The sequence below is a fragment of the Mycobacterium sp. UM_Kg27 genome (genome assembly GCF_000972905.1).
GTDB lineage: Bacteria > Actinomycetota > Actinomycetes > Mycobacteriales > Mycobacteriaceae > Mycobacterium.
The window spans coordinates 1-46444 of the sequence record NZ_JRMM01000016.1 but is presented as its reverse complement, the minus strand read 5'-3'; the positions used below and the strand labels follow the sequence as shown (position 1 = coordinate 46444).

Below are 46444 nucleotides of genomic sequence, written 5' to 3'. Positions count from 1 at the left end.
ATGTGTATAAGAGACAGGGTCTTCGTTGCGGCGCATCGAGCGTCCGCATCGACGCCGTGGACCGGTGGTCTAAGCGGGTGCGGTGCCGCCAGAAGAAAACTGTTGCGCCAGTGCTTTTCGGTCCAGCTTGCCGATTCCGCGGCGGGGGAGCGCAGTAACGACATGCAGTTCGCGCGGCGCCGCCGTGATGTCCAGTGTCTCCGCGACGTGGGCGCGTAACGCCTCCAGTGTCGGTGGCGTCGCGCCCGCCACCACGATCGCGGCGGCGACGCGCTGCCCCAGCCGGTCGTCGTCGATCCCGAAAACGGCGCACTCGGCCACTGCGGGATGCGTCGACAACACCGCCTCCACCGGACCGGGCAGAACGGTCAATCCACCGGTGCTGATCGCGTCGTCGGCCCGGCTGAGCACGGTCAGGCGGCCTGCTGAATCAAGTGCACCAAGGTCATTGGTGGTGAACCAGCCCGGCTCGGCGAATGGGTCCGGTTCGACGGGGTCGCGATAACCCTGCGCCAGAATCGGGCCGGCGATCGCGATCCGTCCATCGTTTCCGATGCGTAACCGGACGCCCGACAACGGCAACCCGTCATAGACACAACCGCCGGCGGTCTCACTCATGCCGTAGGTGCGCACCACCGTCACGCCGGCGGCCGTCGCCGCGTCCAGGATCGGTTGCGGCGCAGGACCTCCGCCCAACAACACCGCATCCAGTTCGGCCAGTGCGGCCGTGGCCGCGGGGACCGCCAGCGCCTTGGCCAACTGGGTGGCGACCAGCGAGGTATAGCACCGCCCGGAGCCGAGCGCCGCCACCGCTGCGGGAAGCTGCGCGACATCGAATCCCTCGGTGACGTCGAGCTGCACGGGTGTCGTGCCGGCCACCAAACTTCGTACCAGCACTTGGATTCCAGCGATGTGGTGTGCGGGCAACGCCAGTAACCAGCTACCCGGTCCGCCCAACCGGTCTTGCGTGGCCGTGGCGCTGGCCGCCAGCGCCGCACCGGTCAACAGAGCGCCTTTGGGCAACCCGGTGGTTCCCGACGTCGCCACCACCAGTGCGATATCACCGTTGATGGAATCGCCCACCCGCAGCGCGGTCAGGGCCGACGGATCGGTGTCGGGGCCTACCGGTGTGAACGCGGCGTGGCGACCTTCCAGAACACCCTGCAAGGCGGGCAGCAGCGTCGCGACGGCATCACCGCGTGGGATGGCCAGCGCACGCAGGCGTGCTATGGGTTCCCTCCGTCGGTGGGAGCGTCGTCGAGCAGCCAGCCCTTTGCCGCCAACCGTTCTCGCACTCTTTCGACATCCTCCGGAGCGGGCAGTTCGTTGGTCAAGCGGGCGATCAGCACTCCGATGTCGACGCGGTCGAACTCGCCGCGGCCGATCAATTCCCGGGCAACGTCTTTGACCTCGTCGTTGGTCAGCCGCCGCGACAGCAGTGCCAACAGCGGAACGTAGTCGTTTTGCGGCACGCCATCGGGGTACCCGGCGCGCAGCCAGGCGACGATCGAGGTAAGAAATTTGTTCATACTGCGTCAACTTCCCCGCGCCGACACCGGAAGGAACATGTCAGCTGCAATATTACGTCTAATCAACGCCTAACACCTCGTCCCAGTTGCCCCAGTCGTCGCACTGCCAGCCGATGCGGTGCTCGATGAAATCGCGGGCGATGAACAGCACGCCGGTGCCGACCAGCAGGCCGAAGACCAGGATCTTGCCGGTGGCCACGTAGTCGAACCAGGTGCTCACGGCGTTCACGCACGGTCCCCCTCCGCGCGGATCTCGCGAGACGGGCCAGAGGTAGTGGGTTGCGGTGCAATCACTTCGAGGCCATCGGTCATATGTGCACCCCACTCGGCGGTGACATTGGTGTGGTCGACCGGGACTTTGCGGGACTGCAGCCAGATGAGTGCGGAGACGCCCACCAGCAGCGTCACTCCGGTGATCGTGCCGGGGTAGCCGCCGATGCGATGGATCAGGTGGTAGGTGCCCGCGCCGATGGCCCCGGCCAGTGGCAGGGTGATCACCCACGCGGTCGCCATCCGGCGCGCAACTCCCCAGCGCACGGTGGCGCCGGGCTTCCCCAGGCCCGAACCCAGCACGGATCCCGTCACCACCTGGGTGGTCGACAGCGAGTAGCCGAAGTGGCTGGACAGCAAAATGATGGCCGCCGAGGATGATTCGGCGGCCATGCCCTGGGGGGATTCGATTTCGACGAGCCCCTTGCCCAGGGTGCGGATGACTCGCCATCCGCCGAAATAGGTGCCGGCGGCCATTGCCACCGCACACGACACGATCACCCAGAGCGGCGGCGTGACGTCGGTCTTGTAGGCCGCGCCGTAGGAGATCAGCGCGAGGAAGATCACGCCCATGGTCTTCTGGGCATCGTTGGTGCCGTGCGCCAGTGACATCAGGGCAGCAGAGAACACTTGACCCCGCCGGAAGTCGCGCAGGGCGCGCCCACGGGAGACTCCCCGCGTCAGCCGGTAGACCAGCCAGGTTCCGACGGTGGCGACCAGGGTGGCGGCGAGCACGGCGATCACCGTCGGCACCAGCACCTTCGATACCACGCCGGGCCACCGCACCCCGGCGGTGCCGGCCGCGGCCAGCATGGCCCCCACCACGCCGCCGATCAGGGCGTGCGAGGAACTCGACGGGATACCGAACAACCAGGTCGCCAGGTTCCAGATGATGCCGCCGACCAAACCGGCGAACATGACCTCCAGCGTCACCAGGTTGGTGACCACCAGGTCCTTGGCCACCGTGGCCGCCACCTGGGTCGACATGAACGCCCCGACAAGGTTGAGCGTGGCGCAGAGCGTTACCGCGGTCTTCGGCTTGAGCGCACCGCTGGCGATCCCGGTGGCGACAGCGTTGCCGGTGTCATGGAAGCCGTTGGTGAAGTCGAAAGCCAGGGCGGTGATCACGACCGTGATCAACAGGAACAGCTCCAAGGTCACCGTGCGGATTTTTGCAGTCGCACGCCTGGCTTGTCGAACCGGGTCAGGGGCGCTTGGCCCCGAGCAAGTACCAGCCCAGGTGGTGACCGAGGAAGTCGCGGGCGATGAAGAGCACGCCGAGGACCGCCACGGCCAGCACCAGCAGGAAGATCGCCCAGCTCACGGCGAGCAGCAGTGGCCGGCGTTCGCTCGCGGCACCGCCCGGGACCGCGGAGACACCGCTGCTACCGGCCACGTTGACTCGGACCCCGACCGCGAACAGTGCCGGCAACAACCCACCCACCAGCAGCCCGAAAACCAGGATCTTGCACGTTGCTGCGAGGTTGAACCACTGGCTCATGATCGGATGACCTCACGCGAGTTGGGGCCGTCAGTGTCGACGAGGGTCAACTTGGCGCCGTCCTGGCCGGTCCCGAAGGCCGATCGGAGGGCGTTCTCGACTTCGCGGCCCGCTTCGTCGGGCTGCACGCCGGGGGCGTCGAGACCGCCGGTGAGGGTGCCGTCCCAGTCGGCGTTGACGTTGTTGTGGTCGATGCGGGCCCGGCGTGACCGCAGCCAGATCGCCAGGACCGTGGTGATCAGCAGCACCACACCGATGGTGATGCCGGGGTAGCCGCCGATCCCGTGGACCAGGCCGTATGCGCCCGAACCGACCCCACCGGCCATCGGCAGCGTCACCAGCCAAGCGGCCACCATCCGTCCGGCGACACTCCAGCGCACCTGCGCGCCCGGCTTGCCGACGCCGCTGCCCAGCACCGACCCGGTGGCGACCTGGGTGGTCGACAGTGAGTAACCGAAGTGGCTGGAGAGGAGGATGACCGCGGCTGCGGAGGACTCGGCGGCCATGCCCTGCGGCGACTTGATTTCGACGAGGCCCTTGCCCAGGGTGCGGATGATCCGCCAGCCGCCGGTGTAGGTGCCGGCCGCCATGGCCAGCGCGCAGCTGACGATCACCCACAGGGGCGGCAGTGTGGCCGAGGTGCTCACCGCGCCGTAGGACATCAGCGCGAGGAAGATCACCCCCATGGTCTTCTGAGCGTCGTTGGTGCCGTGGGCCAGTGACACCAGCGCGGCCGAGCCGATCTGGCCGTGCCGGAACACCTTCTCCGACCGCTTCTCGTCGACGCCCCGGGTGATGCGGTAGACCAGCCAGGTGCCGACCGAGGCGATGACGGTGGCGATCACGGTGGCCAGGATCGCGGGGACCAGCACCTTGGAGACCACCCCGTGCCAGATCACCCCGTGTCCGCCGACCGCGGCGATCATCGCTCCGACAATGCCCCCGATCAGGGCGTGTGAGGAGCTCGACGGGATTCCGAGCAGCCAGGTCAGCAGGTTCCACACGATGCCGCCGACCAGGCCGGCGAAGACGATCTCGAGGGTGACCAGGTGGGCATCGACCAGGCCTTTGGCGATCGTTGCGGCCACGGCGGTCGACAGGAAGGCGCCGATCAGGTTCAGGCACGCCGACAGCGTGACCGCTGCTTTGGGCTTGAGCGCTCCGCTGGCGATCGAGGTGGCCATCGCGTTGCCGGTGTCATGGAATCCGTTGGTGAAGTCGAAGGCCAAAGCCGTGATCACCACGATGATCAAAAGGAACAGATCAAGGCTCACGAGAGCATCACGGCACTGATTCTGCGGCCTCGATGGGGCCGTTGTCTAACCATGGCCCCCGCGAAACGCCGGTGTATGTCGAGACGTATCGCATTGTTTCCCCGTCGTTAACCTCAAGGCTTGCGGGGGCTGTCCTGGCGGGTATCGCGGCGCAGCGGATGGTCTTCGGGAATCTCCACGAAGATCAACGTCAGGCCGTCGGGATCGGTGACGTGCATCTCACGCAGCCCCCACGGTTCCCGCAGCGCTTCCCGGGTGATGGGGACCCCGCGGCTCTGCAGTTCGGCTTGGGTCGCGGCGACGTCGCGGACCTGCAGCCACAGCGCCCCGGGGAAGTGCGCGCCGGACTGGTCGGGGTTACCGTGCCCGGCGAGTTCGATCAGCGACTGGCCGGCGTAAAAGACCATTCCGGCGCCGTAGTCGCGGGCGATCGCCAATCCGATCTCGTCGCGGTAGAACCGCAGTGAGCGTTGATAGTCGGTGGGCCGGAGCAACACCCGGCTGGCCAGAATCTCCATCAGTCTTCGACCGGCTCGATCCGGTTCCGCTTGACCAGGGCGGTGGCCCAGCCCGCGTTGAGGTTGTCCAGAGCGCGGAACGCCAGCGCCAGCCGCGGCGCGATACGGATCGGGCGATATCTGGCCGCGTCGATCATCCACGCGCCGGCCTCCTGCGCGGTGAGCCCCGGCTTGCCCTGGAACGCCGCGGTGGGCGCGATCATCGGGGTCTTCACCAGCGGGTAGTACAGCGTGGTGGACTGCACGCCGTCGCGGGCCCACTCGCTGTCGATGACCCGGCTCACGGCACTCAGCGCGGACTTGGAGCCGTTGTAGACGCCGAACAGCGGCGAGGAGTCGGTGAACACGCCCCAGGTGGCGACGTTGATGATGTGGCCGTCGCCGCGCTCGCGCATGGCGGGGGCGAACCCGCGAATCAGCCGCAGGGGCGAGTAGTAGTTGAGCTGCATGGTCCGCTCGACGTCGTGCCAGCGGTCGAGCGATTCGGCCAGCGGTCGGCGGATCGACCGGCCGGCGTTGTTGACCAGGATGTCCACTCCGCCGAACTGTTCGTCGACGTCCTTGACCAGGGCGTCTATCGCGGTCAGGTCCGACAGATCGCACGCGATCGCGTGCGCGGTGCCACCGGCGGCGGTGATCCGCTGAACCAGTGCGTCGAGGTTTTCCTGGCGGCGGGCCACCGCGATCACGGTGGCGCCCGCTGCTCCGAACTGTTCGGCACCGGCCTCGCCGATACCCGACGATGCGCCGGTCACCAGCACCCGCTTGCCGGCGAGGTCGACGGGCTTGGCGCCGGGCCGGTGCATCAGCTGCGCGGCGACCGGGGGACGCATGGTCGCGAGCGTGATCTGGTCGGACAGTCGGCGCAGCGGGCTTCGGCTCATGGTTAGCCAGTCTATGCGGGGGTTCTTTGCGTGCCGAGGCTGTAGTTACCGTCGGCGCCACTCGCACTTCTTCGCGCCAACCGCAGGCTCGAGGCGGTGGCGTCTAGAAGTAGCGGGGGAACCTGCTCCAGTCCGGATCGCGCTTCTCCAGGAAGGAATCCCGGCCCTCGACGGCCTCATCGGTCATGTAGGCCAGCCGGGTGGCTTCGCCGGCGAACAACTGCTGGCCCACCAGCCCATCGTCGAGCAGATTGAAGGCGAACTTCAACATGCGTTGGGCCTGAGGCGATTTGCCGTTGATCTCCTTGGCCCACCGCACGCCGGTGGCTTCCAGCTCGGCATGGTCGACGACCTCGTTGACCGCGCCCATCTGGTGCATCTGCTCGGCGGTGTAGGTGCGACCCAGGAAGAAGATCTCGCGGGCGAACTTCTGGCCCACCTGCCGGGCCAGATAGGCGCTGCCGTAGCCGCCGTCGAAGCTGCCCACGTCGGCGTCGGTCTGCTTGAACCTGGCGTGCTCGCGGCTGGCCAGGGTCAGGTCGCACACCACGTGCAGGCTGTGGCCGCCGCCGGCCGCCCAGCCGTTGACCAGGCAGATCACCGGTTTGGGCATGAACCGGATCAGCCGCTGCACCTCCAGGATGTGCAGCCGTCCGGCGCGGGCGACATCGACCGTGTCGGCGGTTTCCCCGGAGGCGTACTGGTAGCCGCTGCGGCCGCGGATGCGCTGATCCCCGCCGGAGCAGAACGCCCAGCCGCCGTCCTTGGGCGCCGGCCCGTTACCGGTCAGCAGCACCACCCCGACGTCGGGAGACATCCGGGCATGGTCCAGCGCCTGGTACAGCTCGTCGACGGTGTGCGGCCGAAACGCGTTGCGCACCTCGGGACGGTTGAACGCCACCCGCACCGTCGCGTCGGTGACGTGGCGGTGATAGGTGATGTCGGTCAGGTCGGCGAAGCCGTCGACGGTGCGCCAGATGCTCTCGTCAAAAGGGTTGCTGCTCACGTTTGCGACGGTACCGGGGCGGCGGCCTCAGGTTGCCCGTGACGCCGGTGTCGGCATCGGAGAGGCGAAGCTGGGACCACCGCTTGACCGAGCTGTCTACGGTGGAGGCGATGACCATCGACGTGTGGATGCAGCACCCGACCCGGCGGTTCCTCGACCACGACATGCTGGCGTCGCTGCGACGCTGGACCGGCGGGGCTATGCCCGACGAAGATATCCCCATCGAGGCCACCGTGTCGGCGATGGACGCCGCGGGTGTGGATTTCGGGCTGCTCAGTGCCTGGCGCGGACCCAACGGCATGGACCTGGTCTCCAATGACGAAGTCGCGGGATGGGTCGTAGCGCACCCGAATCGGTTCGCTGGATTGGCCACGGTCGACCTGGACCGCCCGATGGAGGCCGTCCGCGAACTGCGGCGCCGGGTTCGCGACGACGGATTCGTCGGCCTGCGTGTGGTGCCGTGGCTGTGGAACGCGCCTCCCACCGATCGGCGCTACTACCCGCTGTACGTCGAGTGCGTGGAACTCGGCGTGCCGTTCTGCACCCAGGTTGGGCATACCGGCCCGCTGCGACCGTCGGAAACCGGGCGCCCGATTCCCTACATCGACCAAGTGGCACTGGACTTTCCTGAGCTGGCAATCGTGTGCGGACACGTCGGCTATCCGTGGACCGAGGAGATGGTCGCGGTGGCCCGCAAGCACGAGAACGTCTACATCGACACCTCCGCCTACACCACCAAGCGGCTCCCGGACGAGTTGATCCGTTTCATGCGAACCCGCACCGGGCAGCGAAAGGTGTTGTTCGGCACCAACTATCCGATGATCACGCACGGCCATGCACTCGACGGGCTCGACGATCTCGGGCTCGATGATCAGGCGCGCGCGGATTACCTGCACGAGAATGCCGAGCGGGTGTTCAAGTTGGGGGGCGAGAGCGCATGACGCCGCCCCTCGACGACATCCTTGACCGCCTACACGTGGTGGCGCTGCCGATGCGCGTCAAGTTCCGCGGCATCACGGTGCGCGAAGTGGCCCTGATCGACGGCCCGGAAGGCTGGGGCGAGTTCGGCGCCTTCGTGGAGTACGAACCGCCCGAGGCGGCGCACTGGCTGGCTGCCGCACTCGAGAGCGCCTATCGCCAACTCCCACAACCGCTCCGCGACCGCATTCCGATCAACGCAACCGTGCCCGCCGTCGACGCCGATCGGGTCCCCGAGGTGCTGGCGCGGTTCCCCGGCGCCCGCACCGCCAAAGTCAAAGTCGCCGAACCCGGCCAGACCCTGGCCGACGATGTCGCCCGCGTCGAAGCCGTCCGCGCGCTCATCCCCACCGTGCGCGTCGATGCCAACGGCGGTTGGACGCTCGATCAGGCGGTCCAGGCGGCAACGGCATTGGGCGCACTGGAATATCTCGAACAACCCTGCGCCACCGTCGCCGAACTCGCGGAGCTGCGCCGTCGCATCGACACCCCGGTGGCCGCCGACGAGAGCATCCGCAAAGCCTCCGACCCCCTGGCCGTCACGAAAGCCGGCGCCGCCGATATCGCGGTGCTGAAAGTCGCTCCGCTGGGCGGCATTTCAGCACTGTTGACGATCGCTGAGCAGATCGGCATCCCGGTGGTGATCTCCAGCGCGATCGACTCGGCGGTCGGTATCGCGACCGGCCTGCGGGCAGCGGCCGCGCTGCCGGAGCTGCAGCACGCCTGCGGGCTGGGCACAGGATCACTGTTCGTCGACGATATCGCCGAGACCACGGCACAAGAAGACGGCTACCTCCCGGTGCGGCCTGTGGTCCCGGACCCCGCCCGTTTGCACGCCCTGGCTGCTTCGCCGCAGCGGCGCCAGTGGTGGCTCGATCGAATCAAGGTCTGCCATCGACTGTTGCCGCGGTGAGCACTCACACGCTGGGCAGCCGCGCGTCGATCCCGTTGGCGATCGTGACGGCTTCGTCGCTGACATAGAGCTTGCACGCCAGCACGTCGATCGCAACGTTGTTGGTCACCCGCAGGGCCCGTTGACAGGACCAACCCGCGCTGTCGTCCTGATGCTGGGTCATCCACACCGTTGAGTCGACGTCGGCGACGGTGTCGAACGTCCAAAACGTGTCTGGGTAGCCGTCCTTGGCGGTCGCGAATGTCCGCTCGCCGCAGGAGCTCCAAGCGCGGGCGGTGGCATCGAAGAAACTGCGTGCCGCATCCCGGGTGGCGAACACCGTGGCGGCCTGAATCACGAAGTGGTCTTGTGCGTTCTCGGTAAGGGTTTGGGTGAGGGTCGCGGTCCAGTCCGCATCGGTATACACCGACTTCTCGACGGGCATCCACGCCGCCAGGCAGCCATGGTCAGGGAACTGGCGACCCGAATCGAACATCCGCGTGCGGGAGTCTTTGACCCGCATCCCGCGTGCGCCCATGATGTCGCTGACGGTGGTCGCCTTCAGCAGCAGTTCCGGCAGCATCGCAGCCGTCACCGGGCGGGGTCCGTCCTGGTCGGCCGGCACCGCCACGCCGCCGGTCACCCGGGTGCAGTCGGCCATGAGCGCAGCGGCCAGCACCAGCGTGCATGCCAACCCGACGCTCCGTATCCGTATCACCGTTCCCCAGCTGCGCAGTTGCGATCCTGACACCATAAAGCGTGGACGGGTCGCGTACCTTCACTCTGGTGACCAACCTCGCCTACGACGACCGTAATCAGGATGGGGAGCCGGTTCTGTTCATCGCCGGGCGTGGCGGCGCCGGTCGCGGCTGGCACCTGCACCAGGTGCGCGAATTCCAGCTCGCCAGGTACCGTCCGATCACCTTCGACAACCGCGGCATCGGTGCCACCGAGAACGCCTCGGGGTTCACCACAGAAACCATGGTGGCCGACACGGCCCAGCTCATCGAATCGCTGAACATCGGCCCGGTCCGCATCGTCGCGGTGTCGATGGGCTCGTTCATCGCTCAGGAATTGATGCTGGCCCGGCCCGAATTGGTGAAATCCGCTGTCCTGATGGCCACCCGTGGCCGCCACGACCGCGCCCGGGAGTTCTTTTATCAGGCCGAGGCGAAGCTCGCCGAAGCCGGTGTCGAACTTCCCGCCGAATATGAAGCCAAAGTGCGTCTGCTGGAGAGCTTTTCGCCGAAAACGCTCAGCGATGACGCCGCGATCAAGGACTGGATCGCGATGTTCACCATGTGGCCGGTCAAAAGCACCCCGGGGTTGCGCTGCCAGCTCGACGTGGCGCCATTGACCAACCGGCTGCCCGCTTACGCCAACATCACTCAGCCGGTGCTGGTGATCGGTTTCGGCGACGACGTCGTGACCCCGGCACACCTGAGCCGCGAGGTCGCCGACGCGATCCCGGGCGCGCGCTACCTGGAGATTCCCGACGCCGGGCACCTCGGATTCATCGAGAAACCGGACCAGGTCAACAAGGCAGCCTTGGAGTTCCTCGCCGAGGTCGACGGCAAGCCCTTCCGGTGGGCGCCGATGCCTCCGGCGCACGACTAACCTGGTACCAATGACCAACCCCTCGACGGCACAGGCCCGCATCGTCGTCGACGAGCTGATCCGCGGCGGTGTCCGCGACGTGGTGCTGTGCCCGGGATCGCGCAATGCGCCGCTGGCCTTCGCGCTGCACGACGCCGACCGGGCCGGCCGGCTGCGCCTGCATGTCCGTATCGACGAACGCACCGCCGGATACCTGGCGATCGGGCTGGCGGTGAGCGCCGGAGCCCCCGTCTGTGTGGCGATGACCTCGGGCACCGCGGTAGCCAATCTGGGTCCGGCGGTGGTCGAGGCCAACTACGCGCGGGTGCCGCTGATCGTGCTGAGCGCCAACCGTCCCTACGAGCTGCTGGGTACCGGCGCCAACCAGACCATGGAGCAGCTCGGCTACTTCGGCACCCAGGTGCGCGCCGCCATCAGCCTGGGGCTGGCCGAGGACGCCCCCGAGCGGATGGATGCTCTCAACGCCACCTGGCGGTCGGCGGTCTGCCGAGTATTGGTCGCTGCCACCGGATCTCGCACCGCGAACGCTGGGCCGGTGCAGTTCGACATTCCGCTGCGCGAACCGCTGGTGCCCGATCCCGATTCAGGGACGGGCACGGGCACGGGCACGGGTCCGCCGGGCCGGCCGCACGGGCGTCCCTGGACTCTGACCCCGCCGGTCAGTTTCGACCAGCCGCTGGACATCGACCTGTCTGCAGACACCGTGGTGATCGCCGGGCACGGTGCCGGGCCGCACCCGAATCTCGCGGCACTGCCCACCGTCGCCGAGCCGACGGCCCCGATGCCGGAGAATCCACTGCACCCGCTGGCCCTGCCGCTGTTGCGTCCGCAGCAGGTGATCATGGCCGGCCGGCCCACCCTGCATCGTCCGGTGTCGGCCCTGCTGGCCGACCCGAGCGTGCCGGTCTATGCGCTGACCACCGGGCCACGCTGGCCGGACGTTTCGGGTAACTCGCAGGCCACCGGCACCCGAGCCGTCACCTCCGGCGAACCGGACCCGGCCTGGCTGCGCCGCTGCGCGGAGCTGAACTCCCAGGCAAACGCCGCGGTGCGCGACCAGCTGGCGGCGCATCCGCTCACCACCGGCCTGCACGTGGCCGCCGCCGTGGCCGACGCGCTGCGTCCCGGCGATCAGTTGGTGTTGGGCGCCTCGAACCCGGTACGCGACGCCGCCTTGGTTGGGCTGGGTAACGCCACGAGCGCCCGAGGCGTCACCGTGCGATCCAATCGCGGGGTCGCCGGTATCGACGGCACGGTGTCCACCGCTGTCGGTGCGGCCCTGGCGCACGAGCAGCAGAACCCCGACGGCCGCACCATCGCGCTAATCGGGGACCTGACGTTCGTCCACGACAGCTCCGGGCTGCTGATCGGGCCCACCGAGCCGCGGCCACAGGAGCTGACGATCGTGGTCTCCAACGACAACGGCGGCGGCATCTTCGAGCTGCTCGAGCAAGGAGATCCACGGTTCGCCGACGTCTCGTCGCGAATCTTCGGCACCCCGCACGACGTCGACATCGCCGCGTTGTGCCACGCCTATCACGTCGAATTTCAGCAGATCGAGGCCGATGCCCTGGCCGGCGCGCTCGCCGAGCCCGCCGGTGGGGTGCGGGTGCTCGAGGTCAAAGCCGACCGCTCATCGTTGCGGGCACTGCACGCCGCGATCAAGGCCGCATTGTGAGACTGCCCGATGGCCGGTCCGGCAGGGCCTATCAGAAGTCGAAACAGTTGCTGCGCAGGCTGTTTCGGGGTAACGGCGCGCTTCCGCGCAACACCTGGGCCGCACGTGTGCTGCGGTGGGCGCGCACCGCGGTGGTGATCCTGGTGGCGTTGGTGACATTGCAGTCGGTGCTGTTGGTGGCGGGGGCGTGGCGCAACGACATCACCATCGAACGTGACATGGGGGTGGCCGAGGCCGAGGTGCTCAACGCAGGCTTTAGGCGCTCCACCATCGAGTTCGTCACACCGGAGCGGATCACCTATCGCCCAGAGCTCGGCGTGCTCTACCCATCCGAATTGGCAACCGGGATGAGGATTTACGTCGAATACGACAAGTCCGATCCGGATCTGGTGCGGGTCCAGCACCGTACCGCGGTGCTCGCGGTCATCCCGGCCGGATCCGTGGCGGTGATCGCCTGGTTGATCGGGATAGCGGCACTGGCGGGATGCAATGTCGCCGAACGACGCTGGGCCAACCGCTAGCGCTCGTGCACCAGCCGGTCGAGCCAGCCGGCGTCGTCGGTGTCCACCACGGTCTTGGTGGTCAGGTGGTACACCGTCGGGGTGCCGGGGCTCTCCGGGTTCGCCGACAGCAGCTGCACGCGGTTGAAGGCGTTCATCGATGTGGCGTCCACCACCTGCTGCCCGGCGGCGATTCGATCCACCACGTGGCCGGGCAGGCCGCTTTCGCGAGCCGTCGTCGCGATCTCCTCCACGGTGGGCGTGCCGCCCTTGCGGTATAGGTCGGCCACGAACGTTTGGTAGGCACCGGCGGTGGTCGCCGGATCTGCCGCTGCCATCAGCGCGTTGCCGACGCGCGCGGAGGTGTCGTTCTTGCGCCGGGCATCCAGAAACGTCATCCACCGGTAGGTCACCGCGACGTCGCCGGCGACCAGGTGCCGGCCCAGGGCGTCACTGGAGGCCGCCTCGAACTTCGCGCACTCGGAGCACTGCGGGTCACAGAAGATCTCCAACTGCACCGGGGCAGAGGCCGTTCCGACCAGCACACCGAAGTGGTCTGCGCTCCACACCGTCCCGGCTTCATGCGCCGGTCCCAGCTTCGTCTCTCCTCCGTCGAGGCTCGCTGAACCGCCGGGCTCATGCGCCGGTCCCAGCTTCGCCTCTCCTCCGTCGAGGCTCGCTGAACCGCCGGCTTCATGCGCCGGTCCCAGCTTCGCCTCTCCTCCGTCGAGGCTCGCTGAACCGCCGGGCTCATGCGCTTCCGGGTCGGCTGCTGCCGGCCCCGCCAAGGCCCCGCCGAATACCACCAGTGCTGCAAATGTGCCCAGCCAAGACCGCATTCCAGTAACCCTATCGGAGGCGGGTACCGTCGACCGGGTGAGCCGCGCCAGCCTGGACAAAGACCCGCACGCGGTGGCGTCGATGTTCGACGGCGTCGCACGACGCTACGACCTGACCAACACGGTGCTGTCGCTGGGAAGAGACCGCTCCTGGCGTAAGGCCACCCGGAAAGCACTGGAGTTGCAGCCGGGGGAGAAGGTGCTCGACCTGGCCGCCGGTACCGCGGTGTCGACGGTGGAGTTGGCCCGCTCGGGTGCCTGGTGTGTGGCCGCGGACTTCTCGGTGGGGATGCTGGCGGCCGGTGCCGGCCGGCCGGTGCCCAAGGTCGCCGGGGACGCCACCAAGCTGCCCTTCGGTGACGAGGCGTTCGACGCCGTGACGATCAGCTTCGGGTTGCGCAATGTCGTCGACCACACGGCGGGCCTGCGGGAGATGGCCCGGGTGACGCGGCCCGGGGGCCGGCTGGTGGTGTGCGAGTTCTCCACCCCGACGGTGCCGGTGTTCGCCACCGCCTACAAGGAGTACCTGATGCGGGCGCTGCCGGCGGTGGCGCGCGCGGTGTCATCGAACCCGGAGGCCTACGTCTACCTCGCAGAGTCGATCCGCGCCTGGCCGGATCAGGCCGCGCTGGCCGAGCAGATCGGCGCGTCGGGCTGGTCGGATGTGAGCTGGCGCAACCTCACCGGGGGCATCGTCGCGCTGCACTCGGCGAAAAAACCCGGTTAGTCGCGCCCTCAAGAAGCCGGGTCGAACCGGAACACCGGGATCCGCCCGGCGAGCGCCTCGACCCCGTCGGGGGTGCCCTTGTCCACCAGGCCCGCCTGCTTGAGGAAGCGGGCGCCTACCGGCACCTGCACCGGGAATGCTCGCAGCACCGGGCGGGCCGCCTCCGCCGACAGTTCGACGATGCGGACCGGCCGTTCGCTGCGGCCGTGGCGCAGCAGGCCCGCGCCGGCTGCCCGGGCATTGAGCGCCCAATCGGACTTGGGGAACCCCGCCACCGTGTAGAGCTGCCCGTCGACGGTGAACGGTGTCATCGGGGTGCTGCGCGGCTGACCGGACTTGCGGCCCGGCACCGTCAGCACCATCGGTGGGCCCGTCGGGATACCCAGCTTCTGCAGGCCGATCATCAATTTGTTGACCGGTTTGAGCCAGTGCGGCGGCTTCGGGTCACTCATGGCGTGGCTCCCTTTCAGCCCAGGTGCGCTGAGAGCAGCCAGCCCGCGGCCGACTTGCGCCCGCCCGGTTCGTCGCGCAGTGGAACGCCGCCGAATCCGGGGAAGTCGTCGGGGAACACCGCGTGCAGCCGGGCCGGCTTGATCTCATCGATCACCCAGTACTTCGACACCACCTCACGCAGCTCGTCGGCGGTCACCGCGAACGGCGGGCCCTCGGGGATGGCGGCCTTGTCGAAGACCAGCACGAAGTACGACGCCCCGGGCGCGGCCGCACGCACGATGGAGCGTTGGTAGCCCTCGCGGGCCTCCACCGGGATCGAGTGGAACAGCGTGCTGTCGACGATGGTGCCGAAGCGGCCGTCATAGCCGGTGAAGTCGCTGATATCGGCGACGTCGAAGGAGGCGCTGGTCAAACCGCGCTTGGCCGCCTCGCGGCGGGCCAGATCGATGGCGGTGGGCGAACTGTCGAGGCCCACGGTGGTGTGACCCTGCTCGGCCAGATACAGCGAGATGGCGGCCTCGCCGCAGCCGACATCAAGGACATCGCCGTGGAACTTGCCCTGCTGGATCAGTGTGGCCAGTTCGGGTTGGGGTTCCCCGATGCTCCACGGTGGTTTGGCGCCCAAGCCCATCTGCTCGGATTCGCCCCGGTATGCGGCGTCGAACTGAAGTTCCATTGAATCGCTCATCACTCCGGTATAGCAACGCCCCTGATATATGTCAACGAAGTTGATATGTTCCGAACGGGCCGACGTCAGGCGAACGGGCGGCGGCGGTCGATCAACCGGGACATCCGCCCCCCGCCACGCCAGGCCCGCGCCACCAGATCCGCGTCGTCGTCGGTGACCAGGTTGGCCATCACCCGCACCGCCACCCGCATCAACAGCGTCGAACGCATCGCCAGCGGGCCGGTGGCCGGCAGGAACCGGGGGAACGTCAGCAGCAGCGCCAGTCGCCGTGCCACCGAGAATCCGCGCGCGTACTGGGCCGCCAGCAGCTCCGGCCAGGCCTGCGTAAGGTCGGCGCCGCCCGCATTCTCCAGTAGCTCGACGGCCAGGCGCCCGGTCTCCAGGCCGTAGTCGATGCCTTCGCCGTTGAGCGGGTTGACGCAGGCCGCGGCGTCACCGATCAGCATCCAGTTGGGTCCGGCGACGCCCGAGACCGCGCCGCCCATCGGCAGCAGCGCACTGGCCGGGGCACGCACCGGGCCCTCGAAACCCCATTCCTCGCGGCGTAGGTCGGCGTAGTAGGACATCAGCGGCCGCAGCGCGACGTCGGCGGGCCGTTTGACGGTGGCCAGCGCGCCGACGCCGATGTTCACCTCGCCGTTGCCCAGCGGGAAGATCCAGCCGTAGCCCGGCAGCACCTCCCCCTCCGGGGACCGCAGCTCCAGATGCGACGTCAGCCACGGTTCGTCGCTGCGCGGCGAGGCCAGATAGCCGCGGGCGGCTACCCCGTAAACCGTCTCTTTGTGCCACTGGCGGCCCAGCTCGCGACCCAGCGTGGAGCGGGCCCCGTCGGCGACGATCAGTGTCTTACAACTGACCTCCGTGCCGTCGGCCAACACCAGTGCACGCACGCGCCCGGACGCGTCGTGTTGAACCCCGACTGCCTTGACGCCCAACAACATCCGGGCGCCGGACTCCTCGGCGACCTTGCGGATGCGTTCGTCGAGTTCGGTGCGCGGCGCCGCGCTGCCAGTCGACGGGAACGACGGGCCGGGCCAGTCCACTTCGATCTCGCCGCCGAAGCCGGCCATCCGCAGACCCCGGTGCCGGATATGGCTGTCGAGCCACTCACCGAGCCCCAGCAACTCCAGCTGTTCGACGGCTCGCGGGGTCAAGCCGTCACCGCACGGCTTGTCCCGCGGGAAGGCGGCCGAATCGACCACCAGCACGTCACGGCCCGCCCGCGCGGCCCAGGCGGCCGCCGCCGACCCCGCCGGCCCCGCACCCACCACCACCACATCAGCCTGCGAACTCACAGTGACCAGTATGTTGGAGCCGTGAGGACACCGGCGAACGTGGTGGCGGGGTTGGATTTCGGCGGGTTGGGAGACCCGGGTTTCGCGGACCGGGTTCGCGACGGGGTTTCGCGTATCGAAGAGCTGATGGACACCGAGTTGCGCGGTGGAGACGGCCTGATGACCGAGGCCGTGACGCACTTGTTCGACGCCGGCGGAAAGCGGTTCCGTCCGCTGTTCACAGTGCTGTCGGCGCAGCTGGGGCCTGAGCCGGACGCCTGGCAGGTGACGGTGGCCGGTGCGGTGATCGAGCTGGTGCACCTGGCCACGCTGTACCACGACGACGTGATGGATGAGGCGCAGATCCGCCGCGGGGCGCCCAGCGCCAACGCCCGGTGGGGCAACAACATTGCGATCCTGGCCGGTGACTACCTGTTCGCCACCGCCTCACGCCTGGTGTCGCGGCTGGGGCCGGATGCGGTGCGGATCATCGCCGAGACCTTTGCCCAGCTGGTGACCGGACAGATGCGCGAGACCCGCGGGGCGGCCGACGGTGTGGACGCGATAGAGCACTACCTCAAGGTCGTCTATGAGAAGACGGCCTGTTTGATCTCGGCGTCGGGCCGCTTCGGTGCGACGTTCTCCGGTGCCGACGATGACCAGATCGAGCGGCTGGCCCGCCTCGGCGGGATCGTGGGCACTGCCTTCCAGATCTCCGACGACATCATCGACATCGATTCCGACCCCGACGAGTCCGGCAAGCTGCCCGGCACGGATCTACGCGAGGGTGTGCACACGCTGCCGGTGCTCTACGCACTGCAGGAGACCGGCGCCGACGCCGAGCGGCTGCGAGTGCTGCTGGCCGGACCGCTCACCGAGGACGCGGCGGTCGAGGAGGCGCTCGGGCTGTTGCGCGCCTCGGCCGGCATGGTCAGGGCCAAGCAGACGGTGGCCGACTATGCCGCGCAGGCCCGCGCGGAGCTGGCCGCGCTGCCCGACTGTGTCGGACGGGCGGCATTGGCCAGCCTGGTCGACTACACCGTGACCCGGCACGGCTGACCACGATTGCGGAACTCGTGCGAGCTCGTCGGCGTTTAATGAGCACGATGGTCGTTCTCCAAGGAGGAAGTCGATGACCTGGCACCCGCACCACAACACGGCGAAGACGTTCTTTCTGCTGTTCCTGATGTCGGCGTTGATCGTGTTGGTGGGCCGGGCGTTTGGACCGCAGATGATGTGGGTGGCGGTGCTGTTCGCGGTGGGGATGAACGCCTACACCTACTTCAACAGCGACAAGCTGGCGCTGCGGGCGATGCGGGCCCAGCCGGTGACCGAGGTTCAGGCGCCGGAGATCTACCGGATTGTGCGCGAGCTGGCCACCACCGCCCATCAGCCGATGCCCCGGTTGTACGTCAGCGACACCAACGCGCCCAACGCGTTCGCCACCGGCCGCGACCCGCGGCACGCCGCGGTGTGCTGCACCAGTGGAATCCTGCGGCTGCTCAACGAGCGTGAGTTGCGCGCGGTGCTGGCCCACGAGCTGTCGCACGTCTACAACCGCGACATTCTGATCTCGTGTGTGGCCGGCGCGCTGGCCTCAGTGATCACCGGTCTGGCCAATATGGCGATGTTCATGGGCAACCGCCGCGACGGCAACCCGCTGGCGATGCTGCTGGTCGCCTTGGTCGGGCCGCTGGCGGCCTCGGTGGTCCGGATGGCCGTGTCGCGGTCGCGCGAGTACCAGGCCGACGAATCCGGCGCGGTGCTCTCGGGGGACCCGTTGGCGCTGGCGTCGGCGCTGCGCAAGATCTCCGACGGTGTCCAGGCCGCCCCGCTGCCGCCCGAGCCGGAACTGGCCAGCCAGTCGCACCTGATGATCGCCAACCCGTTCCGCGCGGGGGAGAAGGTGGGTCAACTGTTCGCCACCCACCCCCCGATGGCCGACCGGATTCGGCGCCTGGAGGACATGGCCCGCGGCTAACGCGGTCCGCCTGCTGGCCCCCCACACCCCGGCGCCCCATCTGCCACTTTCGCACCCGCGCTTGGGGATAGGTGTCTTGTCGAATCGGATAGCGCATGCGCTACTACCGGGCATGAACCACTACACCTACCGCGCTGAGTGGTCGCGCGAGCACGACGAATACATCGGCCGCTGCCTGGAATTGCCCTTCCTGAAGCATTGGGCACCGACGCTGCGAGAGGCTATCGCCGGTGTTGAGCAAGCCGTTGATGAGCACCTGGCCGAGTGTGAAGGCGAAGACGTACCGCCTCCCATCACCGACCGGAACTTCAGTGGCAACTTCGTGGTCCGGACCTCACCGTCGCTGCATGCCCGGCTCGCCGTCGAGGCCGCTGATCAGCGTGTGTCGATGAACCACTGGATCGTGCAGAAGTTGGCTGACCGGCCGCCGAGTGGTCTGCTCGACTGGTGATACCGGATGCGCTATCCGATTCGAACTCCTCTCACCCCCGCCTCGACGGTGCGCACGTGACGCATGCGTCGGCTGTGCCCGCTGTGGAGCTGGATTCACTGGGCACCAGCACCGTGCCGCCGGTAGCGCAATGCTGCCGCAGCCAATCTTCAATGGCCTGCTCGGCGGCGTGATCGAGATAGGTGGTGTTGATGGCGAGCGTGACGTGCGTGCCGGCGGGAATCTGTGCCAGTACGTTGGTCAGCCGGGGCAGCGCCAGGAAGGTGCACGTGCCCGACACGGTCACCAGCCACTCGTCGTCGCTCTGTGTGGCGGTGACCTTCACCCGGATCACCCGCCACCCGGTCAACACCATCGCCAGCGCCAGCCCGATCAGCACCCCGTGCAGCAGGTTGAGGAACACCACGCCGGCCGCCGTCACCACGTAGACGATGAGATCGCCGCTGCGCCAAGCCGTCTCGATGTGAATCATCTTGATCAGTTGGACTCCGATGGTGATGAGCAGACCCGCCAGCGCGGCAGTCGGAATCTGCTGCACCAAGCCGGCGAACGGCAGGGCGAACAGCAGGATCCACACGCCGTGCAGGAACGCCGACGCCCGCGACTTCGCGCCGGCGTTGACGTTGGTGGCGCTGCGGACGATCACCCCGGTGATCGGCAGTCCACCGAGCAAGCCCGAGGCGACGTTGGCGGTGCCTTGCCCGATCAGTTCGCGGTTGAAATCGGTACGCCGCCCGGTGTGCATCCGGTCCACCGACACCGCCGAGAGCAGGCTTTCCACGCTGGCGATCAACGCCACGGTGAGCACCCCGATGAAGGCGGCGGCCCAGTTGCCCTCCGGCAGCGCCGGCAGTTGCACGGCATCCAGCAGTGATCCGTCCAGGGTGATGCGATGCACGTCCAGCGAGAAGACCAAGGACAGCACCGTTGCTCCGGCAATGGCGACCAGCGGCCCGGGAATCCGGCCCAGCGGTCCCGTCACCGATCGCCAGGCGAGCATGATGATGATCACCAGGATGCCCAGGACCGGCTCGGCTCCATGGGACTCGATCAGCCCTTCGGGCAGGCTGGCGAGGTTTTCCCAGGCCGAACTCGCCGACCGGCCGCCGAGGAGGACGAGCAGCTGCTGCAGCGTGATCGTGATGCCGATTCCGGCCAGCATCGCGTGCACCACGACCGGCGAGATCGCCAGCGCGGCCCGCGCCACCCGGCTCAACCCGAATAGGACCTGCAGCACCCCGGCGCCGACGGTGATAGCGCACGTCACCTTCCAGCCGAAGCGCCCGACCAGATCCGCGACGACGACCGTCAGCCCGGCCGCCGGCCCGCTGACCTGCAGCGGAGACCCGCCCATGGCGCCGACGACGAGACCGCCGACGATTGCGGCGATCAGACCGGCCAGCACCGGTGCGCCAGACGCCACGGCGATACCCAATGACAGCGGCAGAGCGACCAGGAACACCACCAGGGAGGCGGGCAGGTCATACCGCAGTACCGAACGGGACCAGCCCATTCGTGGTTTGACGCGTGATTTGCCGTCGGCTTGCGCGGTCAGCATCCGGTAGTTCCCCTGCCCTCATAAGATATTGCTGAGATACAGGGAAGTTATTCGTGTCTTATTGCCAAATGCAGAATGCGACATGTCCGGGAAGTAAACACAAGTTACACATTCGGAGTGAACACACAGGAACTAGGCAGTTAAAAGCCAGAGCCGGTCACCTCATGTCCGGGCGTCTCGGCGATCAGGCCACGGTAGGCCTGCTCCACCGTCGAACCGTGGTTGATCACGCCGTCGACCTCGCGCGCGATCGGCATACTCAGCCCGTACTGCGCGGCGAACTTCATGATCACGCTCGCGGCCCGCACACCCTCGGCCACCTGATTCATCGACGCGATGATCTCGTCGATGGGCTTGCCGGAGCCCAGCTGCTCGCCGACATAGCGGTTGCGGCTGCGCTGGCTGGTGCAGGTGACGATCAGGTCGCCCATCCCCGCCAGGCCCGCGAAGGTGTCGCGGGCTCCGCCCATCGCCTCGCCGAGCTTGGACATCTCGCGCACCGAACGTGACATCACCATAGCCCGGGTGTTCTCCCCGATGCCCAGCGAGTAGCCCATGCCGACCGCGATCGCATACACGTTCTTCAGCGCGCCGGCCATCTCGACCCCGACCACGTCGTCGGTGGTGTACACCCGGAATCGCTTGGTGCGGAACAGCGACGCCAGCTCACACGCCAGGCCCGGGTCGGGCATGGCCAGCACCGCCGCCGCGGCATAACCTTCGGCGACCTCGCGGGCGATGTTCGGCCCGGCCAGGATGCCGGCCGGATGCCCGGGCAACACCTCGTCGACGATCTGCGACATCCGCATGTTGGTGCCCTGCTCCAGGCCCTTGACCAGCGACACCACCGGCACCCAGGGGCGCAGCTCGGTGGCCAACTCCTCGAGCACTCCCCGGAAGCCGTGTGACGGTACGGCCATCACGACGACGTCGGCGCAGTGCGCGGCTTCGGCGAAATCGGTGGTGGCACGCAGCGTGCTGCTGAGTTCGACATCGTTGCCCAGGTAGCGACTGTTGCGGTGGTTGTCGTTGATGTCGGCGGCGGTCGCCTCCGACCGCACCCACTGCAGCGTCGGCGCGCGGCGCGAGCAGATGGACGCCACCGTGGTACCGAACGATCCGCCTCCGAGCACGACAACATTGGGTGTACGAGTAGCAGCTGGCATGTGCGACAGCGTATTGCCGTCGCCGCCGCCGCACCGGCAGTTGGCGAACTCGGTGCTATCCAGCCAGCGGTACGGGCTCCCCGGCCCGTCCGAACACCATCGATTCGGTGATCTGGTCGAACCGGAAGTCCAAGGCGTCGGCGAAGTAGTTCTGGCGCACATTCCACGGTCGTTTGGTGCCCGACCGCGGGAGCGCATGCGGCGCGCGGAGCACATAACCGGCCTGGATGTCCCAGGCCGACTTCTCGGCCATCGGCTCGTCGCCGAGGTGCGGATAGGCGTGGGTGTAACCGCGAGAAGCCATGTATGCCAGTAGTTTGGCGGTGGCCCGGGCGGTGATGTCGGCGCGCAGCGTCCAAGACGCATTGGTGTAGCCGACGCACCAGAACAGGTTCGGCACGTCTTCGAGCATGTGCGCCTTGTAGACGAATCGATCGGTGGACTTGATCTCGGTTCCATCCAAGCTGATCCGCACCCCGCCGAGCGCCTGCAGTTGCAAGCCGGTGGCGGTGACGATGATGTCGGCGTCCAGATGCGCCTCGGACCGCAACACGATCCCGGTGGCGTCGAAGCGATCGATCCGGTCGGTGACCATCTCGACCCGGCCGGCGCTGATCTCGGCGTAGAGGTCGGCGTCGGGAATCAGGCACAGGCGCTGATCCCACGGTTCATACGGCGGCTTGAAGTGGGTGTCCACGGGGTAACCCGGCGGCAGATTCTGTACGGCCGTGCGACGCAGGATCCGCTTGAACAGCGGGGGAGTCTTGCGGGCCAGGAACCAGACGTAGCCCTCGAACAGGGCCATCACAAACCGGATGATCGGGTGAGCCCACTTGCGGGGCAACAGGCTTGTCACCACATTGACGAAACGGCTGTACATGGTCGCCGAGATCAGATAGGTGGGGGTGCGCTGCAGCAGGGTCACGTGGGCGGAGCGCTGCGCCAATGCCGGGACCAGTGACATCGCGGTGGCGCCGCTGCCGATCACCACCACCTTCTTATCGGTGTAGTCCAGATCTTCGGGCCAGTGCTGGGGGTGCACCAGCGTTCCCGCGAACGTCTCGAATCCCGGGAAGTCCGGGGTGTAGCCCTCGTCGTAGTTGTAGTAGCCGGAGCCGAAGAACACGAACCGGCCGCGATAGGTCCGCTGGCTGCCGTTCTCGTCCGCCGTCACGGTCCAGGTGTCGGTAGACGAATCCCAGTCCGCCGCGGTGACGTGGTGGTTGAACCGGATGTGGTCGTCGATGCCGTACTTGCGCGCGGCGTCGGTCAGGTAGTCGCGGATCTCGTCGCCGTTGGCGACCCGTTCGCGCCGGGTCCACGGTTCATACGGCAGGCACAGCGTGAAGATGCTGCTGTCCGAGCGCACCCCGGGATAGCGGAACAGGTCCCAGGTCCCGCCGATGCGCTCACGCCGTTCCAGGATGACGTAGTTGGTGCCGGGGTTGCGTTCGGCGATGCGGTAAGCCGCGCCGATACCGGAGATGCCGGCTCCGATGATGACGACGTCCACGACCTCTTCGGTAGTCACAAGCCCCAGCCTAGGCAGGCAAGGCGGTCGGAGCAGCGGTATCGGTTACCGGTAATTCACGAATTGCAAAGCCACGTCCAGGTCGGCGCCCTTGAGCAGTGCGATCACGGCCTGCAGGTCGTCGCGCTTCTTCGATGACACCCGGATCTCGTCGCCCTGGACCTGGGACTTGACGCCTTTGGGGCCCTCGTCGCGGATCAGCTTGTTGATCTTCTTGGCGTGCTCTGCGTCGATGCCCTGCTTGAGGCTGCCGCTGACCTTGTAGGTCTTGCCCGACGGTTGCGGGTCCCCGGCGTCGAACGCCTTCATGGAGATGTCGCGGCGGATCAGTTTCTCCTTGAACACGTCGACGGCGGCCTTGACCCGCTCCTCGGTGGAGCTGACCAGCTCGATATTTTCCTCGCCCTTCCAGGCGATGGTGGTGTCGGTGCCGCGGAAGTCGAACCGGGTGGCCAGTTCCTTGGCGGCCTGGTTGAGCGCGTTGTCGACCTCTTGCCGGTCGACCTTGCTGACGATGTCGAATGATGAGTCCGCCACGAGACCCGTCCTCTCTTCGAGTTGTGCTGGCCGTTTGTGTCTGAGGTACATCCTCGTTGTAGTCTGCTAGGCGCACTACGGCAGGTTGCCCGAGCGGCCAATGGGAGCGGACTGTAAATCCGTCGGCGGAAGCCTACACAGGTTCGAATCCTGTACCTGCCACACCTGATCAGGCCTCCTTTCGAGGGGGCCTGATTACTTTTTCGACGTCCGTAGCCCGCCATGAGTCCGCAGCAGAAAGCAGTCGCGACGCAGCTGGATCTGGCCGGGGACAGTGATCGAGATCCCGGGCCGGGGAAGTTGGTGCTACCAGCTTCCTGGCGTTCCGGGCGCAACCGCTACGCCCCGCCAGTTGCACGGCTGAAAGGTCTGCCACGCCACGAGAGCACATTGGGCTTCGGCAGGGATGCCGGGCAAGCAGCCAGGCTGACCCGGGCCGCCGCAATTCGTCGGTCCCGGAACGAATGGATCGGCACCTGAAACACCGGCACCCGCCGCGACAGCAATGACCGACCACATCGCTGTGACCGCAGACAACAGCAGCAGCTTCATCACACCACCTCCGACTCCAAAGATCGGGGCAAGAATATGGTGCGATGTGAAAATTCGTTGGGAATTGTGGAAATCGGTCCGTTATCTTTCGCGCCGTGGCGTCGGCGTGATCCCGTGGTGCAGTTCCGCCACATCGGGATGCGCACCCTGCGCGTCGGGTAGCGCAGGGCGTTGCGGCCCGATGTCGATCTGCTCTCGCCAGTCGACGCGCCCGTTCGTCAGCTCGCCGCCCAGACGTGAATAGCCCCGGAAATGCGGGCTTTTCAAACTGGCTGATCTGGTTCTTCTCCGCCTCCGGTAGCGCGAAGAACTGCCGGGCCAGCTCGAGGATCTCGGTGATCTGCGCATCGGGTATGCGGTGGCCGGTGAGGTAGAAGAAGCCGTGGGTGTGCGTGGCCTCCCGCAAGGCCAGGCGAAACGCCGCTGTGTCGGTATCGGCGGCAGACAGGTCAAGTACCGGCAGCATCACAGGGAGCCTTCGGTTCAGGCGCCCAAAGCCAAGCGCTACAGGTCGCCGGAGTAATCGGCGGTCAGCCAGCGGTCGGGCCGGATGGTGAACAGCACGCTGGAGTCGCCGTCCATGTTGGCGGCGAATGCCCGGCCGTCTTCTTGGCCCAGGTAGCGGATCGCAATGGCCTCGCGCTGCGGCAGCGGGGCCGGCGTGACCGCATTGACCACGGTGCCTTCGACGATCACATATTGGTAGGGCAGTTCTTCGCGCTGCACCACCAGCGTCACGGCACCGGCCTGTTCGATGAGCCTGGCCTTCCGCCGGCCCGCACCGGTGTTGACCAGAATGTCGCCGCCGGGGGTGTAGTCATACCAAATCGGGACGCTGGCCGGGGGCCGGCCGTCGGTGGCGGCGACGGACAACACCGCGATGTGCTTGTCGGCGAGAAACTGTTGACGCTCGGTCTCGGTGAAGGGTTTGGGCATATCGGCTCGAACAGCGGTCGTCCCCGGGCTATTCCACCGGGTCGCGGAGCGGCTCTCCGGCAGGGGCGCCTCCCTCGGCTTACACTCCGGCGATGCCTGCCCAAGAGGAGCCCGGAATGCCTGTAGCGGATCTCGTTGTCATCGGCACGGTGCTCACGGTCAACGACGCGCAACCGACTGCCCAGGCGCTGGCGGTCACCGACGGGCGCATCGTGGCGGTCGGCGACCGCACGGACGTGGACGCGTTCATCGGCCCGGACACCCGGGTGCTCGACATCGGCGACGGCTGCGTAATGCCCGGCTTCGTCGAGGCGCACGGGCATCCGCTGATGGAGTCGGTTGTGCTGTCCGGCCGGATGGTCGATATTCGGCCGGTCACCCTGGCCGACGCCGACACCGTCGTGGACCTGATCCGCCAAGAGGTGGCCGCGCGCGGCGTCGACGGGGCGTACGCGATCGGCTGGGACCAGCTGCTGCAGCCGGGTCTGCCCGAACCGACGTTGGCCTGGCTGGACAGCGTCTCTCCGGAGCACCCGCTGGTGATCGTGCACAACTCTGGGCACAAGGCCTACTTCAACTCTGCGGCCGGCCGGCAGGCCGGGTTGAGCCGTGACACCCCCGACCCCATCGGTGCGAAATACGGCCGCGACGCCGCCGGCGAACTGGATGGGACCGCGGAGGAGACCGCCGCGCTGATTCCATTGCTGGGCAAGGCGATGATGCCCGGCGACGCCCCGGCGATGCTGCGCGCCGAATGCGCACGGCTCAACCGGGCCGGGCTGACAACGATTTCGGAGATGGCGTTCTCACCGCAGTTCCGGCCGCTGGTTGACCACCTGCGCAATGAGCTGACCGTGAGACTGCGCACTTACGAGATCTCCAACGAGGCGTTGCACACCGACGCGTCGCCGGGGGACGGCGACGACATGGCGCGCCAGATCGGTATCAAAATCTGGGTGGACGGCTCACCGTGGATCGGCAACATCGACCTGTCGTTTCCGTATCTGGACACCGACGCCACCCGCATCATCGGCGTCGAACCCGGTTCGTGCGGGCACGCCAACTACACCGGCGAACAACTGACCCGCATCGTCGAGGCGTACTTCCCGCACGGCTGGCAGATGGCCTGCCATGTGCACGGCGACAACGGGGTTGACACCATCCTCGACGTCTACGAGGACGTGCTGCGGCGGTACCCGCGCGAAGACCACCGGTTGCGCCTCGAACACGTCGGCGCCATCCGCCCCGAGCAGTTGCGCCGCGCCGCCGCGCTGGGCGTCACGTGCAGCCTGTTCGTCGACCACCTGCACTACTGGGGTGATGTTCTGGTCGACGGACTGTTCGGGGAGGAACACGGCTCGCGGTGGATGCCGGCGGCGTCCGCCGTCGCGACGGGCATGCGTATTTCGCTGCATAATGACGCGCCGGTCACCCCCGAAGAGCCGTTGCGCAACATCAGCGTCGCCGCCACCCGGGTTGCGCCCAGCGGGCGGGTTCTGGCGCCCGACGAGCGGCTCACGGTCGAGCAGGCGATCCGGGCGCAAACCCTCGACGCGGCCTGGCAACTGTTCGCCGACGATGTGACCGGCTCCCTCGAGGTGGGAAAGTATGCCGATCTGGTGGTGCTCTCCGCGGATCCACGGGCCGTCGCCCCGGAGGCGGTCGCCGATCTGGAGGTACGCGCTACCTTCCTGGCCGGTCGCCAGGTGTTCTGACACGCGCGACCATCCGGCTATTTAAAGGAGATATAAGGGTCTAAAGTCATCTGGCGGGATAAGCCTGGTAAGGCTAACCTTCGTTCATGACACTTCCGATGCCCGACCGCAAGACCGCTGACCTCCCCGGACACTGGCTCTTCGCGCGCCTCGGCAAACGTGTCCTTCGGCCGGGCGGGCTGGAGCTGACCCACCGGATGCTCGCCGACGCGAACCTCGCCGGTGCCGACGTCGTGGAACTCGCGCCCGGCATGGGGCGCACCGCGAAAGACATCCTGCAGCACAGTCCGCGCAGCTACACCGGCGTCGAGGCCGACGACCATGCAGCCGGTGTCGTCCGCTCGGTGGTGGGCGACAAGGGACGAGTGGTCACCGGCGAGGCGTCGGAGACCGGGCTGACCGCTGGCAGCGCCGATGTCGTCATCGGCGAGGCGATGCTGACCATGCAGACCAACACCCACAAGTCCGAGATCATGCGGGAAGCCTTCCGGGTGCTGCGGCCGGGCGGCCGTTATGCCATCCACGAAATGATGTTGCAGCCCGCCGAGGTGCCCGAGGCCGTCAAGGAGGAGGTCCGCACCGCCTTGGCCCGCTCCATCAAGGTCAATGCCCGGCCGCTGACCGCCCCGGAGTGGACCGAGCTGCTCACTGAGGCCGGCTTCACCGTGGAGAGAATCTCCTACGCGCCGATGGCACTGCTGGAGCCGCACCGGTTGATCGCCGACGAGGGCCTGGTCGGGGCGCTGCGCTTCGTGTTCAACGTGCTGCGCGATTCCGACGCGCGGTCCCGGGTGCTCAACATGCGCGCCACGTTCCGCCGCCATCGCAACAACATGGCCGCGATCGAGGTGATTGCTGCCAAGCCCGCCTGACCGGCTTGCCATGATGGTCAGGTGACAACCCGCGACCGCGACGACTCGGGCCGTCCCCGAAACGCCCGCCCGCGTGATCGGCTGGGCCGCCCGCTGCCCCGCGGCAGCCAGGGCGGGGTCGAAGGTGTTCCCGACGACCTCGACCTGCCGCCGTCCCAGATGCTGGCCTATGCGCAGCTGTTGCTGGACGACGGGCTGGCGTTCAACGCCCACGAGGTGCTGGAAGCCGCCTGGAAACATCGGCCCGCCGCCGAGCGTGAACTGTGGCAGGGCTTGGCGCAGTTGGCCGTCGGCGTCACCCACGTCCAGCGGGGCAACGTCGCCGGAGCGGTCAGCCTGTTGCGCCGCGGCGCCGAACATCTGGCGACGGTGCGGCTCCCGGCCCCGTTCGGGATCGACCTCACCGGATTGCTGGGCTTCGCCGCGCAGTTGGCCGACGACCTGGCGGCCGGCGTCGAGATCGCCCCGCAGCGGTTGCACCCGCGGCTGGTCGCGTGAGCGCCCCGATCCGCTGGACGCTTGCCGACGGCCGCGACCTGCTGTTCTTCGCCCTGCCCGGCCGTGCCCCGGTGCCGGTGCCCGATCGGCGGCCGCTGCCTCCCCGTGACCCCGAGCCGTCGCAATTGCGCTTCGACCGCACCACCGGCCAGTGGGTGATCATCGCCGCGCAGCGCCAGGACCGCACCTATAAGCCCCCCGCCGAGGCGTGCCCGCTGTGCCCGGGACCGAGCGGTGAGACCAGCGAGGTGCCGGCGGCCGACTACGACGTCGTGGTCTTCGAGAATCGGTTCCCCAGTCTGGCCGGCGCCGGTGCCGTGGTCTCCCCGCCGCCGGACGGTGCCGAGTTCGTTTCCGAATCGGGCAGCGGCCGTTGCGAGGTGATCTGCTTCTCCGCCGATCACACCGGCTCATTCGCCGACCTGTCGGCGGCACATGCCCGGCTGGTAGTGCAGGCGTGGCGGCACCGCACCGCTGATCTGCTGGCCCGCCCCGGCGTCGAGCAGGTGTTCTGCTTCGAAAACCGGGGCGAGGAGATCGGGGTGACGCTGGCTCACCCGCACGGCCAGATCTACGGCTACCCCTACCTGACCCCGCGCACCGCCGCGATGCTGGCGCAAGCGCGTGATCATCGAGTGACACGCGGCCGGAATCTGTTCGCCGACCTACTGGCGGCCGAACGTGCCGAGGGTGCACGGATCGTGGCGCAGACCGACCACTTCACCGCGTTCGTGCCGTTCGCCGCACGCTGGCCCGTCGAGGTGCACCTGTATCCGAACCGATGGGTGCACAACCTGACCGACCTGACCGATCCCGAACTCGACGACTTCGCAACCGTCTACCGGAATCTGTTGGGCCGCTTCGACCGCCTCTACGACGCCCCGCTGCCCTATATGGCCGCACTGCACCAGTACCGCAACGACGGCGCCCAGGCCGACGGCTATTTCCACGTCGAGCTGATGTCGATCAGGCGCAGCGCCACCAAACTGAAATATCTGGCGGCCTCGGAGTCGGCGATGGACGCGTTCATCGCCGACGTCACCCCGGAGTCCGTGGCGGCTAGGCTGCGTGAGCTGTGATCACCTACTCCGCGCCGGGACGAGTCAACCTGATCGGCGAACACACCGACTACAACGCCGGTTTCGCGCTGCCCATCGCGTTGCCGCAACGCACCAGCGTCACCTTCACCCCCGGCGAGGTCGACACGCTCACCGTGCTCAGCGACCGGGCCGATGCGCCGGTGATCATTCCGCTGGACACCACGCCCGGGCAGACGACCGGATGGGGGGCCTATGTCGCCGGGGTGATCTGGGCGCTGCGCGACAGCGGTTTCGCGGTGCCCGGCGGCACCATGGACATTCGCAGCGACGTACCGATCGGCTCGGGCCTGTCGTCGTCGGCGGCCCTGGAATGCGCGGTGCTCGGCGCCTTGGCCTCGGCGGCCGGTCTGCATATCGACCGCATCGAGCAGGCCCGGATCGGCCAGCGCGCCGAAAACGACTATGTCGGAGCCCCAACCGGATTGCTGGATCAACTGTCTTCCCTTTTCGGAGAGGTGTCCAGCGCGCTGCTGATCGACTTCCGTGATGTCGCCGTGCACCCGGTGCCGTTCGACCCGGACGCGTCCGGGGTGAGTCTGCTGCTGCTCGACTCCGGCCAACGGCACGGCCACGTCGACGGCGAGTACGCCGCCCGGCGCGCATCGTGTGAGCGCGCCGCCGCCGCATTGGGGGTGGGATCGCTGCGCGACGTCCAGCACCGGGGTGTTCAGGCGCTGGATGCGGTCACCGACCCGGTCGATGCCCGGCGAGCTCGGCACGTGCTGACCGAGAACGAGCGCGTGCTGGATTTCGTTGCGACTTGCGCCGAAAGGGATTTCGCCACTGCCGGAGCTTTGTTCACCGCATCGCACGCCTCGATGCGCGACGACTTCGAGATCACCACTGAGCACATCGACCTGATTGCCGACAGTGCGGTGGCCGCCGGCGCGCTCGGCGCCCGGATGACCGGCGGCGGGTTCGGCGGCTGCGTGATCGCGCTGGTGCCGGCCACGCTCACGTTGAAGGTGGGCGACGCGGTGCGCGCCGCGGTCACCGAGGCCGGCTACCCCGAGCCGGAGGTGAGCCGGGTGTACGCGGCAGCCGGAGCGGGATAGTCTCAGATTCCGTAGTCGGGCAGGTCGAAATCGTCACGCACCGTGCCGGCGAACAGCTGTGTCAGCATCCGCAGGTTCATTGCCCGGAGCGCGAGGTTGCGAAACCACAGGCCGAAACGCGTTCGGGTGGCGAAGAATCCGAGCAGTTGTTGCGCGTTGGACTGTTTGGCCTCGATCAACGGGCGCAGTCGTGCTTCGTAGGCATCGAATGCGCGCAGGTGATCGCCACGAGCCCGGTGCAACTCTCCGGCGAGCGCATAGGCCTCGGTGATCGCCAGGCCGGTGCCCTCACCGCCGAGCAGCGAGATGCACCCGGCGGCGTCGCCGATCAACAGCACTCGGCCCCGCGACCAACGGGTCATCCGAACCTGACTGACCACGTCGAAGTACAGGTCTCCCGGGTCGCCGGCATCGAGGGCGGCCAACAGTTGGCGGCACTCCCAGCCGGCATCGGCGAACCGGTTGTGCACCTGGACCTTCGGATCGGAAACGTCAGGTGAGGCGTCGCGGAACACGAACAAGGCCAGGGTGCGGTCGTCGCGCAGCGCCACACGGGACACCTGCCGGTCGGGGACTGCGTATGTCAGGTAGGTCAGTTCGTCCCGGGGCCGGTAGCCCTCGACGACGGCCGCGGCCACCTTGCAGCCGAGGTAGTGCTCGAATTCCGCGTCCGGGCCGAACACCAACCGGCGTACGTTGGAGTGCAGCCCGTCGGCGCCGATCACCAGGTCGAACTCGCGCGGCCCGGCATGGCCGAAGCTCAGGCGGACGCCGTCGTCGTCCTGGTCGATGGCGGTGATGCTGTCGCCGTAGATCATCTCGACGTGCTCGGCAATGGTTGCGTGAATGGTGTCGGCCAGGTCGCCGCGCGGCAGGCTGGTGAAGTCGTCGCCGAGTAAGTCCCGAAAGACGTTGGCGTCCAACGTGGCGAGGGTGTGGCCGTCGGCGCCGACCGTTCGGACGGAGTCGATCTGGTAGCCCTTGTCCAGGATCTGGGCCTCCAGGCCCATGCGCTGGGCGACGGTGTAACCGACGCCCCAGAAGTCGATCATGTAGCCGCCGGAGCGGAAGGCCGGCGCGTGCTCGATCACGGTCGGAGTATGGCCGGTGCGGTGCAGCCAATACGCGAGTGCCGTCCCGGCTACTCCCGCACCGCTGATCGCAATCCGCATCGGCTCAAATCATTTCGTTCTCTGTCAGCCATCGCATCACCGGCCAGCCGACGAACACCGGCAGCCAACAGGTCAGCACCCGGTAGAGCAGCACCGACGGGACCGCCAGCGCGGCGGGCACACCGAACGCGGCCAGCCCACCGATCAGGGCGGCCTCCACGGCTCCCACCCCGCCGGGCGTCGGCGCCGCGGAGGCCAGCGTGCCGCCCACCATCGTCACGACCGTGACGGTGACGAAGGAGGTGTTGCCGCCGAAGGCCTCCACGCTGGCCCACAGTGCCAGCGCCGCGCCCAACGTGGTGCCTGCCGCACCCAGCACGATCAACGCCAGCCGCTTGGGTTCGCGGGCCAGCTCCACCAGGTCGCCGGTGACTTCCTTGAGGCGTGGCCGCAGCGCTGTGGTCAACCATCGGCGCAGGTTCGGCACCAGCAGCACAATGCCGGCCAAGCCGAGCGCCACACCGGCGATCAGGTACAGCATGGTGGCACCGGGTACGAAGTGGGACAGGTCCGTCGAGGCGCCCGCAGCGGTGGTGAAGACAACCAGCAGAATCACGTGCACGATCACCTGCACCGACTGCTGGAGTGCGACGGCGGCGGTCGCGCGCAGGGTGCTCAGGCCGCCCTTTTGCAGGAACCGGGTGCTCAGCGCCAACCCGCCGACCCCGGCCGGGGTGGTGGTGGCCGCAAAGGTGTTGGCCACCTGCATGATCGCCAGATTGCGAAAGCTGACCAGGCCGTTGGCGCAGGCCCACAGTGCGCCCGCGGCGCCGACATAGGTCAGCGACGAGACGATCAGCCCGACCAGCGCCCACCACCAGTTCGCTTGGCGCAGTTGGGAGAAGAAGGTGGGCACCTGGCTGATGAAGGGATAGGCCACGTAGACCAGGGCGCCAAGCAGGATCAACTGAATCAGCTGGCTGCGGGTGAACCGGGTGATGGTCTTGGTCTGGATCTGATCGGTACCGGTCTGACGTTTGACCTCCTCGCGGGCGGCGGCGATCACCGTGCCGACGTCGGGGACGGCATTGCGAAGGCGTGCGGGCACCGCGGATTTGGTGAGGCGTCGTGACGCGGCCAACACTGCGGTCCGGCCGAAGTACTCGATCGCGGTCTCCACCGCCGCGGCCGCGTCGTACAGCGATGACGTCGTCACCAGCAACTGGGCGATATCGGATTGCAGCTGGGTGTCGGTGGCGCCGTACTCGGCATTGCCGAAGCCGCCGAACAGTACCTGGCCGCCGTCGACGGTCATCTCCTTGGCGCGCAGGTCGCCGTGCGAGATCTGCTGATCGTGCAGGTGCCGCAAGGACTCCCAGGGCTTGGCCACCGGCGTGCTGGCGGTGCAGTCAGCGATCGGGGTGCCCCTGGTGGGGGTGTGGGCGTATAGCGTCCAGCCCCGGTCGAGGGAGGCGACCGCGACGGTGTTGGTGTTGGCGAGCCCGGCATCGGCGATGGAGATCGCCATCAGCGCGCGATGCTCCACGGCGCGGTGTAGCGAGGCATGCAGCGGCGCGGTCTCGGTGGTGCGTAACCGGAATTTGCGCCAGAGCTGTCGCAGCGCGCCGCCGCTGCGCTGGTTGGGGCCGTACAACTCGATGATCACCGGGTGGTCGCCGACGGTCGACAGCACCAGCGGGCCGGGGCCGGCCGGCCGGATGACGGCGAGTTCGGAGACGGTGTGCCGGCGGCGGGCCAGGGTGCGGACGGTGCCCTCCAGCGGCACCTCCAGCGCGGGTGTACCGACGATCAGGATCACCAGGGCCCCGACGAACCAGCCGACGGCCAGCCCGAGCAGCGAGCGCGCCGGGACGATCGCGCTGACCACCAGGTGGATCGGTACGAACGCCAGCAGCAGTGCCCACCACCAGCGTCGCCAGCGGGCGGGCAGCCAGGGCCCGGAGACGGTGAGCATGGCGGCGAGCATGGCGATCCACCGCGGGTCGTCGAGGAACTGCGCCAGCGTGGTGGCCAGCCGATCGGACAGGTCGAAATGCCAGTTCGGCGCGGCCATGCCGGTACTGCGGATCGACAGTGACACCACTGCGAGCAGTCCGGCCACGGCATAGGCTCCGAGCAGCTTCCATTGCTTGGAGACCACCAGTCCGATCAGGATCGCGAACGGCAACGCCAGGATCGCGATGCCATAGGCGAGGTAGACCAGGTTGGCGTGGACGGGGGAGAGCACCCCGACGATCTGGGACACCGACCGCTCGAGTGCCACCCATTCGTAGCGGGTGACCAGCGAGCTGGTGATGACGGTCGCGAGGAAGAGTGCGGCCAGCACCAGACGCAGAATGTCATTGGTGCGTCGGGTCAGCGGCTGCAGCAGGTTGCCGGTGACGGCGACGTCGCGCCCCTCAACTCGCATGATCTCTTTCGGTCCGTCTCATGCCGCATCGCGTGGCGGCTCGCCACAACTTAACCGGTGAGCTGCGGTATCACGCTGGATTGTCGGCGACATGGCGCCGCGTCGGCCCGCGTGAGTCTCATGTGCCACACCCGTCACCATCGAGGATCGGCACCAGGTGTGCCCGGCTTGCAGCGACTAGAGCGGGTAGCTGACCCCGGTCATCTTCTCCGACTCCTCCCACAGCCGGCGCCACAGTCGCTGATCCTGGGACAGCTTGTTCGACGGGCACGGCCCCATCGGGCCGCGGGACTGGTTCAGCTTGGTGGGACCCCAGTAGATGTCCGGGTCGGCGTCGGGAACGGTCGCGGCGAACAGGGTCGACTCGGCGCCCCGCTCCGGCGGCTGGCCGACCAGCGGCAGGCCGTACTTGGCGATCAACCCGACGATGGTCTTGTCGTTGTCGAACAGGTCGGTGGTCGACACCCCGGGGTGCACGCCGTAGGAGCGCACCGGCGAGCCGGCCGCAACCAGGCGCCGCTGCAGCTCGCGGGCGAACATCAGGTTGGCCAGCTTGGACTGGGCGTAGGCGAGGTTGCGCTGGTAGGGGCGGTGCTCATAGTTGAGGTCGTCGACCCAGAACTTGGGGGTCTGCTTGTGCGCGATGCTCGACACCGTCACCACCCGGTCACTGATCCGGTCCAACAGCAGGCCGGTCAGCGCGAAGTGTCCCAAATGGTTGACGCCGAACTGCGTTTCGAAGCCGTCCACGGTGCGCCGCATCGGGATGTTCATGATTCCGGCGTTGTTGACCAGCACGTCGAAGCCGCCCTGCTGCGCGGCGAAGTCGCGCACCGAGGCCAGGCTGCCCAGGTCCAGCGCCGCCACCGTGACGTCACCGTCGATGCCGTCGGCGATCTCCTGGGCTTTGGCGGTGTTGCGACACGCCATCACCACGCTGGCGCCCTTGGCGGCCAGGGTGCGGGTGACGACCTCACCCAGGCCGCCGTTGGCGCCGGTCACCACGAAAGTGCGGCCGGACTGATCGGGGGTGTCCGCGATTCTGAAAGACATGCTGGTCACGGTACCTGCCGCTGGACTAGGCGGTGCCCGCACCGTCTTCGGCGACCAACACCGCGCCGCGGTGGGTGATCACGTGGCGTTGCCCGGCCCCGGCGGTCTCCAAGTAGTCGGCACGCAAGGTGACCCGAATACCGCCAGGAATACGCGGAATCACCAGCTGCACCGACCGGCCGGGCGCCTCATGCAGCACCGCCACCGGGGGAAGGCGCAGCACCCGGTGCAGGTCGCGGTCGGTGTGGCCGTCGAGGATGCCGGCGGCACGAACGCTGCCGTGGATCACCCATTCCAGGTTGGCGTCCAGAGCCCGAGTCCGTTCCATCGACAGCGGGGAAGCCGGCGGGATAAGAAGGCTGATCAGGGGTATCGGGTGCCGGTGAGCGAATGCCACGTCGCGCGCGGCCCAGCCCCTGGCGTCGCGCAGTGAACGTAGTGCACCCCGTTCAATCAGCGCCGCAACGACTTTCGTCGGTGCGCCGTGACGGGCTGCCTGGTGCAGCGGAGAAACCCAGTCGGTGCTGCCGGGCCGCCACTGGTTGGCGCTGAGCGCCGGGTCGGCATCAAGCAGATCGAACAACGCCGGCCAGTCGCCGGCCTCGGCCGCGTCTGCCATTTTGTGCCCGGCTGTGACGGTCTCCTCCGACATCAGTGAAGGTTCCAGCACACCGGGCCAAGCTATAGGGGGTTCGTCCATGCCCGGAACCGTAGCGCGGGGGTCTGACAGCTGCCCTCGGGCGAGGTTGGGCGACAAAGGTTGTCGGTGCCTGCCGATAGATTCCTCACACGAGAAACACCGAGCGGGAGGCAACAATGTCGGACTCTGCAGACAGACCGTCGGTCGTCACGCGCGTGCTGCTGCTCGGTGACCGTGAGACTGTCGATCACCGCGCCGATCTGGCTACCGATGCCGCCCGGCAGCACTGCGTGGTTATCGATGCGTTCGGCTTCGAGGAGGGGGCGGCCGGTGGTACCGACGACTTGACCGAGGTCGACGCGGTGGTCGCCGCGCTGGGCCGCGCGATCGGCGGCCGGATGGATGTCTGGGTGCCGTTTCCCGGCCCGGATTTCATCCGCGAGCAGCACCTGCGGCGGATCAGCCTGGTACTGCAACGGCATGGGTTGAACCTGCGGCTGACCCGGGAACTGTTCGAGGCGCCTACCGAGGGTGGGATGAACGAGATCGATTTCGCGCTGCGCCGGGAGGTCCGGGCCGTCGACGACCTCGATCAGGCGGCGCTGGCTGCCGAGGGTGCCGAGAGTCTGAGCCGGGAGATCGAGCTGGCGCTCAGAGCGGCCCGCGGTCCCCAGACGGTGCGGCGCATCCCGTCCGGCGCCAACAGGGCGGGCCGGCACCCGGGGCCCCCGGTCCTGCCCTCGCCCTCGGTGCCGTGGCCGGAACGCAAGGAGCACCTGGAGCGCTACGTGCGCTGGCTGGTCGACGGATGCGGTGTCACCCAGGCGGCCACGGCGCGGGTGCTCAACTCGGCCGGGCAGCGCACGCCGACTGGCCGGCCCTGGAAGCCTGGCACGGTGTCAAAGCTGCTCAACGGCAAGTACGACGGCCCGCGGCGTCCCGGTGACTTCAGGCCCGATGCGGTAGCTGGGTGACGACAACGGGCGGGATGACGGCCAGGGGATGGTGGCCATTGCGACGATGAAACCGCTTGGGCCGCAGTGCTTCGACAGTCGGGTAGCTCATATGGTGTCCACCAGCGACAAAAAAATCAGTGCCCATGGCAACCCGCCGGCCGCCAGGGCCAGACCGGACCCGCCCACGGCCAGCCCCAGGCCGCGCCGGCGCGGTGACTCTGAACGCAAGATTATTGCGGCGATCAGCAGCGACGCGGCGGTTGTGATGGCGACCGTGGCGGCAAGCATGATGCGATAGCCGGCATGGCTGTCTATCGGCAAGTGGCCCAGTAGCCATCCGACGCCGAACGCCCCTGCAAACACGATCTGGACGACGATCGGCGCTGATCGAGTGGCCGTTCGCCAGACCTCGTTGTCCTGAACGAGAATTCGTGCCCTCAGTCGATTGAGCATGGCCGAGTCCTCTCAGTGCAGATGCTGCAGTAGCTGGTAGATCACGGTGGCGGGGATGACGGTGGCGGCGATGGTCAGGGGAGTTGCGAGGTATCCGATGAGGATCCCGCGCCCGACCTGGCTCGCGGTGTCGGGCAGTTCCCGCATGAATAGTCCGGTCGGTACCACCACTACCGTTGCGAGCACAAAGAAGAAGATGCTGGCGAACCAGAAGGGCAGCCAAGCCCACGTCGCGGTCTCGACGATCGCGATGGTCGCCAGCGTGGCGAGGAAGCCGCGGGGTCCGTAGCGGGCTGTTGGGTTGGTGGTGGCCATGACGGCTCCTTCGACGGCGCTTAGCTGATTGGTCTCGACGAGACGGATGGCGGCGCATAGACCGGCCCGAAATCACGAGCCGCCGCGTCGTCGAACGCGGCGAACCGAGAACTGCCGACACCGACCTCGTGGTGGATCGGCAGATTGGTGACCGGGCCCAGCCAGGTATTACCCGAGTGCGCCGGATCGATCAACACCGTGTGGGTACTGCCATTCGGCAGATCCTGGTAGACCTCCAGCGACGGATAATTGGTACGGGTCCCGTCGATGTAGACGCCGTCGTGTCCCGGGGTGAACACCAGATCGCCGTTGACGCTGAGCCGATTGTCACGCAGTGGTCCTTGCGCGTCCGTCGTGAAGCCGGGCACCAGCGGGTTCCCCGCGTCGTACTTGATGCGCACCGATCCATCCGGGGCTTGCCAGATGCTGCCCTGGGGCACACCGACTGCCACTTTGCCAGGGCCGCCGCTGCCGTTGAGTTCAACCGAGGGGTTCTGTCGCATCACCACGATGCCGTTCTCGTAGTCGATGTAGGTGGTGACCTTGGTGTCCTCGGGATCAAAGCGCGCATCGGGTCCACGATTGTTGCCGAAGTCGCGAGAAAAGAAGCCGCTCTTGACATCGCGCTGCGGGATCCACTGCGACGCGCGCACCACGCCCTGTCCGGGCACCGGATCTATCCGGGCCACCCGGATCTCGGATTGCACCCCCTGGAATTTCGGGTCGTACGTCTCCGGATCCAGGGCGGCCGCAGTCGCCCAGTCCGAGGTCGATATCGGGTCGCGGCCGAAGGACTCCCGGAAGGCATCGATCTGATTGAGCCGGCGCTCATCGGCGGTTGCCGGCGACCGTTTGTGTGTCACGTAGTCGACGGTTTGGACGCCGCGCCTGCGAGGGTCCTCGGCCACGTAACCGCCGCCCAGCGAGTGCACTGCCTGCGCACGGGCGTGGCTGTCCACGACGGTGTCGGCGATCACCTGATGAATGTCGCGGGTCTTGGCGGTCAGGAACCGCTGGAACTGCCGGGCTCCCGCGGGTGTGTTCAACGCCGACGCGCGATTGTGGGCTAACGCCTCGCGGATCTCGGCCTCGATGCCGTCGAGTCGTGTGCGACCCCGCAGGGCCACCTGCGTGGCACCGCGCACCGTCGCCAGGAAAGCCCGGTCGGCCTGGGTGGATCTCTGCAGTCGCCGCGCCAGGACATCCTCGCGTGCTCGCGCGGCATCGGCGTGGGCGCCGAGTTCCTCGGGCATACCCGCGACGCTAGTTCAGCGACGGCGATTCCGGTATTCACCCGAGGCCGCGTCTTGAGCGTCAGTCCTTGAAGTACACCAGCTGATGCGTGCTGGCCAGCAGCCGGCCCGCCCGCGACCACAGGTGCGCGCTTTGATCGAAGTAGCCGCGTGAAAATCGATTGGCGTGCGCGCTGGCCAGCAGGAAATCGCTTCCGAGCGAATCAATTTCGCCCTGGTCGGCGTGAAAATAGGTGGTCAGCGAGATGGTGCCGGCCGGCAGGAACCGGCCGCTGCGCAAGAACACCCGAGGGAAGAACACGTCCGACAGGCACGCCAACGCCGCGAAGTCCAGCGGCCGGTCCTCGGCGTCGCGCACCCACAATGTGGTGGTCGACGATGCGCTGGGCGCTACGGCCCTGAGTGGCACCGGGCCGTCGGTGAAGCGCATGTCGTAGCGCTTGGCCCAGACGATGGCATCGACGAACCGGCCGGGGGCGACGTCCTCGGGAGCGGGCGTGCTCGGCGGGTGGCTTTCGTCGTCGGCCCAGGTGTCGCGATGCAGGCCGAACAGCGCGGTCGCGGTGGTTCTGACCTCGTCGCCCTGGCGCAGCTCGAGCACCCAATGCTGGTTACTACGGTTGGTCCGGGCGGCGCGCACGCAGATGTCGAACTCGCCGTCGGCGATCGGCGCGGCGAAGTTGACGGACAGCGCCAGCGGATCGCCGATGCGCTCGGGGTGCGATTCGACCGCGCGCAGCAACACCGCCGCGGTGATCCCGCCGAACGGCCCGACCATGTTGGCCCACTCCGGCTGGGTCACACCACGAAAAGTCCCGGCGTCGACGGTCTCGAGCTGCATGGCACGGTCGAAGGGGTGCGAGGAGGCGGTCACGGAGATCCTTCGGGTGGGTGGAACGACATCGGTCACGCTATCGCGGTGACCACCCAGGTGCGGCCCGGGAACTGCACCACACCGTCGACCCGCTGCCGGCGCAGCTCGTCACGCAGCTCCTCGACCACGCCGGCCCAGCCGTCGGCACCCAGCCTGGTCTCTAGTTCGGCACGGGCCTGCCGCCCGGTGCGGTTGGCCAGGATCAACGCCAGCCGTTCTTCGACGCCATCGCTACCGTCGATCCCGAAGTTGCAGACCCCGTCGAACGCTTCCAGCGCGACGTCGGTCCAGCCCGCGTCGGTCAGAACGGCTCGCACCCGCTCGGGATTGCCGAAGGCCAGCGGGCCGGGCGTCGTGGGTTCCAGCGCAGCCGGAGGAGTCTCCAACTTGGCGGCCAGGACGTCGATGCCCGCGGTGAACATCGGATTGTCGCCGTCGCGCCAGCACACGAACGCCAGCCGGGAGCTCGGAGCCGCCGCGCGGCGGATGTTGGTGAATGCGGCCACCGGATCGTCGAAGAACATCACCCCGAACCGGGAGACGACCCGGTCGAACGAGGACCCGTCCGCGGCTGCGCGCAGGTCGATGGTCTGGGCGTCGCCGAGTATCACGGTGGCCGCCGGTACCCGCCGGCGCGCCGCCTGTGCCATCGGCTCGGAGATGTCCACGCCGAACGGAACGGCGCCCAGGGTCGCCGCGCGGTGCAGCAAGGTGCCCGAGCCGCAGCCGATGTCGAGCACCCGCTCACCAGCAGTGATGCCGGCGGCCTGCAGGACCGCGTCGGCGAACGGTGCCAGCACCGCCTCGAAGATCGCTGCGTTGTCCACCCAGTCGATACCCTGGGCCGCCCAGGCCTGCTGCTGTTCCTCGTTCGCCATGCCCTCAGGGTAGGGGCCGAAAGTCGGGGTGGACGCCGCGCGGCCCATGATGTTGGTCTAGGTCAACACCCCGGCGAAGGAATCCCACATGGCCGACGCTCCGCTGCGTGACGATCACCTCGAGCTGCTGCGTCGTCGCGCGCTGACCGAGGACACCGCCCGCCCGCAGGCAGTGCAACGCCGGCACGCCGCCGGGGGCCGTACGGCCCGCGAGAACATCGCCGACCTGGTCGACCCCGGCACCTTCGTGGAGTACGGGCGGTTCGCGATCGCAGCCCAACGCGCTCGCCGTGACATCGACGACCTCATTGCCAACACCCCCGGCGACGGCCTGCTGGGGGGAACGGCCACCATCAACGGCGCACTGTTTGGACCCGAACGCGGCGCCTGCGCCGTGTTGTCCTACGACTACACCGTCTTGGCGGGAACGCAGGGCGCGGTCGGCCACTTCAAGAAGGACCGTCTGTTCGAGCTCATCGAACGGATGCGCCTGCCCACCGTCTTCTTTGCCGAGGGCGGCGGTGGCCGGCCCGGTGACACCGATTATCCGACGGTGTCGTCACTCGACGTTCCGGCTTTCGCTTTGTGGGCCAAGCTGTCCGGTCTGGTGCCGCGTATCGCGGTGGTCAAAGGCCGCTGCTTCGCCGGCAACGCGGTGATCGCCGGCGTCTCGGATCTGATCATCGCGACCGCGGACACCTCGATCGGCATGGCGGGCCCGGCGATGATCGCCGGCGGCGGACTGGGCCACGTCGCACCCGATGACGTGGGCCCGTTGTCGGTGCAGGCACCCAACGGCGTCGTCGACGTGGTGGTGGCCGATGAAGCCGAGGCCGTCGCGGTGACCAAGCAAGTCCTCGGCTACTTCCAAGGCGCTACCGCCCCCGGCGTGGTGGCAGACCAGAACGCCTTGCGCAGCATGATCCCCGAGCGGGCACGGCGCGCCTACCCGCTCAAGCCGATCATCGAGACCATCGCCGACGTTGACTCGGTGACGTTCCTGCGGGAGAAGTTCGCGCCCGAGATGGTCACCGCCCTGGCTCGTATCGACGGCCGGCCGCTCGGGATCATCGGCAACAACACCATGGTGATGGCCGGGGCCATCACCGCTGCCGCCTCCGACAAGGCCGCACGTTTCCTGCAGTTATGCGACGCCTTCGGGCTGCCCATCGTGTCGCTGGTCGACTGCCCCGGCTATATGGTCGGTCCTGCCGCTGAAGCAGAAGCGCTGGTGCGAAGGGCTTCTCGGCTGTTGGTGGCCGGCGCGGCGCTGCGCGTGCCGCTGATCGCGGTCATCCTGCGGCGCGGCTACGGCTTGGGCGCCCAGGCCATGATGGGCGGCAGTCTCCACGAACCGCTGCTGACCGTCGCCTGGCCGGGCGCGCATCTGGGGCCGATGGGACTCGAAGGTGCGGTCCGGCTGGGGCTGCGTAAGGAACTCGACGCCATCGCCGATCCCGATGAGCGCGAGGAACGCGTCCGCCACGCCACCGCCATCGCACAGGAGAATGCCAAAGCGCTCAACGCCGCAACTCTTTTCGAGATCGATGATGTCATCGACCCCGCGGAGACGCGCGGCTTGATCATCGCCACCCTGGCGGCGTCCGCCGGGTTCGGCCGCGACCTGCCACCGCGGAGGTTCGTCGACACGTTCTAAAGAGCCGCGCCGTTGTGTGGCATCCGACGCATTTCGGCACACCCCGAACCAGACAAGGTGATTCGCATGACCATCGACCTGCCCTACATCGATGAGCACACGCTGCGGATAGACGCGCCGCGCACCGTGGTGTGGAGCGCCCTGCGGCGCTATGTCGAGGCCATGTTGGCCGCCAACGAACGCAATCCACTGCTCGCGCCGCTCGGGTTGCATCCCCGCGCCGGCTTCGAAGTGGCCGAAAGTGTTGAGCTGCAACGTCTTGAACTTGCCGGGCAGCATCGCTTCTCGCGCTACCGGCTGGTGTTCGAACTCACCGACGACCAGGCGGACGCAACGCGCATCCACGCCCACAGCTACGGAACCTTCCCCGGACTTCACGGCGGCATCTATCGCGCCCTGGTCATCGGGACGCGGCTGCACGTCGTCGCGACGAACCATTTGTTGCGGGAAATTCGCGCGGTGGCAACCCGCTAGCGGTGGCGTGTCACGCAGCCGAGCGCAGATCCCGATCACCGCTGGCCGGCAGCGGCGCCGGCCGGTTCCGCTCTGGCGCCCACCCGACATAGGTCAGATACAGCCCGATCAGTGCGAACAGCACGTAGGCGGCGCGCGCCCAGCCCTCGGCGCGCATCGCAATGTTTGCCGTCGACATCCCGGCGTCGGGAAACACGCTCAGTGCGAACCCTTTGATCGCGGTGATCCAGCCCGTCACCGACACGAAGATCGCCGCCGCGCCGCGCCAATATGGGTGAAATGCCACCACGACCAGGCCGACCAATAGCGTGAACGCCCCGGCCACCCACAACAACAACGGGTCGGTCCCGTAGTCCGAGACTCGTTCCCACACCTGCGGCGCGCGAAATATCGCGGTCGAAGTGAGGATTAGCAGGAACGGACCGATCACCCGGGCGAACATCCGCGTGCGGGCCGAAGATTGTTCTGACACACTCATCGCGCTGCCCTCCTGGACCTGGTTTCACCAGGTTACGAGCATTGGGTGGCCGCCGCCAGCACCGCTGCGGCCGTGTCAGCTGCCGGTGGAGGTGTCCAAAGTCAGCTCCCAGGCCGACAGCCACGGAGCGATGGTCTGGGCGATCGAGAAGGGGTGCGGGTCTTCGCACTTGGGCTCGGAGTAGGTGCCGTCGGACACCGCGATATAGATGCCGACCGCCTCGGCGGAGCCGTCTTCGCGCAGTCGGTAGACGGGCCCGCCGGAGTCTCCGCAGGTGCCGCCGGCTTCAAACCGGACCTTGTTGGCCTCGCTGGCCACTACCGGCCCGCACAGTGACCCGCCGCTGCGTATTCCGTAGTGACACAGCACATCACCGACCGACACATATTCGGCTAGCCCGACCACCGGATGCCCATCGATGACCGACGTCAAGGGAATCTTGCCCGGATCTTCCAGGGTGATCAGTCCGATGTCGTAGTCATCCCAGTTGCTGCCATCGTTGACGGTCTCGGTGAAGGTGCCGATGGTGCGATAGGCGAACGCGCCACCGTGACGGATCACCACCTGCCCCGGGCCGCCGCCCGGGTTGCAGTGCCCGGCCACCAGGAGCCCGGGCCGGCCGTCGCGGGTCTGCACCAGGAATCCGGTGGTGCAGCTGATAGCGGCTTGGTCGTCGGCGGGGGAGACGTTGATGCCGATACCGGGCCCGATCGCGTGCGCCATCGGGACCGGCACCACGGGGCGCGCCGGATGGGTGCGATTCACGTGGTACAGGCCGATGAAGATCGCGGCGACGACGACAACGGTCCCGATCCGCCAGGCCGCCGTCGTCAGCATCTCCCAGCGGCGCCGTCCCGTCACCGTGGCAACGGTAGCGGTCGCCGCCCAGGTGCGGATACGGCGGCTGCGACCGGGAACCCGCGAAAGCCCCCGTTGCGTAGGCTGGCCAGATGGCGTCTCCGATACTGACCGCCGACTTTGCCCGCGAGTTGCCCGAACTGGCGCAGCCCTGGCAGGCCGCCACTCCACCGGAGCCGAAGCTGCTGGTGCTCAACGAGAACCTGGCCGCCGAACTGGGCTTGGATCCGGCCTGGCTGAAAAGCTCTGACGGTCTAAACCTGTTGACCGGTACCGACGTTCCTGACGGCGCCACCCCGGTAGCCCAGGCCTATGCCGGACACCAATTCGGCAACTACGTGCCCCTGCTCGGCGACGGCCGCGCCCTGCTGCTCGGCGAACTCAACGGCGAGCACCGGCGCGACATCCACCTCAAAGGTTCCGGGCCGACTCCGTTCGCCCGCGGCGGCGACGGTTTGGCCGTGGTCGGGCCGATGCTGCGCGAATACGTCATCAGTGAAGCCATGCACGCGCTGGGGATTCCCACCACCCGGTCTTTGGCCGTGGTCGCCACCGGAGCCCAGGTGCAACGCGAGGCCCCGGTGCCCGGGGCGGTACTGACCCGGGTGGCCGCCAGCCACCTGCGGGTCGGCAGCTTCCAGCTGGTCGCCCAGCAGGCTGGCGCCACCGGTGACCTGGGGTTGCTGCGCCGGTTGGCCGACTACGCGATCGCCCGGCATCACCCCGGCGCCGCGCAGGCCGAAAACCCTTACCTCGCACTGTTTCAAGCGGTCGTCGAAGCTCAGGCCTCGCTGATCGCCCGCTGGATGCTGGCCGGATTCGTACACGGAGTGATGAACACCGACAACATGACCATCTCCGGGGAGACCATCGACTACGGGCCGTGCGCCTTCATGGAGGCCTACGACCCGGCGACGGTGTTCAGCTCCATCGACCACGCTGGGCGCTACGCCTACGGCAACCAGCCGTTGGTCGCGCAGTGGAACCTGGCCCGCTTCGCCGAGGCCATCCTGCCGCTGCTGGCCGCCACCGAGGAGCTGGCGCTGTCGGTGGCGGTGGAGACCCTGGAAGGTTTCATGCCGCGCTATCACGGCCTGTGGTCGGCGGGGATGCTGGCGAAATTCGGGTTGTCCGCCAGTGTGGAGGCCGCCGCGCTGATCGACCAGGCGTTGGCGCTCATGACCGACAACCAGGTGGACTACACCTCGTTCTTCCGGCAGCTCGCGGCGGCCGGGCGCGGGGACACCGACGCGCTGCCCGCGGTGTTCGGCGACTGGCTGGTCCGCTGGCGGGCCCTGCAGCCTGATGTCGACGCGATGGACCAGGTCAATCCGGTCTACATCGCGCGCAATCACCTGGTGGAACACGCGTTGACGGCGGCGATGCGCGGCGATCTCTCGCCGGTGGAAAAGCTGTTGGACGTGATCGCCGAGCCCTACCGGCAGCGCGATGGCTTGGCGGCATACGCCGCTCCGGCACCGCCGGAGTTCGGGGCCTACCGCACCTTCTGCGGGACCTGACGGCTCCGGTCAGCCGCCCGATGCGCGCCATGATGCGACGCCACGTGCGGGGTCCGCAGTCCCGGCGGCGCGGCATGGCGGCCCCTTGATCCGCCGTTCTCACTGATCTCGAAACGCCGCGCCAGCCGTGCCAGCGGACGAGGTGCCCACCAGTTCCACCTGCCCATCAGGTGCATGAACGCCGGCACCAACACCATCCGGATCAGCGTGGCATCGGCCAGCACCGCCAAGGTCAGACCGAGGCCGAGCATGCGCATGAACGACACCTGGGCGGCGATCAGCGCCGCGAACGAGATCGACATGATCAGTGCCGCTGCGGTGATCACCCGGGCGGTATGCGCCAAGCCCTGCGACACACTCTCGTCGTTGTCGGCGCGGGTGCGCCCCGAAGCCAGCCAGTACTCCCGGATCCGCGACACCAAAAACACCTCGTAGTCCATCGACAGCCCGAACGAGATGCAGAACAGCAACACCGGCACGTTGGCGACCAACATTCCGGTGGGAGTCGTGCCCAGCGCTCCCAGATTCCCGTCCTGGAATATCCAGACCAGCGCCCCGAACGCGGCGGCCAGCGACAACACATTGAGGATCAGCGCCTTGATCGGCAACACCAGACTTCCGGTCAGCAGGAACAGCAGCCCGAAGGTGATGACGGCGATCAGCCCCAGCACCTGTGGCAGCCGGTCGGTGATCGCGGTGACGCTGTCGCGGTTGATCTGTGCCAGCCCGCCCATCTGCACCGTCCGCTGACCGGGTGGCGGCACCTGATGCAGCCGATCGAGCTGGGTTTCGGAACGCTGCGAAAACAGCGGGGCGGTGCTGGCCACGGTCAGCAGCACGGTGTCGTCCTTGATTCCGGTGGCCGCCGAGGGATCGCCCACCCGGTCGCCGCCGACCTGTCTCTTATACACA

The 46444-nt window shown here is 67.7% G+C and carries 49 protein-coding genes, 1 tRNA gene and 1 pseudogene; 19 read left to right on the top strand and 32 right to left on the bottom strand.

Annotated elements, in window-relative coordinates:
- Window positions 1–69: 69 nt before the first annotated feature.
- The 9 genes from menE to LI94_RS04785 all read right to left on the bottom strand — a co-directional run bounded on the left by menE (window position 70) and on the right by LI94_RS04785 (window position 6982).
- Window positions 70–1176 (bottom strand): o-succinylbenzoate--CoA ligase, encoded by a 1107-nt coding sequence (gene menE, locus LI94_RS04820; RefSeq protein WP_255351880.1) that lies wholly within the window; start codon window positions 1174–1176, stop codon window positions 70–72.
- A gap of 50 nt (window positions 1177–1226) precedes the next feature.
- Window positions 1227–1529 carry a DUF3349 domain-containing protein gene (locus LI94_RS04815; RefSeq protein WP_046300455.1) on the bottom strand — a complete coding sequence of 101 codons (303 nt, stop codon included), beginning with the start codon at window positions 1527–1529 and terminating at the stop codon, window positions 1227–1229.
- A gap of 58 nt (window positions 1530–1587) precedes the next feature.
- Window positions 1588–1758: a hypothetical protein gene (locus LI94_RS23670; RefSeq protein ID WP_192830905.1), complete on the bottom strand. Its 171-nt coding sequence runs from the start codon at window positions 1756–1758 to the stop codon at window positions 1588–1590.
- A complete protein-coding gene (locus LI94_RS04810; protein WP_024442592.1) occupies window positions 1755–2960 on the bottom strand; it encodes an inorganic phosphate transporter in 1206 nt (401 codons plus the stop codon). Before LI94_RS04810 ends, LI94_RS23670 begins: the two co-directional genes overlap by 4 nt.
- A 43-nt stretch (window positions 2961–3003) precedes the next feature.
- Window positions 3004–3300, bottom strand: coding sequence for a hypothetical protein (locus LI94_RS04805; RefSeq protein ID WP_024442593.1), 297 nt, complete (start codon window positions 3298–3300; stop codon window positions 3004–3006).
- Window positions 3297–4574 carry an inorganic phosphate transporter gene (locus LI94_RS04800; RefSeq protein WP_046300454.1) on the bottom strand — a complete coding sequence of 426 codons (1278 nt, stop codon included), beginning with the start codon at window positions 4572–4574 and terminating at the stop codon, window positions 3297–3299. The genes LI94_RS04805 and LI94_RS04800 overlap by 4 nt, the downstream gene beginning before the upstream one ends.
- 113 nt (window positions 4575–4687) lie before the next feature.
- Window positions 4688–5092: a VOC family protein gene (locus LI94_RS04795; protein WP_024442595.1), complete on the bottom strand. Its 405-nt coding sequence runs from the start codon at window positions 5090–5092 to the stop codon at window positions 4688–4690.
- Complete coding sequence (locus LI94_RS04790; RefSeq protein WP_024442596.1) at window positions 5092–5976, bottom strand: SDR family oxidoreductase; 885 nt, start codon at window positions 5974–5976, stop codon at window positions 5092–5094. Before LI94_RS04790 ends, LI94_RS04795 begins: the two co-directional genes overlap by 1 nt.
- 103 nt (window positions 5977–6079) lie before the next feature.
- On the bottom strand, window positions 6080–6982 hold the full coding sequence (locus LI94_RS04785) for a 1,4-dihydroxy-2-naphthoyl-CoA synthase (protein ID WP_046300453.1): 903 nt from the start codon (window positions 6980–6982) through the stop codon (window positions 6080–6082).
- A gap of 110 nt (window positions 6983–7092) precedes the next feature.
- On the opposite strand from LI94_RS04785, the gene LI94_RS04780 reads away from it, so the two are divergent.
- Window positions 7093–7923 (top strand): amidohydrolase family protein, encoded by an 831-nt coding sequence (locus LI94_RS04780; protein WP_046300463.1) that lies wholly within the window; start codon window positions 7093–7095, stop codon window positions 7921–7923.
- The gene (locus LI94_RS04775; RefSeq protein WP_046300452.1) at window positions 7920–8873 is read left to right on the top strand and encodes an o-succinylbenzoate synthase; all 954 of its coding nucleotides are present in this window, start codon (window positions 7920–7922) and stop codon (window positions 8871–8873) included. Before LI94_RS04780 ends, LI94_RS04775 begins: the two co-directional genes overlap by 4 nt.
- A gap of 4 nt (window positions 8874–8877) precedes the next feature.
- On the opposite strand, the gene LI94_RS04770 is transcribed toward LI94_RS04775, so the two are convergent.
- Entirely contained in the window at window positions 8878–9546 is a 669-nt protein-coding gene (locus LI94_RS04770; RefSeq protein ID WP_192830904.1) for a sensor domain-containing protein, read from the bottom strand.
- Between the two features lie 92 nt (window positions 9547–9638).
- Here LI94_RS04770 and LI94_RS04765 point away from each other — a divergent pair, with 92 nt between their 5' ends.
- From LI94_RS04765 to LI94_RS04755, 3 genes are read left to right on the top strand one after another with little or no spacing between them, the layout of a single operon-like run.
- Window positions 9639–10469, top strand: coding sequence for an alpha/beta hydrolase (locus LI94_RS04765; RefSeq protein WP_046300462.1), 831 nt, complete (start codon window positions 9639–9641; stop codon window positions 10467–10469).
- Window positions 10470–10479: 10 nt separating this feature from the next.
- Entirely contained in the window at window positions 10480–12147 is a 1668-nt protein-coding gene (gene menD, locus LI94_RS04760; protein ID WP_046300450.1) for a 2-succinyl-5-enolpyruvyl-6-hydroxy-3-cyclohexene-1-carboxylic-acid synthase, read from the top strand.
- 50 nt (window positions 12148–12197) lie between these two features.
- Complete coding sequence (locus LI94_RS04755) at window positions 12198–12668, top strand: DUF3592 domain-containing protein (protein ID WP_046300461.1); 471 nt, start codon at window positions 12198–12200, stop codon at window positions 12666–12668.
- Here the strand turns inward: LI94_RS04755 and LI94_RS24375 are convergent.
- Entirely contained in the window at window positions 12665–13486 is an 822-nt protein-coding gene (locus LI94_RS24375) for a thioredoxin domain-containing protein (RefSeq protein WP_239651153.1), read from the bottom strand. The genes LI94_RS04755 and LI94_RS24375 overlap by 4 nt on opposite strands.
- Before the next feature lie 37 nt (window positions 13487–13523).
- Here LI94_RS24375 and LI94_RS04745 point away from each other — a divergent pair, with 37 nt between their 5' ends.
- Entirely contained in the window at window positions 13524–14213 is a 690-nt protein-coding gene (locus LI94_RS04745; protein ID WP_046300449.1) for a demethylmenaquinone methyltransferase, read from the top strand.
- A gap of 8 nt (window positions 14214–14221) precedes the next feature.
- On the opposite strand, the gene LI94_RS04740 is transcribed toward LI94_RS04745, so the two are convergent.
- The 3 genes from LI94_RS04740 to menJ all read right to left on the bottom strand — a co-directional run bounded on the left by LI94_RS04740 (window position 14222) and on the right by menJ (window position 16658).
- The gene (locus LI94_RS04740; RefSeq protein WP_046300448.1) at window positions 14222–14665 is read right to left on the bottom strand and encodes a nitroreductase family deazaflavin-dependent oxidoreductase; all 444 of its coding nucleotides are present in this window, start codon (window positions 14663–14665) and stop codon (window positions 14222–14224) included.
- 14 nt (window positions 14666–14679) lie between these two features.
- The gene (locus LI94_RS04735) at window positions 14680–15354 is read right to left on the bottom strand and encodes a class I SAM-dependent methyltransferase (protein WP_046300447.1); all 675 of its coding nucleotides are present in this window, start codon (window positions 15352–15354) and stop codon (window positions 14680–14682) included.
- A 65-nt stretch (window positions 15355–15419) separates the two neighbouring features.
- Entirely contained in the window at window positions 15420–16658 is a 1239-nt protein-coding gene (gene menJ / locus LI94_RS04730; RefSeq protein WP_152664753.1) for a menaquinone reductase, read from the bottom strand.
- A 12-nt stretch (window positions 16659–16670) separates the two neighbouring features.
- Between menJ and grcC1 the strand changes: the two genes are divergently transcribed.
- The 3 genes from grcC1 to LI94_RS04715 all read left to right on the top strand — a co-directional run bounded on the left by grcC1 (window position 16671) and on the right by LI94_RS04715 (window position 19060).
- Complete coding sequence (gene grcC1, locus LI94_RS04725) at window positions 16671–17687, top strand: nonaprenyl/(2E,6E)-farnesyl/geranylgeranyl diphosphat synthase (RefSeq protein WP_192830903.1); 1017 nt, start codon at window positions 16671–16673, stop codon at window positions 17685–17687.
- 73 nt (window positions 17688–17760) lie between these two features.
- On the top strand, window positions 17761–18609 hold the full coding sequence (gene htpX / locus LI94_RS04720; protein WP_024442609.1) for a zinc metalloprotease HtpX: 849 nt from the start codon (window positions 17761–17763) through the stop codon (window positions 18607–18609).
- Window positions 18610–18721: 112 nt separating this feature from the next.
- The gene (locus LI94_RS04715; protein WP_024442610.1) at window positions 18722–19060 is read left to right on the top strand and encodes a type II toxin-antitoxin system HicB family antitoxin; all 339 of its coding nucleotides are present in this window, start codon (window positions 18722–18724) and stop codon (window positions 19058–19060) included.
- Window positions 19061–19091: 31 nt separating this feature from the next.
- Here the strand turns inward: LI94_RS04715 and LI94_RS04710 are convergent, their stop codons facing one another.
- The 4 genes from LI94_RS04710 to LI94_RS04695 all read right to left on the bottom strand — a co-directional run bounded on the left by LI94_RS04710 (window position 19092) and on the right by LI94_RS04695 (window position 23852).
- Window positions 19092–20573 (bottom strand): SulP family inorganic anion transporter, encoded by a 1482-nt coding sequence (locus LI94_RS04710; RefSeq protein ID WP_046300459.1) that lies wholly within the window; start codon window positions 20571–20573, stop codon window positions 19092–19094.
- A 185-nt stretch (window positions 20574–20758) separates the two neighbouring features.
- A complete protein-coding gene (locus LI94_RS04705; protein ID WP_024442612.1) occupies window positions 20759–21784 on the bottom strand; it encodes an NAD(P)H-dependent glycerol-3-phosphate dehydrogenase in 1026 nt (341 codons plus the stop codon).
- 55 nt (window positions 21785–21839) lie between these two features.
- A complete protein-coding gene (locus tag LI94_RS04700; RefSeq protein ID WP_152664751.1) occupies window positions 21840–23315 on the bottom strand; it encodes an NAD(P)/FAD-dependent oxidoreductase in 1476 nt (491 codons plus the stop codon).
- A 45-nt stretch (window positions 23316–23360) separates the two neighbouring features.
- Entirely contained in the window at window positions 23361–23852 is a 492-nt protein-coding gene (locus LI94_RS04695; protein ID WP_024442614.1) for a YajQ family cyclic di-GMP-binding protein, read from the bottom strand.
- Window positions 23853–23931: 79 nt separating this feature from the next.
- Between LI94_RS04695 and LI94_RS04690 the strand changes: the two genes are divergently transcribed.
- Window positions 23932–24014 (top strand) — tRNA-Tyr (locus LI94_RS04690).
- A 534-nt stretch (window positions 24015–24548) separates the two neighbouring features.
- Here LI94_RS04690 and LI94_RS22105 read toward each other — a convergent pair.
- Together LI94_RS22105 and LI94_RS04685 are read right to left on the bottom strand one after the other, a co-directional pair.
- Window positions 24549–24870: pseudogene (locus LI94_RS22105) on the bottom strand (2-oxoglutarate and iron-dependent oxygenase domain-containing protein); the annotation flags it as partial.
- A gap of 38 nt (window positions 24871–24908) precedes the next feature.
- On the bottom strand, window positions 24909–25340 hold the full coding sequence (locus LI94_RS04685; RefSeq protein ID WP_046300443.1) for a pyridoxamine 5'-phosphate oxidase family protein: 432 nt from the start codon (window positions 25338–25340) through the stop codon (window positions 24909–24911).
- Window positions 25341–25456: 116 nt separating this feature from the next.
- On the opposite strand from LI94_RS04685, the gene LI94_RS04680 reads away from it, so the two are divergent.
- The 5 genes from LI94_RS04680 (at window position 25457) to LI94_RS04660 (ending at window position 30580) form a co-directional block, all read left to right on the top strand.
- Complete coding sequence (locus LI94_RS04680) at window positions 25457–27055, top strand: amidohydrolase (protein WP_046300442.1); 1599 nt, start codon at window positions 25457–25459, stop codon at window positions 27053–27055.
- Between the two features lie 86 nt (window positions 27056–27141).
- Window positions 27142–27927: a class I SAM-dependent methyltransferase gene (locus LI94_RS04675; protein ID WP_046300441.1), complete on the top strand. Its 786-nt coding sequence runs from the start codon at window positions 27142–27144 to the stop codon at window positions 27925–27927.
- Between the two features lie 21 nt (window positions 27928–27948).
- On the top strand, window positions 27949–28425 hold the full coding sequence (locus LI94_RS04670; RefSeq protein ID WP_024442619.1) for a DUF309 domain-containing protein: 477 nt from the start codon (window positions 27949–27951) through the stop codon (window positions 28423–28425).
- On the top strand, window positions 28422–29504 hold the full coding sequence (gene galT, locus LI94_RS04665; protein ID WP_046300440.1) for a galactose-1-phosphate uridylyltransferase: 1083 nt from the start codon (window positions 28422–28424) through the stop codon (window positions 29502–29504). Before LI94_RS04670 ends, galT begins: the two co-directional genes overlap by 4 nt.
- On the top strand, window positions 29501–30580 hold the full coding sequence (locus LI94_RS04660; protein WP_046300439.1) for a galactokinase: 1080 nt from the start codon (window positions 29501–29503) through the stop codon (window positions 30578–30580). The genes galT and LI94_RS04660 overlap by 4 nt, the downstream gene beginning before the upstream one ends.
- 2 nt (window positions 30581–30582) lie before the next feature.
- Here the strand turns inward: LI94_RS04660 and LI94_RS04655 are convergent, their stop codons facing one another.
- The 4 genes from LI94_RS04655 to LI94_RS04640 form a co-directional block, all read right to left on the bottom strand.
- On the bottom strand, window positions 30583–31752 hold the full coding sequence (locus LI94_RS04655) for an FAD-binding domain (RefSeq protein ID WP_046300438.1): 1170 nt from the start codon (window positions 31750–31752) through the stop codon (window positions 30583–30585).
- Window positions 31753–31756: 4 nt separating this feature from the next.
- Window positions 31757–34123, bottom strand: a complete 2367-nt coding sequence (locus LI94_RS04650; protein WP_046300437.1) for a lysylphosphatidylglycerol synthase transmembrane domain-containing protein — start codon at window positions 34121–34123, stop codon at window positions 31757–31759.
- Between the two features lie 177 nt (window positions 34124–34300).
- Window positions 34301–35176, bottom strand: coding sequence for an oxidoreductase (locus LI94_RS04645; protein WP_024442624.1), 876 nt, complete (start codon window positions 35174–35176; stop codon window positions 34301–34303).
- 25 nt (window positions 35177–35201) lie between these two features.
- The gene (locus tag LI94_RS04640) at window positions 35202–35876 is read right to left on the bottom strand and encodes an ankyrin repeat domain-containing protein (RefSeq protein ID WP_046300436.1); all 675 of its coding nucleotides are present in this window, start codon (window positions 35874–35876) and stop codon (window positions 35202–35204) included.
- 116 nt (window positions 35877–35992) lie between these two features.
- Between LI94_RS04640 and LI94_RS04635 the strand changes: the two genes are divergently transcribed.
- Window positions 35993–36790, top strand: coding sequence for a hypothetical protein (locus tag LI94_RS04635; protein ID WP_046300435.1), 798 nt, complete (start codon window positions 35993–35995; stop codon window positions 36788–36790).
- Between the two features lie 87 nt (window positions 36791–36877).
- Here LI94_RS04635 and LI94_RS04630 read toward each other — a convergent pair whose 3' ends face one another.
- The 5 genes from LI94_RS04630 to LI94_RS04610 all read right to left on the bottom strand — a co-directional run bounded on the left by LI94_RS04630 (window position 36878) and on the right by LI94_RS04610 (window position 40545).
- Complete coding sequence (locus tag LI94_RS04630; protein ID WP_024442627.1) at window positions 36878–37225, bottom strand: hypothetical protein; 348 nt, start codon at window positions 37223–37225, stop codon at window positions 36878–36880.
- Window positions 37226–37237: 12 nt separating this feature from the next.
- Window positions 37238–37540 (bottom strand): hypothetical protein, encoded by a 303-nt coding sequence (locus tag LI94_RS04625; protein WP_024442628.1) that lies wholly within the window; start codon window positions 37538–37540, stop codon window positions 37238–37240.
- Between the two features lie 20 nt (window positions 37541–37560).
- Window positions 37561–38793 (bottom strand): DUF4226 domain-containing protein, encoded by a 1233-nt coding sequence (locus tag LI94_RS04620; protein WP_052739862.1) that lies wholly within the window; start codon window positions 38791–38793, stop codon window positions 37561–37563.
- A 61-nt stretch (window positions 38794–38854) separates the two neighbouring features.
- Window positions 38855–39634: a thioesterase family protein gene (locus LI94_RS04615; RefSeq protein WP_046300457.1), complete on the bottom strand. Its 780-nt coding sequence runs from the start codon at window positions 39632–39634 to the stop codon at window positions 38855–38857.
- A 65-nt stretch (window positions 39635–39699) separates the two neighbouring features.
- A complete protein-coding gene (locus LI94_RS04610; RefSeq protein ID WP_046300456.1) occupies window positions 39700–40545 on the bottom strand; it encodes a class I SAM-dependent methyltransferase in 846 nt (281 codons plus the stop codon).
- Between the two features lie 88 nt (window positions 40546–40633).
- Between LI94_RS04610 and LI94_RS04605 the strand changes: the two genes are divergently transcribed.
- Together LI94_RS04605 and LI94_RS04600 are read left to right on the top strand one after the other, a co-directional pair.
- A complete protein-coding gene (locus LI94_RS04605; RefSeq protein WP_046300434.1) occupies window positions 40634–42202 on the top strand; it encodes a carboxyl transferase domain-containing protein in 1569 nt (522 codons plus the stop codon).
- 66 nt (window positions 42203–42268) lie between these two features.
- Window positions 42269–42676: a hypothetical protein gene (locus LI94_RS04600; RefSeq protein ID WP_046300433.1), complete on the top strand. Its 408-nt coding sequence runs from the start codon at window positions 42269–42271 to the stop codon at window positions 42674–42676.
- A gap of 10 nt (window positions 42677–42686) precedes the next feature.
- Here the strand turns inward: LI94_RS04600 and LI94_RS04595 are convergent, their stop codons facing one another.
- Both LI94_RS04595 and LI94_RS04590 read right to left on the bottom strand, forming a co-directional pair.
- Window positions 42687–43154, bottom strand: a complete 468-nt coding sequence (locus tag LI94_RS04595; protein ID WP_046300432.1) for a hypothetical protein — start codon at window positions 43152–43154, stop codon at window positions 42687–42689.
- A 75-nt stretch (window positions 43155–43229) separates the two neighbouring features.
- A complete protein-coding gene (locus LI94_RS04590; RefSeq protein ID WP_239651152.1) occupies window positions 43230–44015 on the bottom strand; it encodes a S1 family peptidase in 786 nt (261 codons plus the stop codon).
- An 89-nt stretch (window positions 44016–44104) separates the two neighbouring features.
- Between LI94_RS04590 and LI94_RS04585 the strand changes: the two genes are divergently transcribed.
- Window positions 44105–45532: a YdiU family protein gene (locus tag LI94_RS04585; protein WP_046300430.1), complete on the top strand. Its 1428-nt coding sequence runs from the start codon at window positions 44105–44107 to the stop codon at window positions 45530–45532.
- On the opposite strand, the gene LI94_RS04580 is transcribed toward LI94_RS04585, so the two are convergent.
- Window positions 45508–46444, bottom strand: a 937-nt coding sequence (locus LI94_RS04580; RefSeq protein WP_046300429.1) for an MMPL family transporter, incomplete at its 5' end; no start/stop codon positions are given. The two genes, LI94_RS04585 and LI94_RS04580, sit on opposite strands and share 25 nt — an antisense overlap.

What these genes read in the sequence shown, in the direction of transcription:
- LI94_RS04685 (WP_046300443.1), bottom strand. Translation starts at nt 25,340, where the DNA reads ATGCCCAAACCCTTCACCGAGACCGAGCGTCAACAGTTTCTCGCCGAC.
- LI94_RS04705 (WP_024442612.1), bottom strand. Translation starts at nt 21,784, where the DNA reads ATGCCAGCTGCTACTCGTACACCCAATGTTGTCGTGCTCGGAGGCGGA.
- LI94_RS04815 (WP_046300455.1), bottom strand. Translation starts at nt 1,529, where the DNA reads ATGAACAAATTTCTTACCTCGATCGTCGCCTGGCTGCGCGCCGGGTAC.
- LI94_RS04635 (WP_046300435.1), top strand. Translation starts at nt 35,993, where the DNA reads ATGTCGGACTCTGCAGACAGACCGTCGGTCGTCACGCGCGTGCTGCTG.
- LI94_RS04645 (WP_024442624.1), bottom strand. Translation starts at nt 35,176, where the DNA reads ATGTCTTTCAGAATCGCGGACACCCCCGATCAGTCCGGCCGCACTTTC.
- LI94_RS04630 (WP_024442627.1), bottom strand. Translation starts at nt 37,225, where the DNA reads ATGCTCAATCGACTGAGGGCACGAATTCTCGTTCAGGACAACGAGGTC.
- LI94_RS04715 (WP_024442610.1), top strand. Translation starts at nt 18,722, where the DNA reads ATGAACCACTACACCTACCGCGCTGAGTGGTCGCGCGAGCACGACGAA.
- LI94_RS04805 (WP_024442593.1), bottom strand. Translation starts at nt 3,300, where the DNA reads ATGAGCCAGTGGTTCAACCTCGCAGCAACGTGCAAGATCCTGGTTTTC.
- LI94_RS04610 (WP_046300456.1), bottom strand. Translation starts at nt 40,545, where the DNA reads ATGGCGAACGAGGAACAGCAGCAGGCCTGGGCGGCCCAGGGTATCGAC.
- LI94_RS04740 (WP_046300448.1), bottom strand. Translation starts at nt 14,665, where the DNA reads ATGAGTGACCCGAAGCCGCCGCACTGGCTCAAACCGGTCAACAAATTG.
- LI94_RS04650 (WP_046300437.1), bottom strand. Translation starts at nt 34,123, where the DNA reads ATGCGAGTTGAGGGGCGCGACGTCGCCGTCACCGGCAACCTGCTGCAG.
- htpX (WP_024442609.1), top strand. Translation starts at nt 17,761, where the DNA reads ATGACCTGGCACCCGCACCACAACACGGCGAAGACGTTCTTTCTGCTG.
- LI94_RS04625 (WP_024442628.1), bottom strand. Translation starts at nt 37,540, where the DNA reads ATGGCCACCACCAACCCAACAGCCCGCTACGGACCCCGCGGCTTCCTC.
- LI94_RS04605 (WP_046300434.1), top strand. Translation starts at nt 40,634, where the DNA reads ATGGCCGACGCTCCGCTGCGTGACGATCACCTCGAGCTGCTGCGTCGT.
- LI94_RS04735 (WP_046300447.1), bottom strand. Translation starts at nt 15,354, where the DNA reads ATGAGCGATTCAATGGAACTTCAGTTCGACGCCGCATACCGGGGCGAA.
- LI94_RS04710 (WP_046300459.1), bottom strand. Translation starts at nt 20,573, where the DNA reads ATGGGCTGGTCCCGTTCGGTACTGCGGTATGACCTGCCCGCCTCCCTG.
- LI94_RS04775 (WP_046300452.1), top strand. Translation starts at nt 7,920, where the DNA reads ATGACGCCGCCCCTCGACGACATCCTTGACCGCCTACACGTGGTGGCG.
- menD (WP_046300450.1), top strand. Translation starts at nt 10,480, where the DNA reads ATGACCAACCCCTCGACGGCACAGGCCCGCATCGTCGTCGACGAGCTG.
- LI94_RS04600 (WP_046300433.1), top strand. Translation starts at nt 42,269, where the DNA reads ATGACCATCGACCTGCCCTACATCGATGAGCACACGCTGCGGATAGAC.
- LI94_RS04615 (WP_046300457.1), bottom strand. Translation starts at nt 39,634, where the DNA reads ATGCAGCTCGAGACCGTCGACGCCGGGACTTTTCGTGGTGTGACCCAG.
- LI94_RS04655 (WP_046300438.1), bottom strand. Translation starts at nt 31,752, where the DNA reads ATGCGGATTGCGATCAGCGGTGCGGGAGTAGCCGGGACGGCACTCGCG.
- LI94_RS04780 (WP_046300463.1), top strand. Translation starts at nt 7,093, where the DNA reads ATGACCATCGACGTGTGGATGCAGCACCCGACCCGGCGGTTCCTCGAC.
- LI94_RS04595 (WP_046300432.1), bottom strand. Translation starts at nt 43,154, where the DNA reads ATGAGTGTGTCAGAACAATCTTCGGCCCGCACGCGGATGTTCGCCCGG.
- LI94_RS04790 (WP_024442596.1), bottom strand. Translation starts at nt 5,976, where the DNA reads ATGAGCCGAAGCCCGCTGCGCCGACTGTCCGACCAGATCACGCTCGCG.
- LI94_RS04680 (WP_046300442.1), top strand. Translation starts at nt 25,457, where the DNA reads ATGCCTGTAGCGGATCTCGTTGTCATCGGCACGGTGCTCACGGTCAAC.
- LI94_RS04795 (WP_024442595.1), bottom strand. Translation starts at nt 5,092, where the DNA reads ATGGAGATTCTGGCCAGCCGGGTGTTGCTCCGGCCCACCGACTATCAA.
- LI94_RS04620 (WP_052739862.1), bottom strand. Translation starts at nt 38,793, where the DNA reads ATGCCCGAGGAACTCGGCGCCCACGCCGATGCCGCGCGAGCACGCGAG.
- LI94_RS04675 (WP_046300441.1), top strand. Translation starts at nt 27,142, where the DNA reads ATGACACTTCCGATGCCCGACCGCAAGACCGCTGACCTCCCCGGACAC.
- LI94_RS04585 (WP_046300430.1), top strand. Translation starts at nt 44,105, where the DNA reads ATGGCGTCTCCGATACTGACCGCCGACTTTGCCCGCGAGTTGCCCGAA.
- LI94_RS24375 (WP_239651153.1), bottom strand. Translation starts at nt 13,486, where the DNA reads ATGCGGTCTTGGCTGGGCACATTTGCAGCACTGGTGGTATTCGGCGGG.
- LI94_RS04640 (WP_046300436.1), bottom strand. Translation starts at nt 35,876, where the DNA reads ATGGACGAACCCCCTATAGCTTGGCCCGGTGTGCTGGAACCTTCACTG.